This window comes from Ruegeria sp. AL12, from assembly GCF_056540885.1.
The window spans coordinates 954,380-1,009,938 of sequence record NZ_JBQFXN010000001.1; the positions used below are offsets into that span (position 1 = coordinate 954,380).

Sequence of the window (55,559 nt, forward strand, 5' to 3'; positions counted from 1 at the left end):
CTTCCGCAACGGCTTCTTCAACCGGCGCTTCTTCGAATTCACCCAAATCAACGCCAGCGGCACCCAGCTGAGCGGTCATACCGTCCAGAGCGGCACGTGCGGCCAGATCGCAGTACAGCGAGATCGCGCGGGCTGCGTCATCGTTGCCAGGGATGATGTAATCAACACCGTCGGGCGAGCAGTTGGTGTCTACAACAGCCACAACCGGGATACCCAGCTTGTTGGCTTCGGCGATGGCCAGTGCTTCTTTCTTGACGTCGATGACGAACAGCAGATCAGGTACGCCGCCCATCTCGCGGATACCGCCCAGCGAAGCCTGCAGCTTGGCCTGGTCACGCTCCATGCCCAGACGCTCTTTCTTGGTCAGGCCTTCGGCGCCCGATTCCATCGCTTCGTCGATCTGGTTCAGACGGTTGATCGACTGGGAAACGGTTTTCCAGTTGGTCAGCGTGCCGCCCAGCCAGCGGTGGTTCATGTAGTACTGAGCCGACTTTTCAGCCGCTTCTGCGATCGGGCCAGCAGCCTGACGCTTGGTACCAACGAACAAAACGCGGCCACCTTTGGCAACGGTGTCACGAACGGCCTGCAAAGCCTGGTCCAGCATCGGAACGGTCTGGGTCAGGTCCATGATGTGGATGCCATTGCGCGAGCCGTAGATGAACGGGCCCATGCGGGGATTCCAACGCTGTGTCTGGTGGCCGAAGTGAACGCCAGCTTCCAGCAGCTGACGCATGGTGAACTCGGGAAGAGCCATGCTGTGTTTTCCTTTTCCGGTTTACGCCTCGGCGGGGGTGAAAGAAGCGAATGCTCCAACCGGCGGGCCAGATAGGGATGTCTCCCCTACAAGGCCCAAACCCCGCCTGCGGGTTTGATTGGCGCGCGTATACGGCAGGTTTGAAGGCAGTGCAAGGGTCAAAGACTTATTTTTCAAGCCGCGACAATGCATGCGCGTGGCGCACTGCCGCCTCGCAATGGGCCGCCAGTTCCTTGCGGTTGGTGAAATCCCTGACCCGGGCGGGAGCGTGATAGATCAGTTCAACGGACCCCTGCCTGCGCGCGCCCAATGTCTTGAGCAGATGAGGCGCGAAATCCATATCGCCCCACCAGCCATAGAACCGATCAGGCTGACCTTTCGGCGCGTGAAACACCACCGAGACCGGTTGGACATACATGAAATCCCGCAGCTCGTCTGCGAAGAAAGCGGCAAAGAGCGTTGTTTTAAATGGCAAAACACGCAATCCATCGGTCGAGGTGCCCTCGGGGAAAAACAACAGCTTGTGTCCGGCCTTCAGGCGTTCTTCGAAGATCGCCGTCTGCTCGCGCGCCTTTTTGCGATCCCTCTCGATGAATACGGTCCCGGTGGCCCGTGCCAACCACCCGATACCCGGCCAGTTCGCAACTTCTGCCTTGGACACGAAGTAGACCCTTTTGCGGGCGTTCAGGGCAAAGATATCCAGCCAGGATGTGTGATTGGCGACAACGGCACCGTGTTCCTTCATCAACGCGCCCGAGCAGCGAAATCCGATTCCCAGGATCCGGAACGCGTTTCGACACACGAACTGGCTGATGAACGGTGTAACGGGGCGACGAACACCGAAAAGCGGCAACTCGATCAATCGAATGGCCAACAGAACAAGCAGCCCACCGAACACAAGGATGGCCAAGGGCAAACCCCTCAGGATCACAAGAATCCAGCCGACAAAACCCAGTTCGATCGGATCCGGCGCATCCTCACTGTTCCAAAGCGGATCATTCACCGGATCAAGCTCCGCCATAGATGCGCTTCTGCCGCTCGTTCATGCGGGTCGTATCCAGGATCAGGCACACATCGGTGGTGTTGAAGGAATGATCGATGAACGCCCCCTCACCCACAAACCCGCCAAGCCTCAGATAGGCTTTGATCAGGGCCGGAACCTGCACCATGGCACGACGACGATCCAGCGCGTCCGGTGCGACAAGATCCATGGACTGAAACACGCTCGGCTGGGCGCGCACCCGCAAGTCTGGCGGCGCCAGATGATTGTTATGCAGCATCGACAGTGGCTGGGCCAGTTCCTGAACATCCGTGCCGTGAAAGCTGGCGACGCCGAACAGAACTTCGATCTGGCGTTCGGCCACATAGCGAGAGAGACCATTCCAGAGATGATACATGGCCGTACCGCCCCGGTAGTCCCTGTGCAGGCACGACCGACCCAGTTCCAGCAACTTGCGGCCACTTTGCTTGAGAACGCTCAGATCGTATTCATCCTCGGAATAAAACTGCCCCAATTCAGCGGCGCGATCCCCCGGTAACAGCCTGTAAACGCCGACAACTTCTCCGGTCGCATCATCAATGGCCAGCATGTGATCGAAATAGGGATCAAACCGGTCCCGTTCCAGCCCGGCCACATGATCGACCAGCGCCCCTCCGCCGCCGAGTTCGCGCACAAATACGTCATAACGCAACCGCTGCGCTGCGCGCAGTTCGTCCTGGGTTTCCGCCAGTTTGATCGTGAACGAGGGGCCAGCGTCCGGCATGTCAGACTTATCGATCCTGTTTTATCAACGCGGCTGATACCTCAGTTCTTCGGGGGAAGGCAACAAGTGGAGATCTGGTCTTTTCCGTTAACTCTTCTTAAACCAGTTTCACGGATCAAAGACCGGCATCAGGGCGATGCGTGTTCCGTCGATTACCACTTTCCCCTGCTCGCGAAAGTTAACGGTGATCTTGCCTGCGATGTTGGACTGAACCTGTCCGACACCCCATTCGGGGAAATCCGGGTGGCGAACAAACATGCCCGGTGCAAGAATAGCATTCATGTCTGTCATTTGGGGCTTCCAGTTCCTGCGGCAGATACCGCAGGAGGTACGCATGGGCAACACGAACGTCAACCTGGCTGAATTGATCGGCTCACGGATCTGCCACGATCTAATCAGCCCGATCGGGGCGATCACCAACGGGCTGGAGCTGTTGGACATGGTTGGCGCTGTCCAGGGCCCCGAGATGGAGTTGATCTCGGGCAGCGTCGGCAGTGCGGGCGCGCGTATCCGGTTTTTCCGGGTTGCCTTCGGATCAGCAGGAGAACAGCCACTGGGCCGGGCTGAAGTGGCCGAACTGCTCAAGGACATCGAACGCACCGGACGGGTGCGGGTAAACTGGAATCTGAAGGAGCCCGTGCCCCGAAATCAGGTCAAACTGGCCTTTTTGGCAATCATGTGTTTCGAAAGCGCCATGCCACTGGGCGGTACAGTCGAAATCGCGACCCAGGATGGAAAATGGTCGGTCACCGGGACAGCGGACAAGCTGAACGTGGACACTGAACTGTGGAAACATGTTGCAACCGGCCGGTTTCCCAACAAGATTACACCCGCGCAGGTCCAGTTTGCTCTGCTGCCCGAAACGGCACATGCGATGGGTCGGCGCGTTTCCGTGGAAACCGCAGCGACCCGCTTTTTGCTGCGTTTTTAATCCCGAATCGTTCCGTTCCCGCGCACAAGATATTTGAAACTGGTCAATTGGGCGGCCCCCACCGGGCCGCGGGCATGCATTTTGCCCGTGGCGATACCGATCTCGGCGCCCATCCCGAATTCACCACCATCGGCGAACTGAGTCGAAGCGTTGTGCATCAGAATTGCGCTATCAAGGCGCTCAAAGAAACAGGCCGCGGCCGTGTCATCCTCGGTCATGATGCAATCGGTATGGTTCGACCCGTAATGCCGGATATGCGCAATGGCTGCATCGATATCGGCGACGGGCTTGGCCGCGATCACGCTGTCCAGAAACTCTTTTCCCCAATCCTCCGCCGTCGCGGAAATTGTACCCTCGACCGCAAGAGCGCCTTCGGCGTGAACCTCGACCCCTGCTTTCAGCAGCGCGGCGATCACGTCACGCCCCAGCGTTTCGGCGATGTCCTGATGGATCAGCAGGCATTCGGCAGCGCCGCAGATCCCGGTACGGCGCGTTTTGGCGTTCAACACCACGTCCAGCGTTTTCTGCGGATCTGCGGCCTTGTCGACATAGATGTGCACGATGCCTTCAAGATGGGCAAAAACAGGCACACGGGCCTCACGCTGGACCAGCCCGACCAAGCCCTTGCCGCCGCGCGGAACGATGACGTCGACATAGTCGGTCATGGTCAGCAATTCCTGAACCGCCGCACGGTCACGTGTCGGCACCAGTTGAATCGAATCTTCCGGCAGATCGGCGGCCTTCAGCCCCTCGACCAGGCAGGCATGAATCGCTGTCGAAGAATGAAAGCTCTCGGAGCCGCCACGCAGAATGACGGCATTTCCGGATTTCAGACACAGCGCACCTGCGTCGGCCGTGACATTGGGGCGGCTTTCATAGATCACGCCGATCACACCCAGCGGGGTGCGTACGCGTTGGATTTTCAATCCGGTCGGGCGGTCCCATTCGGCCAGCACTTCGCCCACCGGATCGGTCTGATCAGCCACCGCGCGCAGACCATCGACCATGCCCTGAACACGCGCCTCATCCAGCATCAGCCGATCCATCATCGCCGGGCTCAGACCTTTCTCGCGGCCGAACTCCAGATCCTTCCGGTTGGCTTCGATGATCTGCGCCCGATTGGCCCAAACCGCGTCGGCCGCAGCAATCAGGGCGGCATGTTTGCGTTCTGGGCTTGCAAAAGCCAGATCGCGCGATGCCGCTTTGGCACGTTTCCCAAGATCAGCCATCAGAGCGGGAATGCTGTCGAAATCTTTCATGTCGCGTGCCTTTCAGGTCATCTTTTTCAGTATTTACAGGGCCAGGTCATCCCGGTGAATAAGGGCCGCACGGCCGGGATATCCAAGGGTCGCCTCGATCTCGGACGATTTGCGCCCCTTGATCGCGTCAGCCTCCTGCGCGGTGTAACGGCTGATCCCCTGCGCCAGCCGGCGGGCTTTGGGGTCAAGGATCGCGACAGGGTCGCCGCGCCCGAAATCGCCGGTCACTTCGACAATACCCGCGGGCAACAGGCTTTTGCCATTTGCCAGCGCGTTGGCAGCCCCTTCATCGATGGTGATTTCGCCACGCGGTTTCATGGCTGAAATCCAACGTTTGCGCGCAGCATGCGGGTCCAGCGTTGCGGTGAACCACGTCGAATTCGCGCCATTTTCCAGCGTTTTCAGAGGGTTCAGAACCGATCCTTCCGTGATCGCCATCGCACATCCGCCCGCGGTGGCCATCTTGGCGGCCAGCAGCTTTGTCTTCATTCCGCCCTTTGACAGACCAGAGCCCGCATCACCCGCCATGGCTTCGATCTCGGGCGTGATCTTGTCGATCGTTTCGAAACGCGTGGCCGAGGCGTCCTCGTTGGGGTTGCCCGAATAGAATCCATCGACATCCGACAGCAGGATCAACTGATCCGCCCCCACGGTCACGGCAATTTGCGCGGCCAGACGATCATTGTCGCCATACCGGATCTCGTCCGTTGCCACGGTATCGTTTTCGTTGACGATCGGCACGACACCCAAACCCAGCAGCGTTTCAAGGGTCGCGCGTGAATTCAGATAGCGGCGGCGATCCTCGCTGTCCTCCAATGTCACCAAAACCTGCGCCGTGGTGATCCCATGAGGTGTCAACGCCTCTTCATATGCGCGCGCCAGACGAATTTGCCCGACGGCGGCGGCAGCTTGCGATTTTTCCAACGGCAATGTCGCCATGGGCAGACCCAAAACGCCGCGGCCCAGTGCAATCGACCCGGACGAGACGAGGATTACATCTGTCCCCTGCCCCTTGAGCCATGCGACATCCTGAGCCAACGAAAACAACCATTCATTGCGCAACAGGCCGGTTTCGCGATCAACCAGCAAAGCCGACCCGATTTTGACAACCAATCGGTGCGCTGAAGTCAGGGTTGCCAAGGCTGCGCCTCCTCAGCGGGTTTCTGACGCACACGATTGTCATCGATCTGGCCGCGCAACGCGCGCAAAACCTCGGTTACACCTTGATGAGCAACACCGGACATCATCATCACCGGGCCGCCAACGGCCTCTTCAAGCTCGGCTTTGGCCAAATCACGTTCTTCGTCATCCAGTGCATCGACCTTGTTCAGGACGGTGATCCGGGGTTTCTGGGCCAGCTCGCCGCCATAGGCCTCAAGCTCGTGGATAATCGTGCGGTAGTCATCGGCAACCGTTTCCGAGGTACCATCGACAAGATGCAGCAGCACGGCACAGCGCTCAACATGGCCAAGAAAGCGGTCTCCGATCCCGCGGCCCTCATGCGCGCCTTCGATCAGGCCGGGGATGTCAGCCACCACGAATTCCACATTGTCGACCCCTACGACACCCAGATTTGGGTGCAGCGTGGTAAACGGATAATCCGCGATCTTGGGCCGCGCGTTTGACGTGGCTGCAAGAAAGGTCGATTTGCCTGCATTTGGCATGCCCAGCAGGCCCACATCGGCGATCAGCTTCAGACGCAGCCAGATCGTGCGGTCAATGCCGGCCTGCCCCGGATTTGCACGCCGGGGGGCTTGGTTGGTGGCCGATTTGAAGTGCAGGTTGCCGAAACCGCCATTGCCCCCTTTTGCAAGCAGAACGCGCTGTCCCACCTCGGTCAGATCGCAGATGACGGTTTCTTCATCCTCATCCAGGATCTCGGTGCCGACAGGCACGCGCAGGACAATGTCATCGCCATCCTTGCCGGTACGTTGCTGGCCCCTGCCCGGCTGGCCGTTCTTGGCAAAGAAATGCTGCTGATACCGGAAGTCGATCAGGGTGTTCAGCCCGTCCACGACCTCGGCCCAGACAGACCCGCCCCTGCCGCCGTCCCCACCGTCAGGGCCGCCGTATTCGATGTATTTTTCGCGTCGGAAGCTGACGCAGCCGCTACCGCCGGCCCCGGACCGGATGTAGACCTTTGCAAGATCGAGAAATTTCATGGTCTGTCCCCTACTGCAAAGGCCCCATCGGCCACAAGTCAGAGTTTTTTACTGTATGTCCAAGTGGGCACATTCGCATCACGCGCCACCGAATAGCTTTCTGCATCGCCAAGATACTGGAACCCGCAATGAGTCAGGACCCGGGCCGAGGCCGGATTGTCCTGAAACACGCTGGCAAACATCGTCGCGTTTTTCAGCGGGTTGGCATTTACCAGCGCTTCGACAGCCATCGACGCAATGCCAGTGTTCCAGTAGATCGGCGCCACCCAATAGCCCACTTCGGACTGGTTCCGATCCAGCCGCTTCAGCGTGATCAGACCAATCAGTTCCGGACCGCCGTCCTTGGTGGCATCCATGACCCAGACGTCCTCGTCCCGGTCTTCGGCCATCGAGCGCGTCACAAAGGCCTCGGTCGAGCCGGGGGCCAAAGGATGTGCAATACTCGTCGTCATGCGCGCCACACGCTCATCACCGGCATAGTGCTCGATCAGCCCCATATCCGACCGACGCAGAGGGCGCAGATCGAACCGCTCGGTTTCGATGACCGGCTGATTTATTATTGTTTCAAGTTTCATGGGTGTGTTCCTCCTCCGAACAACACGAAAAGTACGGACGCAACCGTAAGGCCTGCCAACGTCCACATCAGATATTTTTCAACGGGTCGTCCTTCAACCGCATGGGCAATTCTATCGCCCGCAAAAGTCCAGATCGGATGAAGGATCACCTGGCAAAACAACAAACACAGAGCAATCGTAACCGTCGCTTCGAAACTGGGGGTGCCCGCAGCCACGAACCCGGTGAACCCGGCAATGATCATGGCCCAGGCCTTGGGGTTGAGCGGATGAACAATCAGCCCGGCCAGAAAGCCGGGGGCGTTCCCTTCAGCCTGTTGTCGCGACAAACGCGTGTTGGCGATCTTCCACGCCAGCCAAAAAATATAGGCCGCTGACGCGTATTTAAGCACCGTAAACACCGCGGGTGCCTGATCCGCGAGATGCAGCAATCCAAAGCCGACCGGCCAAATGATCAACTGCTTCCCAAGGATAACACCCCCGACAAAAGGCAACGCGGCGCGAAATCCAAAACGCGCACCAGTACCCAGCAGGACCATGTTGGCCGGTCCCGGCGTGCCGACCTGGCTGGCGGCAAAGATCAGGAAACTGGTGGTTGCGACTGTCATCGGTTTGTTTGATCACGGCTGCGTTAAAACGAAAAAGGGACCGGCACTTTGTGCCGGTCCCCCATGAATTTTTCTTAAACCTTCTGGGTTTCGGCTTACTCCGCGGCCTCCGCCACTGGCAGGACCGAAATGAAGGTGCGGTTTTTGAGCCCCTTGTGGAACTTCACGGCGCCATCAGTGGTTGCAAAGATGGTGTGATCCTTGCCCATACCGACGCCTTCGCCCGGCCAGAACTTGGTGCCGCGCTGACGCACGATGATGTTGCCTGCGATGGCAGCCTGGCCACCATACAGTTTGACGCCAAGGCGACGACCCGCTGAGTCGCGGCCGTTACGGGAGGAACCGCCAGCTTTTTTATGTGCCATTCTCTCTCTCCTTAGCCTTTGGCCAGCTCTTTGGCCTGCTCAACCCATTCGGGTTTCACTTTGACCGTTTCGATAGCAGCAATCTGCTCGTCCGACAAGGCGGCCAGAGCGGCAAAGCTCTCGATACCGGCTTCGGCAAGCTTCTTGGCAGCGGCAGGGCCGACGCCGTTCAGCTTGGTCAGATCGTCCGCAGCAACAGCGGCAGGTGCCTCTGCCTTGGCTTCGGCTTTCTTGGCAGGCTTTGCAGCAGGTGCCGCTTCGCCAGCCGGAGCCGAACCGGTTGCAGCCTTGATGCCCGACTTGTCAGCGTCAGACGACAGGATGTCGGTGATCTTGACCAGTGTCAGCTTCTGACGGTGGCCAACGGTACGCTTCGAGCTGTGCTTACGACGACGCTTGACGAACTTGATGACCTTGTCACCTTTGATCTGTTCGATAACTTCGGCCTGAACGCCTGCGCCTTCGATGAACGGTGCGCCAACGACCGGAGCGTCGCCACCCAGCATCAGAACATCGTTGAATTGAACTTTTTCACCTGCGTCGGCAGCCAGCTTTTCAACGCGGAGGATATCACCCGCCTGAACCTTGTACTGCTTGCCGCCAGTCTTGAGGACCGCAAACATGCGTCTTTCCTTTGTCTAACCGCGTTCTGTGGTCCCCTTTCGGGAGTTTCCGGCCCCAAGACACTTGAAAGCCACCTCGAACAGCGCGCCCTTTTCGGGCTGTGTGAATGACCATCAGGACATCCCAAGGGTCAAATAATAACGATACCCGGCACGGAAAACCGGCCGGGATGCGCGCTTATCCATAGATCGCCGGGAAAAGTCAACACCAAAGCGTCGTCAGAGATCAGACGCCCTGAGTGTCTGTGCGACCGCCCGCCCCAACCGGAAAGAGATATCGTTGAACATCCGGTCAAAGCCGTCGAAAAGCGCCTCATTCAGGGCGCGCCCGGTTTCGGTTCTGGAGAACGCAATATTCTCGCGCATCTGGGTCTCATCCAGAGGCCGATAGGCCATCAGAAGAAAGGAATAAAGCCACGCCTCGGTTTCTGCTGAGCGGCTTTCTTTCTGTGACAGAAGTTCGGCCAGCAATTCCTGATCGTCGCCTTGCGCGTCGACATCAAGACCCTGAAAGAAGCTGTAGTCGGAACTCAGCGCCCCATGAACGTTCTTTTCGACAAGGTCATTTGCCCGGATGTACTCATCGACCAACTCGAAACGAGTCGAATCGCGCTCAACGGACTCGTAAGCTTCGCGGGCCATGTCCTCGATGGCTTGGTCCGACATCGCCTGCCGGGCCGAGTTTTCCAGCGACACGATCGTCTGACCAAGATCGCTTTCGAAAAACAGGATCGCCTGATCAAGCTGCGCAACGGACAGACCCGCCTCAAAGGCATCCGTCAGGAATTTCTGCATCCAGACCGGGTCGTAAATATCTTTGACCTGCGCTTCAAAATAGGCGCCACCGGTATTGTCCAACAGCGTTTCGTCAAGTTCCTCGCGGTGCCCTTGACCTTCCTGTACGAGAATTTCCATCACATGCGAAAGATGCATGGCCTGCGCCAGCCGGTCGACCCTTTGATCGGCCAGCAATTGAGCGCCCCACAGAACAAACGCAATCGCCAGAAAAACGCGGTGCATCAAATATCCTGTGCGGGGTGCAGTTCGGCCATTCGGGCCGCAAGTACTTCGAACCGCATAGCCATGATTTCGTATTGGATCGCGTTCAGCAGTTCATACACTTCCTGCATCAGGGGTTGTTCCAGCGCCTCGACATACGAGTCGACATCCGCATCAGAAAAGCCCTGATAGGTATAAGCTGCCCCCGCAAGGCCGGACAGTTGCAGTGACTGACGCATACCGGCTTCGTTCCGCTTCATCAGCGCACGCAATTCATCGGCATCCAGTTGCAGTTCGATGACACCTGATGCGCTGGCTGCCAGAAGAAAACGCACCTGAATTTCTTGCAGGGCCCGTACTGCGGTACCGGTCGAATCGATCGCCTTGTTCATACGCTTGAAACTTTCGACCCGTTGCGATCCGTCCTTGATCAAGTCTGCGATGATTTTTTGGCCTTCCAGCTGCTTGGCCTCATCGTCCTCGAGCATATGCGAGGCGTTTTCGGCCTCTACCAAGCGCTGACCCAGATCCGATGCATAAAAGTCAACCGCGTGTGTCAGAGCCTCATCACTCAGGGTTTGTTCGAGGATGGAAACCGCGGTCTCGTGCATGGCGCCGACGTCAAAGACTTCGTCTGCCAGACGCGTCCAGTCCGAACCGAAGCCATCGGGATCAATCCCCAGCATCTGGGGGGCAGACCTCGAGCTCAGCGCGATGCTTTCCAGGGCAACATCAAACCCGGTTGTGGTCAGAAAGGCCTCTATCCGATCACGGCTGGCGGCGGAAAGTTCCAAAGGGATTAGAACAAGCGCAAAGAGCGGGGCCAGAAACCAAAAGGCGGAGCGGCGTACAAACTGTATCATGGATATCAGACTAGGAGTTTTGCGCTGGCAGGCAACGGAAAATCCCGGGTTTCTTCAATTCCCGAATTTTCTGCTTGCACCCCTGCCCGTTCCTCACTAAATCCCCCCCTCACAGACCCCCGCGGAGAGGTGCCGGAGTGGTCGAACGGGGCGGTCTCGAAAACCGTTGTGGGTGCAAGCCCACCCAGGGTTCGAATCCCTGTCTCTCCGCCACTATCCCAACGCAGGCTCAATGCTGCCTTTTGGCCCACAAGAAGCGCCCGAAAATTGGTTGCGGCTGCGGGCCATTCCCGGCGGATCGCCGCCAAAACAGGGCGCGACATCTTTGTGCCGGCGTGTTCTTGCCGCGTTTCAAAGGACAATGAGCATAGCCCGGCTTATACTCTATTCTGCTGAGAATTATCGGGAATTCCCCTTTGTACCTGAGTTATTTTTAGCGCATTCCGGCGACACAATTTCCAAAGGAGACACCCATGTCGCGTACTCTTATTCTTGCCATCGTCATCGCCGCAATTGGCGCCGGCGGATACTATTACCTGAATCAACCCGAACCCACACCCGCCGAGCGTTTGGAAACCGCGGCAGAAGAAGCCGCCGAAGCTGTGACAGACGCGGCTTCATCTGTACAGGACGCTGCCTCTGACGCTGTCGATGCTGCGACCGAACAAGCCGCCGAAGCAGCGTCGTCGCTGACGGACCAAGCGACAGAAGCGGCGTCATCGGTTGCAGATCAGGCAAGCGAAGCCGCGTCATCGGTGGCGGATCAGGCCTCTGACGCTGCTCAGGAGGCCAGCGATCAGGTGGCCGCGCTGGCCGGTCAGGGGCAGGAGTTGCTGAACTCATGGCTTCAGGAAGGCAAGCTGGACCCGACCAACTTCGACTATGATGGCATTATGACATCTCTTCAGGACAGCACTCTGGCCACCGATCTGAAGGATCAGGCGATCAAGATTGTGAATGATATCAAGGATTCGCCTGAAATGATTGTTCAGAAAATTCAGGAACTGACCAACCTGCTGACCCAACAGTAAAGTGTTGAAGGCCGGTCCACGGGTCGGCCTTTGCCCCGGGGCGCATCTGCGCTGCCCCTACGTTACGGTGTCGTTGAATTGACCTCCTGCGCGGCTTTTGATTGGCTGCGCCTGACAAAAAGCCCGCGCCCTGCCCGACTGGTCTGACGCTTTTCGGACAAGGGGCGCGCTTTGATTCAGCCAAATTCGAGGATCAACCGATGACCGACCTGCCACAGACTATGTTCGCCGCAATCCTTAAGCATGACGGGTATTCCGGTACGGCGACCGGACCAGCCATTGAAAACGCCGCCGACTGGTTGGAAGAAGCCGAAGTTCCCACGCCGGAACCCGGCCCGGGCCAGGTACTGATCCGTTTGCGCGCGGCTTCGGTCAATCCATCCGATCTGCATTTCATCAAGGGGGAATACGGGCAGCCGAGGGTCAAGGGATCCCCCGCCGGCTTTGAAGGATGCGGAGACGTCGTGGCCGCAGGAAAGGGCGCCGAGGCCCTGCAAGGGCAACGCGTCGCGTTCGTCGCCGCCGGATCGGGGGCCTGGGCGGAATATGTCGTCACGCAGATGCAGATGTGCATCCCTCTGCGCCCTGATATCTCGGACGATGACGGGGCCGCCCAGATCGTCAATCCAATGACGGCGATGGCCATGGTGGATATGGCCAGGGCCGACGGCGATGCCTTTGTCGTATCAGCCGCGACCAGCCAGTTGGGCAAGCTGATGTGCAGCCTTGGTCGGGATCTGGGTTTGAAGCCGATCGCTTTGGTGCGTCGGGCCGAGACCGCAGAGATGTTGAAAGACCTTGGCGCGGCCGAAGTGCTTGTGACAACCGACGAAGACATTGTCGCAAAGTTTGCGGATCTGAGCGCGCAGTTGAAACCGCGCGTGTTTCTGGATGCCGTGACGGATCAATTGTCCGAGCAATTGTTCTGCGCCATGCCCAACCGGGCGCGCTGGATCAGTTATGGCAAGTTGTCTACCGAGGCGCCGACGCTGACTCAGACAGGGCAGTTGATTTTCATGGGAAAGCGGATTGAAGGGTTCTGGCTGACAAGCTGGATGATGTCGACCCCGCCCGCCGATCAGATGCGTGTCGTGGCCGAAGTTCAGGCCCGGTTTGCCGACGGGCGCTGGAAAACGGATGTTTCTGAACACCTTACACTCAGAAATCTTGTGCCAAACCTGGCTGATGCGCTGAAAAAGAGTGACGGCAAGGTGATAATAACGCCATAGTAGAACAAACCCGCGTCACCGGAGGATGCGCGCGGGCGGAACGCGGCACCGGCAAACCGGTCGAGGGAGGACAGTTTGGATAACGCACAGCTGCTGATCAGCGGACTGGCAAACGGGTGTGTCTATGGCCTGATCGCGCTTGGCTTTGTTCTGATCTACAAGGCGACCGAAGCGGTGAATTTCGCGCAGGGCGATTTCATGATGCTGGGGGCCTTTGTCACCATCGGCCTGACCAATACCGAATATATGGGCCTGCCGTTCTGGCTGGCCCTGCCGATCTCGCTGGGGATCATGGGGGCATTGGGATATCTTCTGGATCGCCTGATCATCCGTCGCCTGTTTGGCGAAAGTCAGACCGCCGTCGTAATCCTGACCATCGCCCTGGGCTTCGTGATCCGTTTCGTGGCCGGATTGATCTGGGGGCACGAACCGCAAACGCTGCAAAACCCGCTTGCGGGGAAAGAGCTGCGCTTTGGCGGCCTTGTGCTGGGGCTGGAGGATGTCGCCGTGATCGTCGTCACCATCCTGCTGACATGGGGCCTTTACGTTTTCTTCAACCGTTCCAAACTCGGGCTGGCGATGCAGGGGGCGTCGCAAAACCAGCTGGCGGCGTATTACATGGGCGTGCCTGTCAAGCGGGTTCAGGGGTTCATCTGGGCGCTGGCCGGGATCGTTGCGGGGATTGCGGGCATTCTGTTCGCCGCCAAGGGCGCCGTGGATCCGACAACGGGATTGCTGGGCATCAAGGCATTTGCCGCCGCCGTCATCGGCGGGTTCGGAAGCCTGCCCGGGGCGCTGGCCGGTGGTCTTGTCGTCGGGGTGATCGAGCCTTTCGCCAGCCGCTATATCGCGGCGGGTTACAGCCAGATCGCGCCATACGCCCTGCTGCTTGCCGTGCTGATCTTTCGCCCCAACGGGTTGTTCAGTCAGGTTCGGGTCAAAAAGGTCTGAGCCATGCGGATCATCTTCAAAACCGACTACATGCAGGATATCCGCCCGTGGAAAGACCGTTACCAGCTTGTCCTGTATCTGATCCTTCTGACGGTGGTTGCCGCAGCCCCCTGGTGGCTGGATGAGTTCTATCTCGGCGAGCTGACCAACGTCCTGATCTGGGCCATCGCCGGGTTGGGTCTGATGGTCCTGACCGGGCATACAGGGCAAGTCAGTCTGGGCCACGCGGCCTTTCTGGCTTTTGGCTGCTATGCCAACGTTGCCCTGATTGAGGCCGGGGTGCCCTTTCTTCTCGCCTTTCCGCTGGCCGGCATCCTGACGGGGATCGCGGGCGTGACCGTTGCGATCCCTGCCCTGCGCCTGCATGGCATCTATCTGGCCATCTTCACCATGGCTCTTTCGATCCTGATGGACGACATCATCGTTCTGTCCGAACCCATCACCGGCGGCGTTGCGGGCAAATATGTCGGCGGGGTCGAAATCTTCGGCCATTTGGTGGACCGCTGGGGAACGCCCGATCAGTTTTTCTGGCTGGTCCTGACCGTCGCCGTTCTGGTCACACTGGGATATATCAACCTGCTGCGCGCGCCTTTGGGGCGCAGCTTCATCGCGGTGCGCGACTCTGAGGTTTCGGCCCAGGCCATGGGCATCGACATCGCGCGGACAAAGATGATCTCATTCGCGTTGTCCTGCGCGGTGACGGGCTGGGCCGGGGCACTGATGGGGTTGTTCGCCGGAGCGTTCAACAACGAAACCTTCAGTGTTCTGATCTCGATCCAACTGCTTATGATGATCGTCATCGGCGGGCTGGGATCGATCCATGGCGCATTTCTGGGCGCGATCGTGATCGGGTTCCTGCCGCAGTTTCTGTCGATCTCAAAAGAATATGCCGGTGCCCTGTTCGGCGGCAATACAGTCGCCATTCCGGGGTTGGAGTTCGGCATCTTCGGCATGATCCTGATCGCCTTCATCCTGTTCGAACCCATGGGCATCTATGGCCGCTGGCTGAAGATCCGCACCTGGTTCGAGCTGTTCCCCTTCTATCGAAAAGACATGTTCAAACGGCAGAAATCCTATCTCAAGACGGAGCGTCTGAGATGAGCTTGCTGGAGTTCGAAAATGTCACCCTCAAGTTCGGCGGCCTGACGGCGGTGGATGACCTGTCATTCGACGTTCGGGAAGGTGAAGTCTTTGCCATCGTCGGTCCAAACGGTGCGGGCAAGTCCACTGTTTTCAACCTGATTTCCCGGTTCTACGATCCCGTTGACGGGGCGATCCGGTATGACGGTCATGATCTCCTTCGGGTCAAACCGTCCGGTGTCGCCGCCTATGGCGTAGCGCGGACATTTCAGAACATCGAGCTGTTCGAACACGCAACCGTTCTGCAAAACCTGCTGGTCGGACGGCATCGCCACCGCAGGACAAACTTGATTTCCGAGATTCTGTTCACCCCGTCGGCAAAACGACAGGAACTGGAAAACCGCGAGAAAGTGGAACGGATTATCGACTTTCTCGACCTGCAAGCCTATCGCGACAAGATGATATCCGGGCTGCCCTACGGCGTACGCAAAGTGGTTGAAGTTGCACGGGCTTTGGCAACTGACCCAAAACTCTTGCTGCTGGATGAGCCGGCCTCGGGGTTGTCCGTGGAAGAAACAACGGACATGCGTTGGTGGATCGATGATATCCGTCGGCAGATGGGCATCACCGTTTTGATGGTAGAACATGACATGGGCCTGGTCTCGGGCGTGTCAGACCGGGTTATGGCCATGGCAGACGGCGCGAAACTGGCGCTTGGGACCCCGGCCGAAGTTCAGTCGCACCCGGCAGTGATCGAAGCCTATCTTGGGAAGGCTTCATGAGCGCGCCAATCCTGAAAATCCGAAATGTCGAAAGCTTTTATGGCCCGATCATGGCCATTCGCGGTGTTTCGCTGGACGTTCACGAAGGTACGATTGTTTCGATCCTTGGCGCAAACGGTGCCGGCAAGACGACGTTGATGAAAACCGTCTCGGGGGTGATGGACCCGGAAAAAGGCACGATCACCTTTGATGGAGACGACATTCAGGGAGCCGAGCCGCATACCGTCGTCCAGCGCGGGATCGTGCATGTACCCGAAGGGCGCGAGGTGTTTCCTCTGCTCACCGTCGATGAAAACCTGAGCCTCGGCGCGTATACCCGAACGGACAAAGTGCAGATCGACCAGGATCGCGAGCTTGTTTTCAGTTACTTTCCCGTTCTGAAAGATCGTCGCACGCAAGAGGCCGGCACCCTTTCGGGCGGGCAGCAACAGATGCTGGCAATCGGACGGGGGCTGATGGCCCGTCCCCGCATCATGCTGCTGGATGAGCCGTCGCTGGGTCTGTCACCGCTTTTGGTGCAGGAAATTTTCGCCATTCTGAAACGTCTGAACGAAGAACAGCATATGACGATGCTGCTGGTCGAACAGAACGCCAATGCGGCGTTGCGGCTGGCGCATCATGGATACGTGATGGAGGTAGGCCGCATCGTCATGGATGGTGCTGCGGATACGTTGCTGAAATCCGAAGACATCCAGAACTTCTATCTTGGCGTGCAGGAAGAAGGCGCACGCGAAAGCCGCCGTTGGAAACGCAAGAAGACGTGGAGGTAAGCAAGATGGATGCCACGCCCCTCGCCTCGCAGGTCAAGATCAACGGCGTTGAACTGAATGCAACCCCCGGACAACGCCCGTTGCGCGTGGATGGGTGCACCACCATCAGCATGCTGTTTCAACACCGTTGCGCGGAACTGGGGGATCGTACAGCCCATCGCGAAAAGGATTTGGGCATCTGGAAGTCATATTCCTGGGCCGACTACTGGCAGCACGCCATGTGGATCGGGCTTGCCCTGCGCAAGCTGGGCCTGGAACGCGGTGACGTTGTTTCGATCCTGTCCGAGGACCGCAAGGAATGGATGTGGTTTGATATGGGCATTCAGTGCGTCGGGGGCATTTCTTCTGGCGTCTACACCACGGATTCGGCCAATCAACTGCAATATCTGGTCAACGACAGTGGCAGCAAGTTCCTCATCGTCGAGGACGAAGAGCATCTGGACAAGTTTCTGGAAGTCGAAAATCAAGTTCCGGATCTGATCAAGGTGATCATTCTGGAAGACGAAGGCTTGCACGACCTGACCCATCCGCGCTGCATGATGATCGACGATCTTTTCGCTTTGGGCCAGCAGGCCGAACAGGAAGATCCGGGACGGTTCGAAGCCGAAATCGCATTGGCCAAACCTCAGGATACAGCTTTGCTGGTTTATACATCCGGCACCACCGGCCAGCCCAAGGGCGCGATGTTGAGCCATGAAAACATCTTGGCCGGCATTGAGGCCGGTGCCTGGTCATTGCCAACGCAGGCCAGTGACGAACAACTGTGTTTCCTGCCCCTCTGCCATATTCTGGAACGCGACGTATCCGTCTATTTTCCACTCGCCGCCCGCTGCACCGTGAATTTCGCGGAAAGCCCTGAAACGGTCTTTGCAAATCTGCAAGAGGTCTCGCCTTCGACCTTCACGGCGGTCCCGAGAGTTTGGGAAAAGATCTATGCGCATGTGCAAATCCTGGCGCAGGATGCAACGCCGTTGGGTCGAATGGCATACGATCTTGCCCTGAAGGCCGGCGCACGGCGGGCCGAGTACGTGAGTTCGGGAAAACCCGTTCCCGCCGCCATCGCAGCCCGGTTCTGGGTTTGGGATCAGTTGGTTCTGAAGAATCTGCGCCGGATGCTCGGTTTGGACAAACTGCGCCGGGGTGGCACGGGTGCTGCGCCTATCTCGGCGGATTTGTTGAAATGGTACTGGGCTATCGGTGTGCCGATCGTCGAGGGTTTCGGCATGACCGAAACGTCCGGCCTCGCCACACTCAACACCGTGGAAAGCAACAAGATCGGAACCATCGGCAAGGTCGTCCCGGGGTGCGATATCCGCATCTCGGACGAAGGTGAAATTCAGCTCAAGGGCATGAACATCTTTCAGGGCTATTGGCGCAACAACGCAAAGACGGCGGAAAGCTTTACCGCCGATGGCTGGCTGCGCACCGGCGATATGGGGCGTATCGACAAGGACGGGTACGTTACCATCACCGGCAGGTTGAAAGACATCATCATCACCGCCGGTGGCAAGAACATCACCCCGGCCGAAATCGAAAGCCGGCTGAAGTTCAGCCATTACATCTCGGACGCGGTGATCATCGGCGACCGGCGCAAATACCTCACGGCGCTGATCATGATCGATCAGGAAAATGTCGAAAAATATGCGCAGGACCAGAAAATCCCTTTCTCGAACTTTGCCTCGCTTTGCGCCGCGGCCGAAGTCAAGGAACTGATCGGCGCCGAAGTGGCCGCAGTGAACAAGGAATTCGCGCGGGTTGAACAGATCAAGGATTTTCGCCTGATCGACGTTCTGCTGACCGCCGAGGATGACGAGCTTACCGCCACGATGAAGCTGAAACGCGGCCTAGTCGAAAAGAAACACGGACATCTGATTGAAGACATGTACACTTAGCCAAAGAGTTTTCGGGAGGAGAAAGATGAAGAAGTCATTCAAATGGCTGGCCGCCGCCACGGCGTTGACCGCCTCGGTAAGCATAGGTTGGGCTCAGACGCAGGGCGTGACGGATGATGAGATTGTCATCGGGTCCGTCAACGACCTGAGCGGCATCTTTGCCGCGGTAGGTGTCCCGGCGACCAAAGGTGCGAATGTGGTATTCGACCGGGTGAACGAAGCCGGTGGCATACACGGGCGCAAAATCCGCTATGTGGTCGAGGACAACGGATACCAGATGCCGCGTGCAATGCAGGGCTACAACAAACTGCTGAACCGCGACAAGGTGTTCGCCATGCTGCAATCGCTTGGCACGCCGATGAACATGGCCGGGTTCAAGCTGTTGGATCCCAAGGGCATTCCCAACGTGGCACCTCTGACCGCTGCGCGTCAGATGTTGCAGGAACCGATGCGGAACAAGTTCACGTCTTTCTCGACCTACTATGATCAGGCGCGTGTCGGTGTGAAATATCTGGCCGGCGAATTTGGATCAAAAACGGTCTGCACCATGTATCTGCCGACAGATTTCGGCGAGGAAATTCTTGAAGGCAGCAAGGCCGGCGCCGAAGAAGCCGGGATCGCTTTTGGATCTGAAACGACCCACAAGCCGGATGAGACGGATTTTGTCGGGTCGCTCAGCAAGCTCAAGGAAGAAGGCTGCGATATCGTCACCATGGCGCTTGGGGTGCGGCAGGCGATCACCGTAGTGGGCACCGCCAAGAAGATGGGCCTGACGGACATGAAGTTCCTCGGCACTTCGGCCAGTTTCCTGACTGTCGTGGCGCAGGTTCCCGGTGGGGTGACTGACGGGTTCTATGCAGCAGCCTCGTGGCAGGATCTTTGGGCGCGTGCGGACCAACCTGCTCCGGCGGCGTTTATCGAAGAGTACAAGGCCGCGACCGGCGAAGATCCGGTTGGATTTGCCATGTTGGGCTATTCCGCTGCCGAAATGATGGTCAAGGCGCTTGAGGCCGCGGGCCCTGACCTGACGCATGACAGCTTTATCGAAGCGATGGAAACACTGGATTATCAGGACGATCTGGTCGGCAACCACATTACCTATGGCCCTGACGACCATCAGGGCGCGGATACGGTTTTCGTCAATGTCGTTGAAAACGGCGCGTGGAAACTGGTTTACGAAGAATAAGATTTCCCGCAAAACAATGCAAAAGGGCTCGCAATTGCGAGCCCTTTCTTTGTTGGGTGTCCCCGGCGAATTAACGCTTGGAGAACTGGAACGAACGGCGGGCTTTGCGCTTACCGAATTTCTTACGTTCCACAACGCGGCTGTCGCGGGTCAGGAAGCCAGCAGCTTTCAGAGCACCACGCAGGTTCGGATCGTACAGTTGCAGCGCCTTCGAGATGCCGTGCTTGACCGCACCGGCCTGACCGGTCAGGCCACCGCCTTTGACAGTGGCGACAACGTCGAACTCGCCTTCGACACCAGCAACCTGAAACGGCTGGCGCAGGATCAGTTGCAGAACGGGGCGTGCAAAATAGACATCCTGATCCTTCCCGTTCACGGTGACCTTGCCGGAACCCGGCTTGATCCAAACGCGGGCAACAGCGTCTTTACGCTTGCCGGTGGCATAGGAACGGCCCAGTTCGTCACGTACGGGTTCACGCACGATGACTTCTTCGGCCACGGTTTCAACGCCTGCGACGGCGCTCAGCTCTTCGAGAGTATTGATCTGATCAGCCATCGGTCATTAGCTCCGGGTGTTTTTCTTGTTCATGGACTTGACGTCCAGAACTTCGGGCGCTTGCGCCTCGTGGGGATGCTCGGCACCGGCATAAACGCGCAGGTTGGTCATCTGCTTGCGCGCCAGGCGGTTGCCCGGCAGCATGCGCTTGACCGCCTGGGTCACGACGCGCTCGGGGTGTGCACCTTCCAGGATCTGCTGTTTGGTGCGCGACTTGATGCCGCCCGGGTGGCCAGTGTGCCAGTAGAAGTTTTCTTCGCGCTTCTTGCCGGTCATCTGGATCTTGTCAGCGTTGATCACGATGACGTTGTCGCCCATGTCCATGTTCGGGGTGAACGACGCTTTGTGCTTGCCACGCAGGCGCATGGCGACGATCGAGGCGAGACGGCCCAGAACAACGCCCTCGGCGTCGATCAGGATCCATTTCTTGTCGATGTCTGCAGGTGTTGCAGAAAAGGTTTTCATGGCAGGATAGTCCTGTTTGATGTGAAAGACCGCCCCAAGCGAGGCGGCCCGAATTCGATGGATGCGTATCTAGACACGCATGACCGCCACGTCAAGCGACCAAACGCCATTTAAAATGTTTTAAAACAATGGCTTGTTAAATAGGTATTATTTTACCCCACAATTTCAGCACGAAAATCGCTTCAATTTCGACACTCTGATACACTCGGTTGGAATTGATCATGCCCAACCACGGAGGATCACATGCAGGATTTGACGCGCAAGATTGAAAACTATGGCGCGGCCTGGCAGGAAAAGTCCGCCGATAAACGGCTTGCGCTTCTGACCCGGTGCTTTGCGGAAAACGGTCGGTACGTGGATCCGACAGCCGATGTTTCAGGCCGTGAACAGTTGAGTGCACATATCGGCGAAGTCCTTTTGACTTCGAATGGGCGTGTCGAAATCACCAGCAGTCCTGTGTCGCACCATGATGTCATCCACTTCACGTGGCATATGGTGGCCCCCGACGGCGCAATCATGGTGGCCGGGCATGATTTCATTCGATTGGACGAGGACGGAAAAATTGCCCATCTGGCCGGATTCTTTGGCGACCCGCCGCCGCTGAGTTGAATGCTAGACGCTGATCTGTTCAGGCGGATTGTCCAGCAAAGCGCGCAACCTCAGCATTGCGTCCTCGAACCGTTCCAACGAAACGTGGCCATTCATTGCGATGCGTACGGCGTTTGGCGCGCGCCCGTCGCGCAGGGCAAACTCATCCGCTGATCTGAGTTGAATGCCTTCCCGCTCTGCCGCGCGGCTGAACGCGGCAGACCGCCACCCCGATGGCAGGTTCAGCCAGATAAAAGGCACATCCGGTGCCCAGTTCAGATCGAACCCACCCAGCGCATTGACGGTGATCCGAACATAATCGCCCATCCGTTTGCGCACATCCTGAGCAATCTGGCGGGTACGCGGATCCGACAGCAGCAGCCGGGTCAGTTCGGCCAAGGGTTGAGCCAGGCCAAAATACCCATATTCGGCCGATCGGCGCAGATCGGCGCTGCGATCCTTTGGGGCAATGGCAAAGCCAACGCGCAAAGCCGGTGTGAGTATCTTTGAAATGGACGACACGTGCCAGCCCCGCTCGGGTGCAAGCGCGCGATAACTGGGTTCGCGCGCCTCCCCCATGCGATAGCAATCGTCCTCCACGATCTGAAGGTCGAAGCGCCGGGCGACGTCCACGACCTCTTTCCTGCGTGCCAGCGGCGTGTGGATGCCGGTGGGGTTCTGAACTTCTGGCGAGACGCAAACGGCCTGAGCATTGGTTTGCCGCAAAACATGCTCCATCGACGCCGGATCGATGCCCCATTTGTCCATCTTGACGCCAATGACTTCGGCGCGCATCAACTCTCCGGCCCGACGAAACCCGGCGTAAGAGAGGTCTTCAACCAACACGATTGGTTTGGGTCCGCGCAGGATGGTCTGGAACACCAGACACAATCCGTTCTGCCCGCCATGGGTCAAGACGATGTCATCATGGGTCAGCGGGCCCAGCGGCAAATCCGACAGCCAATCCACGACCGATTGCCTCATGGGTTGATACGCGTCCCGCGTGGGGTAATTCAGAAACAACCCGGGATCAGCTTGCGAAACCTTTTGCAGGCATTCCCGGATGAGCGCGACCTGCCCCGCATCCGGCAAACGCGGGCTGAACAGGCTGACATTGGCGTTGTGCTTATCTTCCCTCAGATGCAGTTGCCTGGCCCAGACATCATCCAGAATCGGTGATTTCGGCGGGGCCACAAATGTACCGCGCCCAACCTCGGCATGGAGCAAGCCTTCGTCCGTCAGGATCGTATAGGCACGTGCGACTGTACCAGGTGTGATTTGCAGGCGATACGCCAGTTCACGAACCGGCGGAAGCTTGGCGCCAACATCTAATTTCTTGTCACCAATGGCTTTTCTTATTGCGTCAGCAACCAATGTGTATTTCGGACCCTTGGATTTTGGCAGAGCCTCCGGCCAAATTGTATCCATTACAATTCTTCCTTTGCCTTTGACACAATTTCGAATGTATCAAATTTATGTACCAAGCAATACTGTTTTGTGTCAATACAATTTGAAAGGAATTCCGAGATGACACGCACAATGCACACCACCGCCCTTCTGCTGCTGAACGACAGCCCACGGCTGCCTCTGCTCGCGGCTCTGGCCGTGCGGTTTGCGGCGGCGGTCACTCAATGGGAACGCCGTCGCCGCAGTCGCGTCAATCTGAGCTATCTGGATGACCGTCTGCTTCAGGACGTCGGGCTGACCCGCCATCAGGCTGGCCGGGAAACAAAGCGCTTTTTCTGGCAGCCCTGACTGATCCCCAGTCCCAGTTATTGGGACCTCTTCCTGGGCCGGGGCCTGTCCCCGGCCTTTTTTATCCGAAATTCGCGGCAGCTGACCCTGCTGGCGGCAGGGAATAGGTCATCGTTGCCCGTGCAACCGGAAGATCACTGCCTTCCGAATATAAAAGCACATCCCCAACGGCCAGTGTTTTTCCCAGCTTCAACAAACGACAGGCCGCAATCATATCGGCGCCGCCTTCCGGCTTGCGCAGGAAATCAAAGGAACTGTTGGTGGTAACGGCCAGTGACTGACGCCCTTTTCGTGCCAGAACCATCGCATAGACACTGACATCGGCAAGCCCGAACATCGACGGGCCGGAAACCGTGCCCCCGGGGCGCAGATGTTGATCCTGAACCACAAGGCGCATGGTGATCGTGTCTTCGGTCAAATCTTCAACGACGAAATCCTTGTGCACCTGCGGGAACACCTCTTTGAGGTATTGTGACAGTTCGTCCCGATTCATTGCCAAAGCCATACTTCCCCTCCTGCTCTTGCCGACCTAGAGTTGGCCCAACTTGGGAACGGAGGGCAAGATGGCAATTCTGGAACGTTACGACACGGGCGCGGTGGCACGGCTGACACTGAACGCCCCGGACCGGCTGAACGCATTGAGTGATGAGATGCTGGCTGCGCTGCAAGCCGAACTTGATGCGCTGCGCGACGACGGCTCGATTCGGGCCGTAGTCCTGTCAGGGGCGGGAAAGGCGTTTTGCGCCGGGCATGACCTGAAGCAGATGACGGCCGGACGCCAATCCGAAGATGGTGGCAAAGCTTACTTTCAAGATCTCTTTTCCCGTTGCGCCCGGATGATGATGTCGATCCAGTCCCTGCCGCAACCCGTTATCGCGCAAGTCCATGGCATTGCGACCGCCGCCGGATGTCAGCTGGTTGCAACCTGCGATATGGCGGTGGCCGCAGAAGGAACACGGTTTGGCGTCAACGGGGTCAATATCGGCCTGTTCTGTTCCACGCCGATGGTGGCTCTCAGCCGCAACATCCCCAGAAAGCAGGCATTGGAAATGCTGACCACCGGCGAATTCATTTCAGCAGAGCGCGCCGCCGAATTGGGGCTGGTAAATCGCGTCGTTCCAGAAGCGCTGCTGGAACAAGAAGCCAACGGGCTTGCGGAACTGGTCGCATCCAAGCTTGGCGTCGCCGTGAAGATCGGCAAAGAAGCGTTCTATCAACAGCTGCAAATGCCTTTGGACCAAGCTTATGCCTATACCGGAGACGCAATGGCGCAGAATATGTTGTACCGCGATACAGAAGAAGGCATTTCCGCCTTTATTGAAAAGCGCCCCCCGAATTGGACCCAATGACGCAATTGTTTTGAACATTTTTTGCCACTGTCTTCATTTTTGCACTTTTCAAAAGGGCAACTCTGTGGCAAAGCTGGGTCGGGGCCAAGGCCTCAAGACACTTTTGGGTCGCCGTGGGCGGAAGGTCCCTCCAGCTGGTCTCTCTCACCAGCGCTGACATTCCCGCAGCGGCGACCCCAAGACCCCTCCAGCAAATCAGTCACATACAATACGGCAGTTGCGCTTGTGTGTGCGGTGCCCTATGTGGCTGCACATGACACAAGTTTTGCATATCGTCGGCGGTGGAATGGCCGGGTCCGAAGCGGCCTGGCAAGCCGCTGAAATGGGCGTTGACGTGATCATTCATGAAATGCGCCCCACCGTTGGCACCTTCGCACATCAGACAGGAAACCTGGCGGAAATGGTGTGTTCAAACTCGTTCCGATCGGATGATGATGAACAGAATGCCGTCGGTCTGCTGCACTGGGAAATGCGAGTAGCCAATGGGTTGATCATGACAACCGCCGACGCGCACAGGCTTCCTGCAGGGGGGGCTCTGGCCGTGGATCGCGACCCGTTTGCCGAAACGGTCACCGCAAAACTGCGCGCCCACCCACGCGTGAGCGTCACCGATCAGGAAGTCACCTCGCTGCCTGATGACGGCCATTGGATATTTGCGACCGGCCCGTTGACCTCACCCGCATTGGGGGAAGCCATCCGGGCGGAAACGGGATCGGACGCGCTGGCGTTCTTCGATGCAATCGCGCCCATTGTCTATGCCGACAGCATCGACATGAGCAAAGCGTGGATGCAATCCCGGTATGACAAAGGCGAGACCGAGGAAGAACGCACGGCTTACCTGAACTGCCCGATGGACCGTGATCAATACGAGGCTTTCATCGACGCCCTTCTGGCAGCGGAAAAAACCGAGTTTCACGAAGGTGAGACCGCAGGCTATTTTGATGGCTGCCTTCCCATTGAAGTCATGGCCGAACGCGGGCGCGAGACACTGCGCCATGGTCCGATGAAGCCTGTTGGGCTGACAAACCCTCATGCGCCTGACGTCAAACCCCATGCCGTGGTTCAGTTGCGGCGCGATAACGCGTTGGGCACATTGTTCAACATCGTGGGGTTTCAGACCAAGATGAAACACGGCGCCCAGACCGACGTGTTCCGCATGATCCCCGGCCTGGAAAACGCCAGCTTTGCCCGGCTGGGCGGCATCCACCGCAACACGTTCATCAACTCTCCTACCCTGCTCGATGCACAGATGCGCTTGAAATCCAAGCCCAACATCCGCTTTGCCGGCCAGATTACGGGCGTCGAAGGCTATGTTGAAAGCGCCGCGATGGGATTGCTTGCCGGTCGCATGGCCGCCGCGGAAATACAGGGTCGTGATTTGCCTGAAGTACCCAAAGACAGTGCAATGGGTGCGTTGATCCATCACATTACCGGCGGGGCCGAAGCCAAGACGTTTCAGCCGATGAACGTAAACTTTGGCCTGTTCCGCCCCGTGGACGGCCTGAAAGGCGGGCGGCGCGGCCGGAAGGACCGGTACAAGGCCTATACCGATCGTGCCAAGACAGAATGGCAAACCTGGTTGGATCAATGCTGACTGGACGCGCGGCGTGATCTCGGCCTAGCATGACGGGATGAGCGACAAGTTCCTGAACAGCACCTACGATCTCGACACGCCTGAAGACACTGAAACGCATTACCAGAACTGGGCCGCGACCTATGAAAAAGAGGTCGCGGAACAGGGATATGCAACCCCGGGACGGGTGGCCGCGGCTTTGTGGCAATTCCACCCTCACCCCCAAACGCCGATTCTGGACTTCGGCTGCGGAACGGGGCTTTCCGGTCTCGCCTTGCGGGCGGCGGGATTTGAGGTCATCGATGGTATCGATCCCACCCCCAAAATGCTGGAAGAGGCAGAGGCCAAGGGTGTTTACCGAAGTTTGACCGGGTTTGACATCACCAAACCGGCCCCGCTCAGGCGCGGCGCGTATTCGGTGATCACCGCCATCGGTGTCATCGGTCAGGGCGCGGCCCCGCCCGAGACATTCGACCAGTTGATGCACACCTTGCCCAAAGGTGGGTTGCTGGCGTTTTCCCTGAACGATCATGCGCTGAAAGATCACAAATTCACCTGCCGACTGACGGATTGGGTCGACATGGGTGCCGCGCGTTTGTTATTTCGTGAACACGGGCCGCACTTGCCCGGCATCAACCTTAACTCTGACGTGTATGTTATAGAAAAAGCGTGACTTTCGTAACGCGTTTCGCGCCATCCCCGACTGGCCCGCTTCACCTTGGGCACGCGTATTCTGCGATGATCGCCAGCGACATGGCCAGATCCGAACACGGCCGGTTCTTGCTTCGCATCGAAGATATCGATCGGTCCCGCTCGCGTCCGCATTGGGAGGATCAGATCTATGATGACCTCAATTGGTTGGGGCTGACATGGCCGGAACCGGTGCTGCGTCAATCAGATCGGCTGAGTATCTATGATCGCGCGTTGGAGCGGTTGTGGATGAAAGGTCTTCTGTATCCTTGCCTGTGCAATCGCAAAGATATTGCCGCCGCCGCAAGCGCGCCCCAGGAAGGCGCGCCCTTGCTTGGGCCAGACGGAATTATCTATCCCGGAACGTGTCGAAAAATCAACCAGGGCATAGACTTAAGTCAAAACCCTCACCCAAGGGACCAGGTGTTGCGACTGGATGTTACCAAGGCCTGTCGAACAATCCACGATCCGGCCAAATTCCAATTCTTGGAACTGGGCTCCGGCCCCGGTGGCGAAACAGGAACAATTTCTTTCACCCCGGATGAGTTGGAAACCAATGTCGGCGATATCGTACTGGCCCGCCGCGACATGGGCACGTCCTACCATTTGTCCGTCGTTCTTGACGACGCTGCCCAGGGGATCACCCATGTAGTCCGAGGTCAGGATCTGTTCGAAGCCACCCGCATCCATGTGCTGCTTCAGGTGTTGTTGGATTTGCCGACGCCTGCGTATTATCATCACGATCTGATCCGCGATGACGCCGGCAAACGGCTGGCGAAACGCGACGATGCGCGTGCCATCGCGAAATACCGGGCCGATGGTGCCAGCCCGGCAGACATCCGGCATATGGTGGGGCTTTGATCTGGCTCAGTTACGCCATCGGGGCCATCAGTTCGGTCTCGGCCCCGTCCCGCACCGCAGTATAAAAGCACGTCCGGCGGTTGGTGTGACAGGCAGCACCGGTTTGACGCACCAGAACCAACAGGCAATCGCGGTCACAGTCGATGCGGAAATCCACCAGTTCCTGCACATGGCCCGAGGTTTCGCCCTTGATCCAGAAAGACTGGCGCGAGCGCGACCAATAGGTCACCCTACCCGTTTCCAGCGTCTTTTCAATGGCCTGTGCGTTCATCCATGCCATCATCAGCACTTCGCCCGACACCTCATCCTGCGCAATTGCCGGAATCAGTCCCGCCTCGTTATATTTCAGAGTTGATGGATCAAACGCGACGGGGTGAGACATGACAAAAACCTTTTGCATCCGTTGGGTTGGTCACTATGTATGAGGAACACACGACGAGGGAAAGCCATGAGCGGCGAGAACGACCTGATCAAGCTGTATTCCGGACGCATTCTGGCGTTGGCGGCGGACATCCCGCATCTGGATCGGTTGGAAAACCCGGATGCAACGGTCAAGAAACGCTCGCCTCTTTGCGGCTCTACCGTGACGGTTGATCTGAAGGTTCAGGATGGACGTGTCAGCGCCTTCGGGCAGGATGTCAAAGCCTGCGCGCTGGGACAGGCCTCGGCTTCGGTGGTTGGCGACGCGATCATTGGTGCCACGCGCGCGCAGGTCGAAGCAGCGCGCGATCAGCTTGCGGCCATGTTGAAAAAGGACGGCCCCGCCCCGGATGCGCCGTTTGACGGTCTTGAGGTCCTGATGCCGGCGCGGGACTACAAGAACCGCCACGCGTCAATTCTGCTGGTGCTGGATGCCGCCGCCGAAGCCATGGCGCAGGCCGAACAGGCAGATTGCGCCTGATCATAGCTATTTGATGTAAACCCGTTTACCTTCCGCTTAAATTTAAGGAGGGATGGGTTTTGGAAAATCTACTCGAGCATTTTGTAACTCTTTGGGTCGTGATTGACCCGATTGGAACTATTCCCGTTTTCATTGCCGTCACTGCGGGGCTAGAGGCCGCCGCGCGTCGCAAAACAGCTTTGTTGGCATCGATAATAAGCGCCGGCGTCCTTTTGTTCTTTCTCGTGTTTGGGCAATTGCTGATCGAAGCGCTGGATATTGGACTGAATTCATTTCAGGTCGCAGGCGGCATCATCCTGTTTCTGTTCGCTCTGACCATGATCTTTGGCGAAAGCAAACAAGACATAGAACAGCGTCAGGCCGAAGAGGATCAGGAAGATAAGTATCACAAGCAGAATCCCGCGATATTTCCTCTTGCTGTTCCATCTCTGGCCTCGCCCGGCGCGATGCTTGCAGTGGTGATCCTGACGGACAACCATAGATACAGTGCAGCCGATCAGGGGATTACCGCATTGGTCATGCTGTCGGTTTTGGTAGTTGCCTTCGTTCTCATGCTTCTGGCCGAACCGATCATCCGCCTGATTGGCCATTCAGGAGCAGCGATCATCAGCCGTATCATGGGGATGATCCTAGCCTCGGTCGCGGTCAATTCGGTCCTGTCCGCATTGCTTGAGATTTTCAAAACCGGCCAGTTGTAAAAAAACCGCCGCACCTTCCGGGCGAAAGGGCGGCGGCAGGCATTGCGTGTCTCGCGTGGGGTCCGGAGTACCGCACGGGGCCGAGGCAAGGCCCCTCAAGGGGTTTGGGACAGGCAGGTCACCCTTGACTGAAATGGGGATGACAGCGCGGTTTTTTTCGGCACGAGATCGCAGGCAGAAAGGTTTAGAAGCCAACCGGCAGGTGCAAGGCGACCATCAGGATCACGACCAGAGACATCACGCCCACGGCATCCTGTAGGATCGTCGATTGTGAGCGGCTGAATACGGTCTTGATCTGGGTCAGCATAGGGTCACCTCCGGTCAGAGCTTTAATCCTTTGTTGACCTTTTGTTCTCATATTTACCCGAGTCGGTAAAGAACTTTTTAAGAACATTTGTGAACTTTCTGGAACTTTTGGCCTAACCCACTGAAATCAAACGGATCGCCTGATCCTGCTTCATCAGCCACAAAAGTACGCGTGCCGCGCGCCCCCGGTCCGAGGTCAGCTTGGGATCCGCATTCAGCAATGCCCGGGCATCGGATTGGGCCACGGCCATCAAGCCGGCCTGACGCTCGAGATCCGCAATGCGGAACTTTGGCAGACCGGACTGCGCAGTTCCGATCAGATCCCCGGCGCCGCGCATCTCCAGATCGGTTTCCGAAATACGGAACCCGTCTTCGGTTTCACGCAGAACCTCCAGCCTTTTGCGCCCCCCCTCGCTGAGCGGCGGCTGATACATCAACAAACACGTCGATTCCGCATCACCCCGGCCCACGCGGCCGCGCAATTGATGCAGTTGGGCCAGACCAAAGATTTCGGCCCGTTCGATGACCATGATCGTGGCATTGGGCACATTGACCCCCACTTCTATGACGGTCGTGGCCACAAGAACCTTGGTGTCCCCGTTCTGGAATGCGGACATTGCCGCGTCTTTTTCCGACGGCGGCATTTGCCCGTGAACCAGCCCGACCACACCTTCGCCCAATATGGCACGCAAGCGTTTGAACCGTTCTTCAGCAGCCGTCAGGTCTGAAACCTCGGATTCATCGACCAAGGGGCAGACCCAATAGCATTGCCGCCCCTCATCAATCGCCCGGCGCAGATGCGACACGACCTCGTCCATGCGCTGCGTACTGACAATCGCTGTCTTGATCGGTTTGCGCCCCGGCGGCTTTTCGTCCAGCACCGACACATCCATATCGCCATATTGCGCCAGCGCCAGACTTCGTGGAATCGGGGTCGCGGTCATCACCAAGACATCCGCGCCCTGCCCTTTTTCCGACAACTCCATCCTCTGGCGCACGCCAAACCGGTGCTGTTCATCAACTACGGCCAAGCGCAGCGCTTTGAATTCAACATCACTCTGAAACGCGGCATGGGTGCCGACCAGAATTTGGATATTGCCTTTTTTCAAAGCCTCAAGCTTGGCGCGCCGCTCTGCGCCCTTGTCACGCCCGGTGAGCAATTCCAGCACCACTCCGGCCTCTTCCGCTAGCGGACGCAACCCTTCCAGGTGCTGGCGGGCGAGTATCTCGGTCGGGGCCATCATCACGCCCTGCCCTTTGGCCTCGACTGCAATCAGAAGGGCCATGAAGGCCACTAATGTCTTGCCGGCCCCCACGTCACCCTGCAACAATCGGTTCATGCGGGAATCCGATGCCATATCGGCGGCGATTTCCTCGATCGCGCGGCTTTGTGCGCTGGTCGGACGATAAGGAAGGCTAGCCAACACCCTGGATTGCAACGCGCCAGTCCCTACGCTGACGACACCACGGGATTTCCGCTCTCGCTGACGCGCCAGAGCCAGCGTCATCTGATGCGCAAACAGCTCGTCATAGGCCAGACGCTGACGCGCGGGCGCAAATGGTGACACATCATCAGCCCCCTGAGGATTGTGGCCGGCACGAATTGCCGAGATCCAATCCGGCCAGTTTTGCTGTGCCATCTGCGCCGGGTCGATCCATTCCGCCAGCTCTGGCGCCCGCGCCAATGCGCTGCGGGTGGCCTTGAACGCCGTCTTTTGAGTCAGCCCCTGTGTCAGATGGTATACCGGTTCAAACTCCGGAATTTCACTGGCTTGCTCGACCGGCAACATATGATCCGGATGCACCATCTGAGCCATGCCGTCGAACAGCTCCAGCTTGCCCGAGATCACACGGCGGGCGCCCTGAGGCAGCACTTTTTTCAGATAGTCCCCGCGCGCGTGGAAGAAAACCAGCTGAAAATCGGCCTGGCTGTCTTCGACATGCACGCGGTATGCGCCACCCTTGTTTCGAGGCGGCCTGTGTGGGCCGACCGTCACTTCGACCGTCAACGTCGCAGGCAGATCGACGCCCTGAATCGTCTCTCGCCGACGTCGGTCGACGACCGCATAAGGCAGGCCGAACAGAACGTCGCGTGGGCTCTCAACGCCGGCCTGTTGCAAGACGTGCGCGGTCTTGGGGCCGACGCCCTCGAGTGTCTCAAGCCCCGCAAACAGCGGGAACAGCTGTTCCGGCCTCCCGCTCATGCGCCTTCGATCAGCTGCAACCAGCCATCCTCATCCAGAGTTTCGATACCCAGCTCTGCCGCTTTCCTGGCTTTCGAACCCGCTCCGGGTCCGGCGACCAGAATGTCGGTTTTCTTGCTGACGGAACCGGAAACCTTCGCTCCCAACGCTTCGGCCCGTGCCTTTGCCTCGGCGCGGGTCATCTTTTCCAGAGTACCGGTGAACACAACCGTCTTGCCAGCCACAGGGCTGTCTGAGGCGGGCGCATCAGGTGCGACGATTGTCAGTTCCTTGCGCAACGTATCGAACGCGCGCCTCTCTTCCACGTTCGAAAACGCATCGGACAGGGACAGACCCAGCGTTGCGCCGATCCCGTCTATTCCGATCAATTCAGCCCAGGCGGCATTGGCATCGGGCGGAACGCGCGCCGCGGTTATGGCCGCATCCCGCACTTCCTTGACACGTGCCCGACGACCTTCTGCCAGCGCGGCCGCCCGTTCGGCATCCTCGACCTCATCCGCTTGCCGCTGCGCCAAAGCCGCAGGGCGGGCGGTGTCCAGGGCCTGCGTCATGGTCTCCCAATCGCGGTAAAACAGCGCCAGATCGCGCGCTCCGACCTCGCCGACATGTCGAATGCCCAATGCGAACAACAGGCGCGCAAACGGAATGGTCCGCTTTTCGTCGATCGCGGCAAACAGGTTTCTGGCCGAGGTTTCCCCCCACCCATCCCGGTTTTTCAGCCGTGCCAGATTGGCCCTGTCACGCTGCTCCAATGTAAAGATATCCGCCGGAGTCTTTATCGGAAGGTTCGGATCATCATAGAACATCTCGATCTGTTTTGCACCAAGGCCTTCTATGTCAAACGCCTTGCGCGAGACGAAATGTTTCAGCTTTTCAACGGCCTGCGCGGGGCAGATCAAGCCACCGGTGCAGCGGCGGACCGCATCGCCCTCTTCACGGATCGCCTCGCTTTGACATTCCGGACAGCGCGTCGGAAAGACAAAGGGTTGCGAACCGGCCGGGCGTTTGGACAGATCAACATCTGACAGTTTCGGAATCACATCCCCGGCGCGGTATACCTGAACCCAATCGCCGACACGAATATCCTTGCCATCGCGGATCGTGCCGCCCTTGGCATCGCGCCCCGCGATATAATCTTCGTTGTGCAATGTGGCGTTGGACACAACAACACCGCCCACCGTCACCGGATGCAACCGGGCAACCGGGCTAAGCGCGCCTGTACGACCGACCTGAATGTCGATCGCCTCCAGCCTCGTCCAGGCCAGTTCGGCCGGGAACTTGTGAGCAATCGCCCATCGCGGCGTGGTTGAGCGGAACCCCAAACGCGCCTGAAGCGACAGATCATTCACCTTGTATACAACCCCGTCGATGTCATAGCCCAAGGTGGAACGTTGCGCTTCGATATCCCGGTAATGCTCCAGCATCTCTGGCGTCGTTTTGCACAGGCGGGTCAGGGGGTTCGTCGAAAATCCAAGTGATTTCAACCGCTCGATCGCCCCCATCTGCGAGTCGGACAATGGCTCTGAAACCTCTCCCCAAGCATAAGCAAAGAAACGCAACGGGCGCGAGCGCGTGATTTCCGGATCCAGTTGCCGCAAAGACCCCGCCGCCGCGTTTCTTGGATTGGCAAAGGGTTTTCCGCCGCGCTCTGCCTGCCGCGCGTTCAACGCCTCGAAATCCGCGTGAGACATGTAAACCTCACCCCTGACTTCCAGAACCTCTGGCGCGTTTTTCAGGTGCCGCGGAATATCAGATACCGTGCGGGCATTGGCCGTTACGTTTTCACCGACTTCACCATCTCCGCGCGTGGCAGCCTGAACAAGCTGTCCGTTTTCATACCGCAATGACAGCGACAGGCCATCAATCTTGGGTTCGGCGGTGTAGGCCAGACTTTCACCAGACCCAAGGCCCAGGTATTTCCGGATCGACCTGTCGAAATCGGCCACGTCGTCATCATCGAAAGCGTTGCCCAGCGACATCATGCGCACGGCGTGCGTGACCTTCGAAAAACCATCAGCAGGCTTTGCACCCACTTGATCCGTCGGGCTGTCGGGACGTTTGAGATGAGGGAAGCGCGCCTCTATCTCGGCATTGCGCCGTTTGAGAGCGTCATAGTCGGCATCCGACATGTCAGGCGCATCAGCCGTGTGATACAGCGTGTTTGCTTTCGACAATAGTTCGGCCAGACGTGCAAGCTCGGCACGCGCCTCATCTTCCGTCAGCTCGGATATGGAAATTAAGTTGCTCATGGCCTCGCCCTGTCACGCGTACTTGGACCTCAGTGATAGGGCGAGGCCATGGCCAGGTCCAGACGTGCTGAGCCGTGAGTGCAATGTGCCGCCCTGGACCACCGGCGGCACGGGTGGTTCAATTCAAAGCCCGACCGCCATCCGTGTTTCGTCCAGCGTGTTGCTTTGCGGATCTCGCAGCACATAGCCACGGCCCCAGACGGTTTCGATATAGTTCTCTCCGCCGGTCGCATTGCTGAGCTTTTTGCGCAGTTTGCAGATGAACACATCGATGATTTTCAGTTCAGGTTCATCCATGCCGCCATACAGGTGGTTCAGAAACATTTCCTTGGTCAGAGTCGTTCCCTTGCGCAGGCTGAGCAGCTCGAGCATCTGGTATTCCTTGCCGGTCAAATGAACCGTCTTGCCATCCACTTCCACGGTTTTTGCATCAAGGTTCACCGCAATCCGCCCTGTATGAATGATCGATTGCGAATGCCCTTTGGAACGGCGGATGATGGCATGGATGCGTGCCACCAGTTCTTCGCGATGGAAAGGCTTGGTCAGATAATCATCGGCGCCAAAGCCGAATCCCTTGATCTTGCTTTCGGTATCATCAGCACCGGACAAAATCAGAATCGGCGTTTCCACCCTGGCGATCCGCAACTGGCGCAGAACCTCATGCCCGTTCATGTCCGGCAGGTTCAAATCCAGCAAGATCAGGTCGTAGTCATAGAGTTTCGCCAGATCGATTCCTTCTTCGCCAAGATCCGTCGCATAGACGTTAAGGTTCGCATGCGTCAGCATTAGCTCGATGCTTTTGGACGTGGTCGGATCATCCTCGACTAGAAGTATGCGCATTTTTCACTGCTCCAATTCGGGTCAATAATTCCAATTAAAATTAAACCTGACCAAGAATGGTTAATCTGACGTTACCGTTGAATCATTTATTCACGCTCTCCTTTAGGTTGTCGATACTTTTTTAGCGCCGTCGCCTTCAATGCCTCGGCGCCGTGTTCCGCGACCAAAGAAACCCAACCGTTGAATTCTTCGTCGCTCAGGCCGTATTTCTTTTTTGCGTCAGACAGGCTGATCAGCCCGTAAAGCACGCCACGCACGACAAGAATCTTGCGTGACGCCACCCATCGCCTGGTGTTCGCCGGCGGCAAATCCGCATGCGTCAAAATGGATCCATCCGGCAGAGCAACAGACCTTAGCCCTTCAACTTTGTGCAAATACATCACTTTACCCTTCTTGCTGCACCAAAGCTGCCCTCAGCCTACTTAAAGTCGCGTGAAACCGCCCCTTGAGAGTGTGTAGAATTTTCCTATATTCTGCCGGTCTTTCTTAACCCGGACTGGAATCTGCAATGGCCCTCGATACCGAGACCCCGCTGAACTCGCTTGGCTTTGCCAAACCACCCTCGGAAACGCGGGTCGTTGTGGCGATGTCGGGGGGCGTCGACAGTTCCGTTGTCGCGGCCTATCTGGCCGATCAGGGCTATGATGTGGTCGGTGTGACTTTGCAGCTATATGACCACGGCGCGGCATTGGCCAAGAAAGGTGCCTGTTGCGCTGGAATCGATATTCATGATGCGCGACGCGTGGCGGAAGAGCGGGGATTTCCGCATTACGTTCTGGATTACGAGAACATCTTCAAGGATGCCGTGATCGACGAGTTTGCCGACAGCTATCTGGCAGGCGCGACGCCGGTTCCCTGCATCCGCTGCAACGAGCGCGTGAAATTCAAGGACCTTCTGGAAACCGCCAAGGATCTCGAAGCAGACTGCATGGCCACCGGCCATTACATTCAGCGCAAGATGGGCGCCAACGGACCGGAACTGCACAGCGCCGAAGACGCCAATCGCGATCAGTCCTATTTCCTGTTCTCGACCACGCCAGAGCAATTGAGTTTTCTGCGCTTCCCGCTGGGCCACCTGCCGTCAAAAGACGCAACCCGTGAGATGGCGGCGCAGTATGGGCTGTCGGTGGCGGACAAGCCCGACAGCCAGGATATCTGCTTCGTGCCCGACGGCAACTATGCCAGCGTCATCGAAAAACTGCGCCCCGGAGCCGCGGAACCCGGCGAGATCGTTCACGCCGATGGCCGCGTACTGGCGCAGCACAACGGCGTGATCCACTATACGATCGGGCAACGTCGCGGTCTTGGCATCGGCGGCCTTAGCGAGCCGCTTTACGTCGTCAAACTGGACGTCGACAAAAAGCAGGTCGTTGTCGGCCCGAAAGAGATGCTGGCAACGCGCGTCGTTCCGGTGCGCGAGATCAACTGGCTGGGCGATGAACCCTTTTCGTCACGCGATGAATGGCATCTGTCCGTCAAAGTCCGCTCGACCCGCCCGCCGCGCGAGGCAATCATTCGGCCGCTGTCGGACACCACGGCCGAGGTCGAACTGCTGACCCCCGAGGAAGGCATCTCGCCCGGGCAGGCCTGTGTATTTTACGCAAACGAAGGCAGCCGCGTGTTCGGCGGCGGCTGGATCTGGCGTGGGTATTAGGCTGAAACCGGCTCGACCTCGGGTTCGATCTGAATCTGCAATGCATCGTTGAACCGATTGAACGCACCGCACAAGGCGATGCGCCAGGTCAGCTCGACGATCTGGGCATCGGTGAACCATTCCCTCAGATCCGCCACTTCGGCATCCTTCATGCGGCCCGACCGGATCGTCACGGCTTCGGCATAGCGCACGACCGCCTTGTCACAGGCATCCAGTTCCGGATGATCCTCGACGTCCGGCAGACGCGCCGCCCCTTCGGGGCTCAGCCCCGCCACGGTCAGCAGCGGTGTGTGATGCGAGACGCAATAATCGCAGGCATTCAGTTTTGAAACCGTCACCATCGCCAGCTCCAACGCACGGCGCGGCAAGTTCTCTTGCTCTCGCAGGGTTGTCAGCATTCCCGTGACCTGGTTCAGAACCGGAGGGCAATACGCAGCGACGCGGGCCCAGTTGTCAAATGGGCCATAGGCACCCAATGCAGCGTGGGACGCGCGCGCGTCGGCGGTCATTTCCTGATCCGACAAAGGGGGGATGCGGGTCATGTCGAAAACTCCTTTTCTGGGGCACGATACCTTGGACCTGCGTTCCTGCAAAAGACCTTTGCAGGTCACATATGCGAGACGAAGTGCTCTCTTTGCCGGGTCACACCATATCGGTGGGAGAGTTGAAGAGAATATAGAGCCCGACGCAGACCATGATATATGGCGCAATCCGATCCAGCCGGGCAACGCGCGGGCCAAGGCTTTTGGCGTGGGGCGCCCCCCATGCCGCAACAACAACCAGCAAGGCGGCCGCGCTGGCGGCACCGATCAACGCCACGACCCGATAGGACGGCGCCGAATCCGCAAGCAGAGGGGTCATTACCGCAAAACTGTCTATCGAGAGGCTCAGGAAAAGCGTCACCACCGACGTCACCGCCCCTTTTGACTCCGCACCTTCGGGGTCCGCCTCGCGAAACTGATACCAGATCCCACGCAAGCCAAACACCAGTGGGACAAGGCCAAGATAGCCGATCCAAAACGGAAGGCCGCTCTGGTTCAGGCCCACGGCCACGGTCATGGCCAGGGATAGTACGATCGTCTGAGCGACGGCAAAGCCCACGATCGCACGGCGCTGTTCCATCACCAGAATCAAGCCCAACAAGACAGCCAGATTGTCCAGATTGGTAGAGATCATCGCGATCCCGGCAGAGACTGCAAACAGCGCGTGATCAAGCATTGCGTGGCTGCATTCTGTTCAAAACCGCCCGCGCCGCGCGCAAGCCGGGTGCTTCGCCCCCACGCCCCAACCTGTCCATGGTCAGGTTCATGGCTTGCTGTTGCGCATCGGGGGCGTCGGCGACATTTCGCAAGGCTTCGGCGATTTTTTGAGGCTGACAATCATCCAGCAGACATTCCGGCACGGCGCGTGTTTCCGAAACCAGATTGACCAATGTAACGGTGTCAAGCTTGACCATCCGTTCCGCCATTTTCTGCGTCAGCCAGTTGAGTTTGTACGCAATGACCATCGGCGTATTCTGCGCCGCAAGTTCCAGCGAAACCGTTCCCGAAGCAGCAAGGGCAAGATCTGCGGCGCCAAAGGCCGCTCGTTTGTCGGCCGTGGCTTGCTCTGCCCCCACCTGGCGCGGGTCCAGCACCACGGGGGTGCCAGGCCATTCTGGCACCAGGTCGTTTATCAGATCGGTTGTCGCACCTACGGTCGGGATCACCACGCGGTAATTCGGGTGGTCATCGAAAAACAACCGCGACGCGCCGCCGAAAGACTCTGCCAGACGTTCGATCTCACCCCGCCGAGACCCGGGCAAGGCCAGCAGGATCGGCGCATTGCCCAGATCAAAGCGGTGGCGGAAGGCGGCGATCTCATCTGGTGTTGCAATCGGTTCGCCAACCACTGGATGGCCGACAAAGTCGCATTCCATCCCTGCCCGCTCCATGTACGGAGGTTCAAAAGGAAGAAGCGCCAGCACATGGTCGATGACCTTTGCCATCTTGCCTGCACGCCCGGGGCGCCAGGCCCAGACACTGGGGGCAACATAATGCACGGTTCGGATGTTGCTGTCGGCTTTTACGATTTTGGCGACGCGCAAGCTGAAATCCGGGCTGTCTATGGTGATTAGAACATCCGGTTTCGTGTCCAGCACCGCCTGTGCCGTCTCGGAAATCCGCCGTTTCAGGTGGAAAAACTTCGGCAGCACTTCGACAAGCCCCATGACCGAGAGTTCGGACATCGGGAACCGGCTGCGCAGACCCTGCGCTTGCATCAGCTGGCCTCCCACACCGTCGAATTCAACCTCGGGCACCAGGGTTTTCAACCCCTCCATCAGCGCGCCGCCCAACCGGTCGCCCGAAGGTTCACCGGCGACCAGAAAGACACGCATCAGACCGCCCGCTCGCGGACATAGAGAAACAGACCCAGACGGTTGCATTCAGCGATGACACGCTCTTTTTCCAGAACCAGTACACCGCCTTTTTCCAAAACGATCCCGGACAAACCTGCCGCAACCGTGTCGGTAACGGTTTTCGGCCCGATGGCGGGCAAATCGGCGCGCCGATCCTGATCGGGTTTGGGACCTTTGAACAGAATGCCGCCGCCAGCGTCGGGGCGTTGGGTCAGGGATTGCAGCATCCACGCGGTGCCGAACACCCCCTCGATGGCCAGCGCCTGCCCTTTGGACACGGCACAAGCCTGCCCCGTATCCGCCGCCCCCATTGCCCGAAGAATCCCGGCGGCGCGGTCAGCGTCGGCCATGTCGGCGTCCGAGGGCTGAGCCTCGGTCAGACATCCCACAGGCGGCAACAAACCGGGCGCGATCTCATGCGCGGCCCTGAGGGTGAGGCCGGCCCCTTCAAGAATTCCGATCACGGCGCGCAAAGCTCCGTCATCCCCGGACAGGATGGCCTTTTGGATGATCGGAACCAATGGCAGCGTCGCGGCGTCGATGCGCGATGGGTCGATTGGCGGGCGCCGAACAGCGCCGGCCAGACAGATATCGGTCACGCCCCGCGCCTTCAGGTCAGCGATGAAACTGCCCAGCTGTTCCAGAGGAAACACGACATCCGCACTCAGGGTGTCCGGCAGAAACCCCTCCATCGCGCAGATCAGAGGACGTTCTGCCAACTGCGCAACAACTTCGGTCGGCAGCGCCCCGGTTCCCGCAATCAACGCAAGCATGACCCTATTTCCTCGGGGTCAGGAAGGATCGGTCACTGTGGCCGGTGACGAAATCCACGATCTGCTGCACATAGTGGCTTTCGTTGCCTTCACCGATCCGGCTGGCGCGATCCATAAAGGTGCCTTCGCCGTCGGACAATTCCTTGAAGGCCGCGCGCAGCGCCGAGATATCCTCACGCGATACACCCTTGCGCTTGAGACCGACGAGGTTAAGGCCATCCAGCTCACCCCTCGACGCCTGTACCAGGCCGTAAGGAATAACATCCTTGGGCACCATGGTCAGCGCGCCAATAATGGCCCCGCGTCCAACGCGCACCCATTGATGCAACCCCGAAATGCCACCGACGATCACGTCGTCTTCGACGATGCAATGCCCCGCCGCGCCGGCATGGTTCACCATGATCACACGGTTGCCGATCTGAACGTCATGGGCCACGTGAACACCCGCCATCAACAGACAGTCGTCACCGATCCGCGTGACCCCTCCGCCACCTTCCGTACCGGTATTGATTGTAACATGCTCGCGAATGCGGTTGCGTTTGCCAATCTCAAGCCGGGTGTTTTCGCCACTAAATTTCAGATCCTGAGGGATCTCACCAATCACCGAGAAATTGAACACAACGGTATCTTCGCCAATCGAGGTGTCGCCCGTCACGACCACATGCGATTTCAACTCGACCCGATCGCCCAGTTTCACCTGTGGGCCCACGTGGCAGAAGGGACCGATGATACAATCCTGTCCAATCTGCGCACCATCTTCAATAATTGCGCTGGGATGGACTCCGTTCATGTTGTTTTTTCCATATCCCAGTCGACATAGGCCGAGAATTCCGCCTCGGCGGCGACTTCGCCTTCGACTGTTGCGCGGCCGCTGAATTTGAACAGCTTTCCGCCTTTTTTTCCACGCACGGTTTCCACATGCATTTCCAGCACATCTCCGGGCACAACCTTGCGGCGGAATTTGCACTTGTCGATGCTCATGAAGTAAATCAACAACTCGGTGTCGATGACGTCCATTCCCACACCCAGCATCACACCGGCGGTCTGCGCCATTGCCTCGACAATGGTGACACCCGGCATGATCGGCGTACCGGGGAAATGCCCCTGAAAATGTGGTTCGTTCATGGTGACGTTTTTGATTCCACGCGCCGACTGATAGCCCGAGATATCTACCACCTTATCGACAAGCAAAAACGGATAGCGGTGCGGCAGAATCCTCTGGATTAGCTGAATGTCTGCGCTTTTGGTTTCAGTGCTCATGATGCAGATATCCCGTTTTGGATGTTTCTTTTTTTGCGTGGTTAGCAATACAGCACTGCAAGGGCAAGCGAACCTATTCGCCCTGATCCTCTTGCAAGTCGCTTCCATCACCAATCGCAGCGTTTATTCGGATAATTGCGGCATCGGTAATGTCTGACGTGCTTACGACGACGTTGGATCGCTCGATCATCACGCTGGCTCCAATTTCGCGCAACAGATCGACAAGCACCGGGCGCACAATCTCGGAAAAGGTCTGCTGGGCTTCTTCACTGCGACGAGACAGAACATCTAGCTTTGCCCTTTGCCCCTCACGATGGGACTGAACCTTGAGGTCAAACGCCTCGGCCAGGGGGCGGAACTCGTCGGCCGACATGGTGGCGCGCTGCTCGGTGAGTTCCTTTTCTTCGCGGCTCAGTTCCGCGACAATCCGTTGGTTTTCTTCGGCCAGTAAGGCGCTTTCCTTTTCAATTTCGCGCAAAACGCGCTGTCCAAACGCGGACTTGGCAAACAACTCTTCACTGGACAGGGTGACAACACTGGATTGTGGCATACCAAGCTGCTGAGCATTTGCCAAAGGCGCCGAAACCGTCGTCATAAAAGCGCACAGGGCCCAAAGCGGGCCCCGTGTTCTGCCAAGCAATCTGTTCAGCATCGCGGATCAGAACCGGGCCTGGATCGTGAAGTCAAAGTTCTGCTCCTTGTCGAAAGATTCTTTCTTGAGAGGCTGCGAGAAGTTGAACTGCAACGGCCCGAACGGAGTTTCCCAGAGCACCGAAATTCCGATCACGTGCCGGATCGATCCGTTTGCACCGACAATAGTTGCACCTGCCGTATTGACGTTGTCGATGTTGTAGAGGTTGCCAACATCATAGAACAAGCCACCGCGCAGACCGAGTTCCTCGGGAAGACCCAGCGGGAAGTCGGTTTCGAAACGGGCAACCCAGTAGTAGTTGCCCCCGATCGCGTCATCCTGACCGTTGGACAGGTCACGCGGTCCGATACCCGCAGGTTCGAAACCCCGGAAAGTATTGGGGCCCAGCACAAACCGGTCAACAGTACGGCTGAAATCGTTTCCGCGCCAATGCAGAGCGCCCAGTTCCATCGTTGCCCGAAGCACCACCTCTTCGTTCCAAACACGGGTTTGCGCGATGCCACGAGCCGTGGTCTTGAAGAATTTGTTGTCCCCTCCAAGTCCGGCGGCATCCACACCTACTTCAAACAGAACGCCAGTGTTGGGGTCCAGGCCGCCGAGACGGCTGTCATAAATGTAGGACAGTCCCAACGAACTGGACGTCCGTTTGCCCTGCGCAATTTCTGAAGAAATCACCGCACCGTTAACTTCGTTGCTCTGCTGCGTCATCTCGCTGCGGTCCCAGCCATAGCGGAGCCGCAGAGCCGACAACTCACCAATCGCGTAGGTCAACTGCGGTGTGAAGAAAAGACTGCTTGTATCGTAACTTGCAAACCCGGAATTGGTAGCCGACAGCCCCAGACCAAGATCAAAGCGCAGCTTGCGGCCCAGCAGATAGGGCTCGGTAAAGCTGAGTGTGTATTGTTCCGAGTCCTGTGCTGTAGATATTAAAACTCCAAGGTTCTGGCCTCGGCCCAGGAAGTTGGATTCGTTCAGACCAATTGCAATCCCGAAACCGTCCGTAACCGAGTAGCTGCCTCCAAGGCTCAGCGAGCCGGTGGGTTGTTCTTCAACGTCTACGTCCAGAATGACCTGGCTAGGCGACGATCCCTCGCGCGGTTCGACTTCGGCGACGGCAAAGAAGCCCAAGGCATTGATGCGCTCCGCAGCCTGACGGATTTCGCGTGGATTGAACGGGTCACCTTCAACAGTGTCAAACTGCCGGCGGATCACTCGGTCCAGGGTGGTTGTGTTGCCTTCAATATCGATCCGCTCGACAAAGATCCGAGGACCTTTTGTCAGAACAAATTCGACATCCAAAGTCAGATCGCGGTCATTGCGCGTAACACGTGGTTCCACCCGAAGGAAATCCACGCCTTGCTTCAGGCCCAGTCGCTCTTGTCTTGTAATCGAGTTTTCAACAAGCGTCGGCGTATATGTCACGCCGGGTTTGATCTTCAGCGCGTCCTGATAAGGTGCCGGGTCGACGCCCGGAATTTCGCTGACGGTCGTGATTTTACCGAACGAGAATTTTTGGCCCTCGGTTACATTCATCACCAGGAAAAAAGCATCCCTTTCACGTGTAAACTCGACATTGGCGCTGTTCACGCGGAAGTCGACATAGCCTCGTGAAAGGTAGAAATCCCGAATGACTTGCTTGTCGAACTCGATACGATCGCCGATGAACGTGTCGTTCCGGAAGAACGTCCGCAGGAAGGTTGCCTGCTTGGTTTCCAGAACACGGCGCAAACGACGGTCCGAAAAGGCACGGTTGCCAACAAAGCTGACACGTTCCACTTCAATGGTCGTGCCTTCTGCCACTTCAAAAACCAGATCAACTCGGTTGTCGCTACGGCGGATAATCCGAGGGATTACGGTCGCGGCAACTCGGCCTTGGGCTGAATACACTTCAGCAATCATGTCGGCGTCAGACTCGGCCAACTGTGGGGTAAAGACGCGGCGCGGCTGAGATTCGATAACGTCCAACAACACGTCGTCTTTGACACGGGCGTTACCCTCGATGCTGATCTGATTGATCGTCGGATATTCCTGAACCGTGATGACCAGCGTAGACCCCCGCGGTGTCAGCTCAACTGTTTCAAATACACCACTGTCAAGCAAACGCTGATAGGCATCATTGAGCTGGCCCGCAGTTACAGTCTGGCCAGGTTCGATTCCCGTTCGGGCGATGATCGTACCGGTTTCAATCCGGCGATTGCCCTCAACATCAAACGAATTGATCGTATAGTTTTGCGCCTGTGCTGCATGCGGAAAAGTCATTAAGCTTGCAGCAACAAAAAGGAAAAGAACCGCTAGCGCCTGCCACAAAATATTGTTTGTTGGCATTTGCTGCCCGCAGGATGTGCCCGCCCCTCGCCTGTCAGTCATTTTATGCTCTACCCAGAATTTAAGACTTTAATGCTGAGTAGCGGGATTGAATGAGCTTGTCAAAAGGCGAAATAGAAGCAGCCGCGAAGACTGCCATTCAAATTGACGACGTTAATTTCAGTAAGAATCACATGGTCGCCAGATAGGCGGCACCTGCCATAGCCAACGCCGTAACCGCAAAGCTCAACAGAACATCCCAATTCAGCACGAACAGGAAGCTAAAGCTATGATACGATTTTTTCAGCGTTTTGGTCATGGCTTTTCCCTCAGACGCAAAGATCATAACGTCAGAATGAGGCAATATTGCGGCCCAATCTTGCGCCGCGCGCCACAATCAGCAAAACAGATCGTTGCTCACTGAAAACAGCATGAGGGTGAGAATTAAGGTGATCCCTACCCCCATGAGCACCCGCAAGGCCCCATCACTGGGTGGTTTCCCTGCAATGGCTTCATAGGCGTAGAACACCAGATGCCCCCCATCCAATGCCGGGATCGGAAACAGGTTCAACAATCCCACCGCCGTCGACAGAACCGCGATGAAGAAAATGAAGTTCTGCGCCCCCTGACTGGCCATTGCCCCCGAGGTTTCGGCAATTCCGATCGGCCCCGAGATGTTGCAGGTGCTGATTGCCCCCGTCACCATGTGCCACATACCCGACAGCGACCCTTCGATGATACGAACCGTCTGTCTGACACCGCCGGTCAGTGAATCCAGAATACCGGCCGGTTCAGTTGCCGGCTCCAGCATCATGCCCCCGATGATCCCTATCCGCCAATGGGTGACGAATCCGCCATCCGGCTGAGGTTCGTCCGTGCGTCGCGGGGCCAATGCGAATTCCAGCTCGGACCCATCCCGCCAGACGTCTAACAGCAGAACCCGGCCGTCGGACCCTTCGACGAAGTCCTTCAGCTGCTCGAAGGCAAAGATCGGTTCCCCGTTCACCGCCGTGATGACATCGCCTTGTTTTAGCTGAATATCCATCGCCGCACTGCGTGGGGCCACTTGGCGGATCAGGGGTGGAAACATCCATGGTGCTTGTACATCTAGGGTTTCACCGTCCCGGTTCACCGTGTAGTCCAGAACCGGTTCCACAGGCAGCGCCTCGATAAAGTCCTGCCAGGCGCCCTCTTCATCATAGTCAGGTGTCGGGATACCGGCGATTGCGGTGATCACATCACCTTCTCTCAGTTCCTGCACAGTGCCCGGCAAGGGTTGCAACGATCCGACTGTAAGCGGCTCTTTCGATACGCCCTGTGACCAGAAAATCAGGCCAAACACCAGAATGGACATGACAAAGTTGAAGACAGGTCCGGCCGCGACCGTTGCGGCCCGTGCCCACAAAGGGGCACCGTGCATGGTGCGGCGCAGCTCTTCCGGGCTTTGGGTGGCGATGCCTTCCATCGCCTTTTCATCCTTGCCCGATGCTGCATTGGCATCGCCCAGGAACTTTACGTACCCCCCAAACGGCAGCAACGCGATCTGCCATCTGGTCCCCCGTTTGTCGACACGGCTCCAGAGAACCGGGCCAAACCCGATCGAGAACACTTCGGCATGGATACCAGACCAACGCCCCACAATGTAGTGGCCGTATTCGTGCACCGCGACGATGACCGACAATGCGATGACAAACGCGACAATCGTCCAGAGAAGATTGCCAAATTGCGGGATTAGGGAAAGTACGTCCAAAATTCTATCCTGCTCGTTCCACCACAGCGTCATCGACCCACTGACGTGCCAGATGGTCTGTTCGCTGTACGTTATCAAGGGTCATCGGGGCATCAATAAGGCTGTCTGACGCGTCGAACCTGTCGAGAACCGCGGCGACGGCATCAGCCATATCCAGAAATCCGGTCCGGCGTGCGATGAAATGATCCAGCGCACGTTCCTTCGCGGCGTTGAAAACAGCGCCCGCCAGGCCGCCACGCGCCATCACGTCTCGGGCCAGTTTCAATGCGGGATAACGTGCCAGATCCGGCGCGTTGAAACGCAACTGCCCCAGCTTTGCCAAATCAAGGCGCCGTATCGGCAATTCCCGTCTTTCGGGCCAATGCAGCGCGTAACCGATGGCGTGGCGCATATCGGGTGCCCCCATATGGGCCATCATCGCGCCATCACGATACCCGACCAGAGCGTGCACTATGGATTCCGGATGAACCAGCACTTCGATCTGATCCGGTTCGACACCGAAATATTCTTTTGTTTCTATGACTTCCAGCGCCTTGTTGAACATGGATGCACTGTCGATGGTGATACGCTGACCCATATCCCAATTCGGATGGCTGGAGGCCTGTTCAACAGTCGCGTTCACCAGTTCACTCAGGGGCCAATCTCGGAACGCCCCGCCACTGGCGGTGATGATCACACGCTCGACTGTTTCGATGTCTTCACCGACCAAAGCCTGAAACACCGCCGAATGTTCGCTGTCGACCGGCAGCAATCGCGCACCATGCCGTTTGGCCGTTTCCAGAACCAGTGATCCTGCGCAGACCAATGTCTCTTTGTTGGCCAGTGCCAGGGTCGTCCCCTGTTTCAACGCCTCGATCCCCGGCGCCAACCCGGCCGAGCCGACAATGGCCGACATGATCCAATCCGCCGGACGGGCCGCGGCCTCGACGATGGCGTGCGGGCCCGCAGCCGCCTCGACGCCACTGCCGGACAAAGCGGAACGCAGGTCATCAAGCCGGTCTTCATGAGCGGTGACGGCGACATCGGCACCGAGCCGACGCGCGTCATCCGCAAGCCTTTGAATATTGCCACCACCGGTCAAGGCCACGACGTCATACTCGGACGGTGCGCGCGAAATCAGATCAATCGTATTCTGCCCGATCGACCCGGTGGCCCCAAAAACAGATACCTTTCGCATTACATTTCACCCGGCGAATAGATCAGCCCCGCGATCAGAACGAACAGCGCGGCACCCATCATGCCATCGAACCGATCCAGAAAGCCGCCATGGCCCGGTATAAGGTTCGAACTGTCTTTGACACCGAACTTGCGCTTGACCGCGCTTTCGACAATATCACCGGCCTGACTTGCCATTGAAGCCAGAACGGAAACAACGACAAAACCGAATCCAAAGCCGGCCAGGCTTGCAAAAACCGCGCCGACACATGCCGCGGCGGCCCACCCGCCGGCGGTTCCCGACCACGTTTTCTTCGGGCTGACCTTGGGCCAGAATTTCGGGCCGCCGACCGCCTTGCCCACGAAATAGCCCGCGACGTCCGTGGCGACCACGACAGCAATCAGCCAAACCATCCAGCCAAAACCGGAATTTTCCCGGATCGAAATGAAACCCAGCCCGGCCCCGACGATCCAGACCACGAACATCCCAAACAGAACCTTCGAACGACTGATCTGCCCCACGCCCACAAGCGCAGGCGCAAGTACGACCGGCAAAGTGTAAATCGGCGGCAGATGGTAGCTGAGAACCACGGTGACGCTTGTCAGAATCCCCAATTGAACAGCCACGCCGCGGGACTGCGGGTCGATCATTCGAACCAATTCCCACGTCATCAGACCACAGGCTGCGGCGATGAAGGTCTCGAACCACCACCCGCCAAGCCAGACTTCGATTGATCCGATCACGACCAGAACCGCAGCAGAAAGAACCCGTGTTGTCAGGTCAGACCATCGGCCGTCTCTCATGCCAGAACCGCTCCGAACCGTCGATCTCTGGTGCCGTAATTCTGGCACAGACGGGCCAGTTCAGCAGCAGTGAAGTCCGGCCAGAGAGTGTCGATGAATTCATATTCCGAGTAAGCCGATTGCCAAAGAAGAAAGTTTGAAATCCGCGCTTCACCGCTGGTTCGAATAACAAGGTCGGGATCAGGAAGAACACGCGTATCCAGATATTTAGGAAGAGTTTCTTCATCCACCTCTTCGGGTTTCAGCCGCCCTTCAGCCACATCCCGCGCCAGACGCTTGGTGGCGCGTGCGACCTCGTCGCGCCCACCGTAATTCAGCGCGACGGTCAAATGAACCAGATCGTTGTTCTTGGTTTCTTCTTCCAGCGAGTCCATCAACTCGATCAACTTGGAATCCAGCCGGACCCGATCCCCGATGAACCGAACGCGGATGCCATTATCCGCAAGTGTCCGGGTTTCCTTGATGATATAGCGGCGGAACAGGTTCATTAGGCCAGCCACCTCGACCTGGGTCCGCTTCCAATTTTCGGTCGAAAAAGCGAACACCGTCAGGTACTTGATCCCCAAACCTGGGCAGGCCTCGACAACCTCGCGCACGCGCCGCGCACCGGCATGGTGGCCGAACAGCCGGGGACGGCCGCGCGCCTGCGCCCAACGACCATTGCCATCCATGATGATGGCCACATGGCGCGGGCCGGACTCCAGCTCGGTTTGCGGGTCTTTTGGCATCAGTTCGGCTCAGACCTGCATGATTTCGGCTTGCTTGGTTTCGAGCGCAGCATCTACGGCCTTGATCATCTCATCCGTCATGTCCTGAACTTCACTTTCCCAAAGCTTCTGGTCATCTTCCGACATGCCGTCCGCCTTGGCCTTCTTGATCTGATCCATGCCATCGCGACGCACGTTCCGGATCGCAATGCGTGCGTTTTCCGCGTACTGACCGGCGACCTTGCTCAGCTCGCGGCGACGTTCTTCGTTCAACTCGGGTATCGGCAGCATTATGATGGTGCCGTTCAATTGCGGATTGATCCCAAGACCGCTTTCGCGGATGGCCTTTTCCACCTTACCCACCAGTGACTTGTCCCAGACGTTTACAGTGACCATTCGCGGTTCGGGCACGTTCACGGTGCCCACCTGGTTGATCGGTGTCATCGAACCGTAAGCGTCAACCATGACAGGTTCCAGCATCGAGGCCGAAGCACGCCCTGTTCGCAATGATGCAAATTCGGTTTTCAGATTGGCCATTGCGCCATCCATGCGGCGCTGCAGATCATCGGTGTCCAGTTCGAAGTCGTCAGACATTCTGCTCACTCCCCGTCTTCAGGTAATCTTTGGATGGGTCTTACGCCATCGTAATTGGGATGTATAGCAATCATGATCGGGAATTGTATCAATGGCCAGAGGTGTTGCGGCCAATTTGGGCAAACATCTTTTCCGGAACCTGGCCGAGTTTCTTCGGCCAGGTTGAGTTCATGGGTCAGCCTCAGGCGTTCGCATCCACCACGACGCGGCCCTTGACCTGACCTTTCAGAATGTCGGCGCCCAGTTGCGGCAGATCGGACAGACCAGCCGGTTGAACCATCGCCTCAAGCTTGTCCATCGGCAAATCCGTGGCGATCCGTTTCCACGCGCGCACCCTGTTGTCATAGGGCTGCATCACGCTGTCGATGCCCAAAAGGTTCACGCCGCGCAGCAGGAACGGAATCACCGTCGCAGGCAAAGCAGCCCCCCCTGCCAAACCTACCGCAGCAACAGAGCATCCGTATTTCATCTGGCCCAGAACACGTGCCAGCATGGCGCCGCCCACAGCATCAACGCAGCCCGCCCATGTTTCGCTTTCCAGAGGGCGTTTTGTGGTCTCGTTCAGGTCGTCGCGCGGCACAATGGTCGTCGCACCAAGTGATTTCAGATAGTCACCGGTTTCGGGCCGTCCGGTGACCGCGGCGACCTCATAGCCCAAATTGCCAAGAATGGCCGTGGCCACCGACCCGACACCGCCCGCGGCTCCGGTCACCAATACCGGTCCACGATCCGGGGTCAGCCCATGATCCTCCAGCGCCATGACCGCCAGCATCGCAGTAAACCCGGCAGTGCCCACAGCCATTGCCTGACGCGTTGTCAGCCCATCGGGCAGCGGCACCAGCCAATCGGCCCGCGCGTTGGCTTTTTGCGAATAGCCGCCCCAGTGTGCCTCACCAACGCGCCATCCGGTCAGAACAACCTTGTCACCGGGTTTGTAGCGGTCATCCGATGAGACCTCGACCGTGCCGGCGTAGTCAATGCCCGGGACATGCGGATAGGCCCGCACCAGCCCGCCCCCTTTCGGAGACAGGCACAGGCCGTCTTTGTAGTTCACCGTGGAATATTCGACCGCAACCGTGACATCACCATGCGGCAGATCATCCACCGACAATTGTTTGATCGAGCCGGTGGCAAGTCCGCTCTCTTCATCCTTGTCCATCACAAGTGCATTGAACATCTGTCATTCCTTTCGTGTTCAGCAACCAGCCCATGTCGTCAGCTGGTTCAAAATATCCCGAGGTCGACGCGGCAGCGTCCTTAGCATTGCTAGATCCAGAAATGCGATTGCACGGTCGCGCGGCGCATCCCGGCCGGTGTTTCCACTTCCAGTTCCGTCCCGGCATCCCAATGGCTCAGGCGCACCATACCGATCGCCACATTGGTTTCAAAATCCGGAGACCAGGCCGCCGATGTCACCTGCCCCACGCGCTTGCCGCTTGCAAACAGGTCCCAGGGACGATCGCAGCCCGGTACAGGCTCACCGGCGATGGCGATTGGCCGGATTTGCTGCACCGGCCCTTCCTTGGCGACACGCAACAGGGCATCCCGACCGATACAGCCAATCGCGGTATGCGTGTTGCAGAACTTTCCCAGACCGCATTCATGCGGGGTATTGTCGTCGGTCATGTCGTTCCCATAGGACAACAGCCCGCCTTCAATGCGTTCGATCAGGTTTGGGCAGCCCGCGCGCACGTTCAGGTCCTCGCCGGCGGCAAACAGGGTGTTCCACAAAGGCATGCCGATATCGCCACCTTCCACGTATATCTCGAAACCACCCTGTTTCGAATAACCGGATCGCGCGACGGCCAGATCGCGCCCCTCGAACTCGAACATGTCGAATTTGAAGAAACGGATATCGCGCACTCGGTCCCCGAAGACACGCGCCATCAGCTCGTCCGCCTTCGGGCCCTGAACGGCAAGCGGCGACACGTCCGGTTCATCCACCAGCACATCCAGACGGTACCCAACGGCGATCCCTTTGACCCACAGCAACAGATCGCTGTCGGCAATCGAGATCCACCAGCGGTCTTCGGACAGCTTCACCGCCACCGGGTCGTTCAGCATGCCGCCGGTTTCGTCAACGATCGGCACATAGAAACATTGCCCCGGCAGCATTCCGCGCAGATCGCGCGGGGTCAGCATCTGCATCAGACGCGCAGCATCAGGGCCGCGCAATTCAACCTGCCGCTCGCACGACACATCCCAGACCTGCACATGGGTCTTCAGATGCCGGTAATCGGCTTCAACACTTTCAAAAACCGTCGGCAACAACATGCGGTTGTAAACCGTATAGCCCTTGACCCCGGCAGCTTCGACTCCTTCAGAGAACGGAGTGCGCCGCAAGCGGCGTGAGGCGGAAATCTGCGGCATTCATACCTCCTGCGGCATAAAGACGATATCACTGACAGGCGCTTCCGAGCCCGTCTCGGTCAGCATTTTGTGCACTTGTCCCCTGTGATGGGTCTGATGATTGAAGAAATGGATCACGCACAGCGCGTAAGGCATTGTGACATCTGCCTCTTTTGCGGCGGAATACCACGTGAACGATCCGGTCAGCGGATCATCCCCCAGCCCTTCTGCCCAGTTCAGGATACGCGTGTCGATCTTTTCGCGTAACGCCAACCAGCTTTGCAGATCCGGGCACAGGTATACGCTTTCATGGATACCCCCGCCCGCCTTGTGAATATTGCCATCTGGCCCGTCGCGCTTTTCGAAACGCGACATCCACATCCAGTCGCCCCACAACAGATGGTTCACCGTGCCCATGATCGAGCCAAAGAACGCCCCGCGTTCAAGGGTCAGTTCCTTCGGTGTCAGAGATTGCAAAAACTCTGCCAACTGTTTGTTCTGCCAGTGATTGTAACGCGCCATTTCCTGCGCATACCCACCCGTGATCATCATTTGGGCCCGTGCCAGTCGATCGGGCAGATTTCAGCGGACTTGCCGCCAAAGTCCCAGACCCGGCCATAGTCGCGCACCTTCGATTTGGTGCCACGCGCCACGATGATGTCAGGTCCCATCCAGTATTTGGAATTTGAGACCATCACCGGATGCTCCGGGTCCTTGCCCGCAAGCATCTCGATCTCTCCCTGGATTTTGCGACCAATCGCGATCCGACGTTTGTTTCCGTCACGCTCGATCTGGACCGGCGCCCGTTCCGCACCGATGATCTCGCTGACCAGCATGGTAAACAGACCGGTCGTGCCGCCCGCCTGACCGCTGAAGATTTGCAACAAACCGTTATAAGCCTTGCCGCTTGCGCGCTCGTCGACATAAGCAGCGACTTTCCACTGGCCTTCCCCCATCCGGCCCGGAATATCGACCAGCAAGCCGACATTCAGACCCGACAGATCCTCGCCTTCATAGTGGCCTTCATCAACGATGATGCCCATCCAAGCATGGCAGTGACCTTCCGTCGGGGGATGTGCGCCCAGCGACACCACGCAGGGGCAGAACACGTCGCATGAACAATTCAGGATCAACTCGCCCTTGATGGCCCATTCCGTCGGGCTCATCTCTCGCCGCTTGGGATTGGGCATGCGGCTGTCGATGCGCTGGCTGACGGGCAGCCGATCGGCGTCTGGTTTTCTGTTTTTAGCCATTGGCTTATCCTCCGTAGCTAATTGGATACACGAGCAGGACAAGACCGCCCGCAATCAACACAAACCCCATTGGACGGGTCACGGCGTGCCCGATCTGAGGAAGTTTCTCCAAAACCATGAACAGGGTCGCGAGCCCCATCCACAACAGGCTCATCACACCGCCGACAAAGCCAAGTGCCATAAAGCCCCAGCAACAGCCGACGCAAAACGCGCCAAGACCCAGGCCCATGCGCACGCCACCTGCAAAACCTGTTCTCCAATGTCCTAGGAAATAGGTCATCGGGGCATGGCAGACACCGTGGCACACCTCTTTGGCGCGGGAAAACTGAAAGGCGCCCACGGCAATCATCAAGCCGCCCGCGACCCATCCGGATTTGGCAATTCCCAGCATATCGACAACACCGCCAAACAGCAGAACCAACTGAATTCCTGCGATCACGGCCGCAAACCCGACCCAGACGATGGAATACCCGGCCAGAACCCCCAGCCAGCCGGCGCGGCTGCCATTTGCGCTGCGGATCAGGTCATCGTAACTGCGCAGGGTCGGGATCAGGGTCGGCAGCATCATGGCCGCCATCATGATCGCCCACATTAAAAACAGCGGGCCGAACTCGGCCATGGGCATGTACATATCCATGCGCGGATCCATCGCGGCCATCGCCTGCCCCATCGGCCCCGGACGGCCGATCAGATCAAGGTCCATGTCCCGGCTCATCGAGAACATGACCCACCACGCCCACAAGATCAGAAAATAAAAGCCCAGCCACATTCCGCTGCGCAGCCACGTACGACTCACTTCGGCCTCCCGACTCAACTCCCTTGCTTTTCAAATGTCAGACTTTTAAATGTCAGACAAATAAAAACTTGCCCAAGGTCGTCTGAAGATGAAAACCGCGCCCCGAAAAACCGCAGACCTGTCTGCCCAGATCGCCCAGGCCATTCGGGATGCGATTGTATCGGGCGAACTGATCGTGGACGCGCGCCTGCCGTCCGAAGCCGAGCTGTCGGATCAGTTCCAGGTCTCTCGCCCGACCGTGCGGGAAGCATTGAAACGGCTGGCCGCGCAATCCTTAATCCGCACACAACGCGGCGCTTCCGGCGGGGCGTTCGTGAATCGCCTGAGCTTTGAGGATGCCTATTCTCAGCAAGTCACGACTTCGACATTGCTGCTGTCGATGAATGCGGTCAGCTTCGATACCGCATGCGAGGCGCGATATGCCCTGGAAAGGGCCTGTGCGCCTTTGTCAGCGCAGCGGCGCACGGCAGATCACCTGGCGACCATGCGGGCAGAAATATTCCGCCAGTCTCAACCGGGACTGACGGACGAAGCATTTTGCGCCTCGGACGTGACTTTCCATCGCGCGCTGGTGGATGGGGCTGGCAACCCGGTCCTGTCCTATCAGCTGGCAGGTGCCGTGGAAGCGATGCAACCGCTGATGAACATGATCACGTTTACCGCGCGATCCCGCGAAGAGATCATCGGACTGCACAGCAGAATAGTGGACGCGCTTGAGGCAAAAGACGCGGACACCGTAGACACCGCACTTATTGATCTGGAACATTACACACGACGGCTGGCCCACGACGTGGTCGAAAGCAAACGTAAACCGACCTGAGGGCCGCATTCGAAACAAGATCAGAACAAGGGGCAAACAAGCGGGCAGATTGTCATCCGGCGCCAAGACCGGAACTCTCAATATGAATTGAAGTTCAATGACTTACGGGAGGACGTTATGAACCAAAGACCGGACCCAAGTTTTTATCCATCCGCGAAACTGGCGATGGAGGGCCCCGCTGAGACGCTTGCATTCACGCTGATGCTCAGCCCTGACTTTTCTCAACCCGACGGGCTGGCGGTTGTGAATGTCGATCCAAGCTCGGACGATTTCGGAAAGATCGTGCATCAGGTGATCATGCCCGAAAAGGGCGACGAATTTCACCATTTTGGCTGGAACGCCTGTTCTTCGTCCCTGTCGCCGCTGAGCGGTCACGCGTTTCTGGAGCGGCGCTATCTGATCATCCCGGGCATCCGGTCCAGCCGGATTTATGTCATTGACGTGAAAAACCCGCTTGAGGCCAAGATTCACAAGATCATCGAACCCGAAGAAGTCTTTGCAAAGACAGGGTATTCCCGTCCGCACACGATCCATTGCGGGCCTGAGGGCATCTATGTCAGCACCCTTGGTGGCGGCGGCCCCGACGGCACAGATGGCCCTCCGGGCATATTCATCATGGATTGCGAGACCTTCGATATCATCGGGCGCTATGAGATCGAGCGCGGCGTGCAGGACAAGCATTATGATTTCTGGTGGAACCTGCCGCGTGACTACATGGTCAGTTCCGAATGGGGGCTGCCGCCGCAATTCGAAAACGGGCTGGTGGCCGAGGATCTGTTGTCCAACAAGTACGGCCACCGGATCCATTTCTGGAACCTTCGGAACCGGACGAATATTCAAACCATCGATCTGGGCGAAAACCATCAGATGGCCCTGGAAATCCGCCCCGCGCATGATCCCGTAAAACAATACGGGTTCTGCGGCGTTGTCGTCGATACGACCAACCTGCAAGGTGCGATCTTCACCTGGTGGCGCAATGATGACGGCACGTTCGAAGCCAAGAAGACCATAACAATCGATCCGCAACCCGCTGATCCTGATGATCTTCCTGACCTTCTGAAGGGCTTCTCAGCCGTTCCGCCGCTGGTTACTGATATCGACCTGAGCCTGGACGACAAGTACCTCTATGTCGCGTGCTGGGGAACCGGCGAGATGCATCAATACGATGTATCCGACCCGATGAACCCAACCCTGGCAGGCAAGGTCGAGATCGGCGGAATCGTCAAAAAGACAAAGCATCCAAATGGTCAAACCTTTGGCTATGGTCCACAGATGGTCGAAATCAGCCGCGACGGCAAACGCGTCTATTGGACCAATTCGCTCTATTCCACGTGGGACGACCAGTTCTACCCCGAGGAAGGTGGTGCGGCCATGGTCAAGGCTGATGTCGGTGAAAATGGTGGTCTGACATTGGATCCGAAGTTCTGGGTAGAGT

62 protein-coding genes and 1 tRNA gene (2 of these 63 running past the window's edge) are annotated in these 55,559 nt (G+C 57.9%); 21 read left to right on the forward strand and 42 right to left on the reverse strand.

Annotation, left to right across the window (positions count from 1 at the left end; genetic code table 11):
* The 4 genes from rpsB to ACR0C6_RS04810 all read right to left on the reverse strand — a co-directional run.
* On the reverse strand, positions 1-754 hold the 5' portion of the coding sequence (rpsB, locus tag ACR0C6_RS04795) for a 30S ribosomal protein S2 (protein WP_152457971.1). The gene continues 47 nt to the left of window position 1, outside the view; the window shows 754 of its 801 coding nt (coding positions 1-754); it begins with the start codon at positions 752-754; its stop codon lies beyond the left edge, outside the window.
* Between the two features lie 166 nt (positions 755-920).
* Entirely contained in the window at positions 921-1,775 is an 855-nt protein-coding gene (gene olsA, locus ACR0C6_RS04800) for a lyso-ornithine lipid O-acyltransferase (RefSeq protein WP_480445120.1), read from the reverse strand.
* Positions 1,762-2,517, reverse strand: coding sequence for an L-ornithine N(alpha)-acyltransferase (olsB, locus tag ACR0C6_RS04805; RefSeq protein ID WP_480445119.1), 756 nt, complete (start codon positions 2,515-2,517; stop codon positions 1,762-1,764). The genes olsA and olsB overlap by 14 nt, the downstream gene beginning before the upstream one ends.
* A 108-nt stretch (positions 2,518-2,625) precedes the next feature.
* Positions 2,626-2,808, reverse strand: a complete 183-nt coding sequence (locus tag ACR0C6_RS04810) for a DUF3553 domain-containing protein (RefSeq protein WP_050602459.1) — start codon at positions 2,806-2,808, stop codon at positions 2,626-2,628.
* Between the two features lie 43 nt (positions 2,809-2,851).
* On the opposite strand from ACR0C6_RS04810, the gene ACR0C6_RS04815 reads away from it, so the two are divergent.
* Complete coding sequence (locus ACR0C6_RS04815; RefSeq protein WP_480618465.1) at positions 2,852-3,448, forward strand: histidine phosphotransferase family protein; 597 nt, start codon at positions 2,852-2,854, stop codon at positions 3,446-3,448.
* Here ACR0C6_RS04815 and ACR0C6_RS04820 read toward each other — a convergent pair.
* The 9 genes from ACR0C6_RS04820 to ACR0C6_RS04860 all read right to left on the reverse strand — a co-directional run bounded on the left by ACR0C6_RS04820 (position 3,445) and on the right by ACR0C6_RS04860 (position 10,908).
* A complete protein-coding gene (locus tag ACR0C6_RS04820; protein ID WP_480445118.1) occupies positions 3,445-4,707 on the reverse strand; it encodes a glutamate-5-semialdehyde dehydrogenase in 1,263 nt (420 codons plus the stop codon). The two genes, ACR0C6_RS04815 and ACR0C6_RS04820, sit on opposite strands and share 4 nt — an antisense overlap.
* A gap of 33 nt (positions 4,708-4,740) precedes the next feature.
* On the reverse strand, positions 4,741-5,847 hold the full coding sequence (gene proB, locus ACR0C6_RS04825) for a glutamate 5-kinase (protein WP_480618467.1): 1,107 nt from the start codon (positions 5,845-5,847) through the stop codon (positions 4,741-4,743).
* A complete protein-coding gene (gene obgE / locus ACR0C6_RS04830) occupies positions 5,835-6,869 on the reverse strand; it encodes a GTPase ObgE (RefSeq protein WP_480618470.1) in 1,035 nt (344 codons plus the stop codon). The genes proB and obgE overlap by 13 nt, the downstream gene beginning before the upstream one ends.
* A gap of 38 nt (positions 6,870-6,907) precedes the next feature.
* Positions 6,908-7,444, reverse strand: a complete 537-nt coding sequence (locus ACR0C6_RS04835) for a GNAT family N-acetyltransferase (RefSeq protein ID WP_152457964.1) — start codon at positions 7,442-7,444, stop codon at positions 6,908-6,910.
* Complete coding sequence (locus tag ACR0C6_RS04840) at positions 7,441-8,049, reverse strand: LysE family translocator (protein WP_152457963.1); 609 nt, start codon at positions 8,047-8,049, stop codon at positions 7,441-7,443. Before ACR0C6_RS04840 ends, ACR0C6_RS04835 begins: the two co-directional genes overlap by 4 nt.
* A gap of 95 nt (positions 8,050-8,144) precedes the next feature.
* Positions 8,145-8,414 carry a 50S ribosomal protein L27 gene (gene rpmA / locus ACR0C6_RS04845; protein ID WP_039535512.1) on the reverse strand — a complete coding sequence of 90 codons (270 nt, stop codon included), beginning with the start codon at positions 8,412-8,414 and terminating at the stop codon, positions 8,145-8,147.
* Positions 8,415-8,425: 11 nt separating this feature from the next.
* Positions 8,426-9,037 (reverse strand): 50S ribosomal protein L21, encoded by a 612-nt coding sequence (locus ACR0C6_RS04850; protein ID WP_480618472.1) that lies wholly within the window; start codon positions 9,035-9,037, stop codon positions 8,426-8,428.
* A gap of 219 nt (positions 9,038-9,256) precedes the next feature.
* Complete coding sequence (locus tag ACR0C6_RS04855; RefSeq protein WP_480618474.1) at positions 9,257-10,057, reverse strand: DUF2059 domain-containing protein; 801 nt, start codon at positions 10,055-10,057, stop codon at positions 9,257-9,259.
* Complete coding sequence (locus ACR0C6_RS04860) at positions 10,057-10,908, reverse strand: DUF2059 domain-containing protein (RefSeq protein ID WP_480618817.1); 852 nt, start codon at positions 10,906-10,908, stop codon at positions 10,057-10,059. The genes ACR0C6_RS04855 and ACR0C6_RS04860 overlap by 1 nt, the downstream gene beginning before the upstream one ends.
* A gap of 114 nt (positions 10,909-11,022) precedes the next feature.
* On the opposite strand from ACR0C6_RS04860, the gene ACR0C6_RS04865 reads away from it, so the two are divergent.
* From ACR0C6_RS04865 to ACR0C6_RS04905, 9 genes are all read left to right on the forward strand, one after another.
* Positions 11,023-11,112: transfer RNA gene (locus ACR0C6_RS04865), tRNA-Ser, on the forward strand.
* 260 nt (positions 11,113-11,372) lie between these two features.
* Positions 11,373-11,930, forward strand: a complete 558-nt coding sequence (locus tag ACR0C6_RS04870) for a hypothetical protein (RefSeq protein ID WP_480445111.1) — start codon at positions 11,373-11,375, stop codon at positions 11,928-11,930.
* A 200-nt stretch (positions 11,931-12,130) separates the two neighbouring features.
* A complete protein-coding gene (locus tag ACR0C6_RS04875) occupies positions 12,131-13,159 on the forward strand; it encodes a zinc-binding dehydrogenase (RefSeq protein WP_480618476.1) in 1,029 nt (342 codons plus the stop codon).
* 75 nt (positions 13,160-13,234) lie between these two features.
* Complete coding sequence (locus tag ACR0C6_RS04880) at positions 13,235-14,110, forward strand: branched-chain amino acid ABC transporter permease (RefSeq protein ID WP_171168199.1); 876 nt, start codon at positions 13,235-13,237, stop codon at positions 14,108-14,110.
* A 3-nt stretch (positions 14,111-14,113) separates the two neighbouring features.
* A complete protein-coding gene (locus ACR0C6_RS04885; protein ID WP_152457956.1) occupies positions 14,114-15,211 on the forward strand; it encodes a branched-chain amino acid ABC transporter permease in 1,098 nt (365 codons plus the stop codon).
* Entirely contained in the window at positions 15,208-15,972 is a 765-nt protein-coding gene (locus tag ACR0C6_RS04890) for an ABC transporter ATP-binding protein (RefSeq protein WP_480618478.1), read from the forward strand. Before ACR0C6_RS04885 ends, ACR0C6_RS04890 begins: the two co-directional genes overlap by 4 nt.
* Positions 15,969-16,742, forward strand: coding sequence for an ABC transporter ATP-binding protein (locus tag ACR0C6_RS04895; protein ID WP_152457954.1), 774 nt, complete (start codon positions 15,969-15,971; stop codon positions 16,740-16,742). The genes ACR0C6_RS04890 and ACR0C6_RS04895 overlap by 4 nt, the downstream gene beginning before the upstream one ends.
* A gap of 5 nt (positions 16,743-16,747) precedes the next feature.
* Positions 16,748-18,634, forward strand: a complete 1,887-nt coding sequence (locus ACR0C6_RS04900; protein ID WP_480445105.1) for an AMP-dependent synthetase/ligase — start codon at positions 16,748-16,750, stop codon at positions 18,632-18,634.
* Positions 18,635-18,659: 25 nt separating this feature from the next.
* Positions 18,660-19,820, forward strand: a complete 1,161-nt coding sequence (locus ACR0C6_RS04905; RefSeq protein WP_480445103.1) for an ABC transporter substrate-binding protein — start codon at positions 18,660-18,662, stop codon at positions 19,818-19,820.
* A 70-nt stretch (positions 19,821-19,890) separates the two neighbouring features.
* Here ACR0C6_RS04905 and rpsI read toward each other — a convergent pair whose 3' ends face one another.
* Together rpsI and rplM are read right to left on the reverse strand one after the other, a co-directional pair.
* On the reverse strand, positions 19,891-20,376 hold the full coding sequence (gene rpsI / locus ACR0C6_RS04910; RefSeq protein WP_152457951.1) for a 30S ribosomal protein S9: 486 nt from the start codon (positions 20,374-20,376) through the stop codon (positions 19,891-19,893).
* A gap of 6 nt (positions 20,377-20,382) precedes the next feature.
* On the reverse strand, positions 20,383-20,841 hold the full coding sequence (gene rplM / locus ACR0C6_RS04915; RefSeq protein WP_170354147.1) for a 50S ribosomal protein L13: 459 nt from the start codon (positions 20,839-20,841) through the stop codon (positions 20,383-20,385).
* A gap of 243 nt (positions 20,842-21,084) precedes the next feature.
* On the opposite strand from rplM, the gene ACR0C6_RS04920 reads away from it, so the two are divergent.
* A complete protein-coding gene (locus ACR0C6_RS04920) occupies positions 21,085-21,450 on the forward strand; it encodes a nuclear transport factor 2 family protein (RefSeq protein ID WP_480445101.1) in 366 nt (121 codons plus the stop codon).
* Between the two features lie 3 nt (positions 21,451-21,453).
* Here the strand turns inward: ACR0C6_RS04920 and ACR0C6_RS04925 are convergent, their stop codons facing one another.
* Positions 21,454-22,857, reverse strand: coding sequence for an aminotransferase-like domain-containing protein (locus tag ACR0C6_RS04925; RefSeq protein WP_480618481.1), 1,404 nt, complete (start codon positions 22,855-22,857; stop codon positions 21,454-21,456).
* Between the two features lie 99 nt (positions 22,858-22,956).
* On the opposite strand from ACR0C6_RS04925, the gene ACR0C6_RS04930 reads away from it, so the two are divergent.
* Positions 22,957-23,184, forward strand: coding sequence for a DUF1127 domain-containing protein (locus tag ACR0C6_RS04930; protein ID WP_171115969.1), 228 nt, complete (start codon positions 22,957-22,959; stop codon positions 23,182-23,184).
* 61 nt (positions 23,185-23,245) lie between these two features.
* On the opposite strand, the gene ACR0C6_RS04935 is transcribed toward ACR0C6_RS04930, so the two are convergent.
* Positions 23,246-23,689 carry a PaaI family thioesterase gene (locus ACR0C6_RS04935; RefSeq protein ID WP_171228740.1) on the reverse strand — a complete coding sequence of 148 codons (444 nt, stop codon included), beginning with the start codon at positions 23,687-23,689 and terminating at the stop codon, positions 23,246-23,248.
* 58 nt (positions 23,690-23,747) lie between these two features.
* Between ACR0C6_RS04935 and ACR0C6_RS04940 the strand changes: the two genes are divergently transcribed.
* The 4 genes from ACR0C6_RS04940 to gluQRS all read left to right on the forward strand — a co-directional run bounded on the left by ACR0C6_RS04940 (position 23,748) and on the right by gluQRS (position 27,657).
* The gene (locus ACR0C6_RS04940) at positions 23,748-24,533 is read left to right on the forward strand and encodes an enoyl-CoA hydratase (RefSeq protein WP_480445097.1); all 786 of its coding nucleotides are present in this window, start codon (positions 23,748-23,750) and stop codon (positions 24,531-24,533) included.
* Positions 24,534-24,786: 253 nt separating this feature from the next.
* Complete coding sequence (trmFO, locus tag ACR0C6_RS04945; protein WP_171639517.1) at positions 24,787-26,127, forward strand: methylenetetrahydrofolate--tRNA-(uracil(54)-C(5))-methyltransferase (FADH(2)-oxidizing) TrmFO; 1,341 nt, start codon at positions 24,787-24,789, stop codon at positions 26,125-26,127.
* A 37-nt stretch (positions 26,128-26,164) separates the two neighbouring features.
* Positions 26,165-26,779 carry a class I SAM-dependent DNA methyltransferase gene (locus ACR0C6_RS04950; protein ID WP_480618484.1) on the forward strand — a complete coding sequence of 205 codons (615 nt, stop codon included), beginning with the start codon at positions 26,165-26,167 and terminating at the stop codon, positions 26,777-26,779.
* Positions 26,776-27,657, forward strand: a complete 882-nt coding sequence (gene gluQRS, locus ACR0C6_RS04955) for a tRNA glutamyl-Q(34) synthetase GluQRS (protein WP_480618486.1) — start codon at positions 26,776-26,778, stop codon at positions 27,655-27,657. Before ACR0C6_RS04950 ends, gluQRS begins: the two co-directional genes overlap by 4 nt.
* A 10-nt stretch (positions 27,658-27,667) precedes the next feature.
* Here gluQRS and hisI read toward each other — a convergent pair whose 3' ends face one another.
* Complete coding sequence (hisI, locus tag ACR0C6_RS04960; RefSeq protein ID WP_152457941.1) at positions 27,668-28,057, reverse strand: phosphoribosyl-AMP cyclohydrolase; 390 nt, start codon at positions 28,055-28,057, stop codon at positions 27,668-27,670.
* 48 nt (positions 28,058-28,105) lie between these two features.
* On the opposite strand from hisI, the gene ACR0C6_RS04965 reads away from it, so the two are divergent.
* Both ACR0C6_RS04965 and ACR0C6_RS04970 read left to right on the forward strand, forming a co-directional pair.
* Positions 28,106-28,558, forward strand: coding sequence for an iron-sulfur cluster assembly scaffold protein (locus ACR0C6_RS04965; protein ID WP_480445091.1), 453 nt, complete (start codon positions 28,106-28,108; stop codon positions 28,556-28,558).
* Positions 28,559-28,617: 59 nt separating this feature from the next.
* Positions 28,618-29,256, forward strand: a complete 639-nt coding sequence (locus ACR0C6_RS04970) for a MarC family protein (protein ID WP_152457939.1) — start codon at positions 28,618-28,620, stop codon at positions 29,254-29,256.
* Between the two features lie 184 nt (positions 29,257-29,440).
* Here the strand turns inward: ACR0C6_RS04970 and ACR0C6_RS04975 are convergent, their stop codons facing one another.
* The 5 genes from ACR0C6_RS04975 to sciP form a co-directional block, all read right to left on the reverse strand.
* Entirely contained in the window at positions 29,441-29,563 is a 123-nt protein-coding gene (locus ACR0C6_RS04975) for a hypothetical protein (protein ID WP_256367496.1), read from the reverse strand.
* 112 nt (positions 29,564-29,675) lie between these two features.
* Entirely contained in the window at positions 29,676-31,766 is a 2,091-nt protein-coding gene (gene recG, locus ACR0C6_RS04980) for an ATP-dependent DNA helicase RecG (RefSeq protein ID WP_480618489.1), read from the reverse strand.
* Entirely contained in the window at positions 31,763-34,015 is a 2,253-nt protein-coding gene (gene ligA / locus ACR0C6_RS04985) for an NAD-dependent DNA ligase LigA (RefSeq protein WP_480618491.1), read from the reverse strand. The genes recG and ligA overlap by 4 nt, the downstream gene beginning before the upstream one ends.
* Before the next feature lie 123 nt (positions 34,016-34,138).
* The gene (ctrA, locus tag ACR0C6_RS04990; RefSeq protein ID WP_152457936.1) at positions 34,139-34,855 is read right to left on the reverse strand and encodes a response regulator transcription factor CtrA; all 717 of its coding nucleotides are present in this window, start codon (positions 34,853-34,855) and stop codon (positions 34,139-34,141) included.
* 86 nt (positions 34,856-34,941) lie between these two features.
* A complete protein-coding gene (gene sciP / locus ACR0C6_RS04995) occupies positions 34,942-35,235 on the reverse strand; it encodes a CtrA inhibitor SciP (protein ID WP_480618492.1) in 294 nt (97 codons plus the stop codon).
* 128 nt (positions 35,236-35,363) lie between these two features.
* Here sciP and mnmA point away from each other — a divergent pair, with 128 nt between their 5' ends.
* A complete protein-coding gene (gene mnmA / locus ACR0C6_RS05000) occupies positions 35,364-36,509 on the forward strand; it encodes a tRNA 2-thiouridine(34) synthase MnmA (RefSeq protein WP_480445086.1) in 1,146 nt (381 codons plus the stop codon).
* Here the strand turns inward: mnmA and ACR0C6_RS05005 are convergent.
* The 19 genes from ACR0C6_RS05005 to ACR0C6_RS05095 all read right to left on the reverse strand — a co-directional run bounded on the left by ACR0C6_RS05005 (position 36,506) and on the right by ACR0C6_RS05095 (position 53,277).
* Positions 36,506-37,051, reverse strand: a complete 546-nt coding sequence (locus tag ACR0C6_RS05005; RefSeq protein WP_480618494.1) for a carboxymuconolactone decarboxylase family protein — start codon at positions 37,049-37,051, stop codon at positions 36,506-36,508. The two genes, mnmA and ACR0C6_RS05005, sit on opposite strands and share 4 nt — an antisense overlap.
* A gap of 100 nt (positions 37,052-37,151) precedes the next feature.
* Positions 37,152-37,727: a hypothetical protein gene (locus ACR0C6_RS05010; protein WP_480618496.1), complete on the reverse strand. Its 576-nt coding sequence runs from the start codon at positions 37,725-37,727 to the stop codon at positions 37,152-37,154.
* Positions 37,720-38,886 carry a lipid-A-disaccharide synthase gene (gene lpxB / locus ACR0C6_RS05015; protein WP_480618498.1) on the reverse strand — a complete coding sequence of 389 codons (1,167 nt, stop codon included), beginning with the start codon at positions 38,884-38,886 and terminating at the stop codon, positions 37,720-37,722. Before lpxB ends, ACR0C6_RS05010 begins: the two co-directional genes overlap by 8 nt.
* Positions 38,886-39,680 carry an LpxI family protein gene (locus ACR0C6_RS05020; RefSeq protein WP_480618500.1) on the reverse strand — a complete coding sequence of 265 codons (795 nt, stop codon included), beginning with the start codon at positions 39,678-39,680 and terminating at the stop codon, positions 38,886-38,888. Before ACR0C6_RS05020 ends, lpxB begins: the two co-directional genes overlap by 1 nt.
* 4 nt (positions 39,681-39,684) lie before the next feature.
* Positions 39,685-40,470, reverse strand: coding sequence for an acyl-ACP--UDP-N-acetylglucosamine O-acyltransferase (gene lpxA / locus ACR0C6_RS05025; RefSeq protein WP_480445082.1), 786 nt, complete (start codon positions 40,468-40,470; stop codon positions 39,685-39,687).
* Positions 40,467-40,940 (reverse strand): 3-hydroxyacyl-ACP dehydratase FabZ, encoded by a 474-nt coding sequence (gene fabZ / locus ACR0C6_RS05030; protein WP_152457928.1) that lies wholly within the window; start codon positions 40,938-40,940, stop codon positions 40,467-40,469. Before fabZ ends, lpxA begins: the two co-directional genes overlap by 4 nt.
* Before the next feature lie 73 nt (positions 40,941-41,013).
* Positions 41,014-41,535: an OmpH/Skp family outer membrane protein gene (locus tag ACR0C6_RS05035; RefSeq protein ID WP_480618502.1), complete on the reverse strand. Its 522-nt coding sequence runs from the start codon at positions 41,533-41,535 to the stop codon at positions 41,014-41,016.
* Between the two features lie 63 nt (positions 41,536-41,598).
* Positions 41,599-43,917 (reverse strand): outer membrane protein assembly factor BamA, encoded by a 2,319-nt coding sequence (gene bamA / locus ACR0C6_RS05040; RefSeq protein WP_480618504.1) that lies wholly within the window; start codon positions 43,915-43,917, stop codon positions 41,599-41,601.
* Between the two features lie 169 nt (positions 43,918-44,086).
* Positions 44,087-44,215 carry a hypothetical protein gene (locus tag ACR0C6_RS05045; RefSeq protein ID WP_480618506.1) on the reverse strand — a complete coding sequence of 43 codons (129 nt, stop codon included), beginning with the start codon at positions 44,213-44,215 and terminating at the stop codon, positions 44,087-44,089.
* Positions 44,216-44,293: 78 nt separating this feature from the next.
* The gene (gene rseP, locus ACR0C6_RS05050; protein WP_480445080.1) at positions 44,294-45,646 is read right to left on the reverse strand and encodes an RIP metalloprotease RseP; all 1,353 of its coding nucleotides are present in this window, start codon (positions 45,644-45,646) and stop codon (positions 44,294-44,296) included.
* A 4-nt stretch (positions 45,647-45,650) separates the two neighbouring features.
* Positions 45,651-46,823: a 1-deoxy-D-xylulose-5-phosphate reductoisomerase gene (gene dxr, locus ACR0C6_RS05055; protein ID WP_480618508.1), complete on the reverse strand. Its 1,173-nt coding sequence runs from the start codon at positions 46,821-46,823 to the stop codon at positions 45,651-45,653.
* The gene (locus tag ACR0C6_RS05060; RefSeq protein WP_480618510.1) at positions 46,823-47,605 is read right to left on the reverse strand and encodes a phosphatidate cytidylyltransferase; all 783 of its coding nucleotides are present in this window, start codon (positions 47,603-47,605) and stop codon (positions 46,823-46,825) included. The genes dxr and ACR0C6_RS05060 overlap by 1 nt, the downstream gene beginning before the upstream one ends.
* Positions 47,602-48,333: an isoprenyl transferase gene (locus ACR0C6_RS05065; protein WP_171116012.1), complete on the reverse strand. Its 732-nt coding sequence runs from the start codon at positions 48,331-48,333 to the stop codon at positions 47,602-47,604. The genes ACR0C6_RS05060 and ACR0C6_RS05065 overlap by 4 nt, the downstream gene beginning before the upstream one ends.
* Positions 48,334-48,342: 9 nt before the next feature.
* On the reverse strand, positions 48,343-48,906 hold the full coding sequence (gene frr / locus ACR0C6_RS05070; RefSeq protein ID WP_152457921.1) for a ribosome recycling factor: 564 nt from the start codon (positions 48,904-48,906) through the stop codon (positions 48,343-48,345).
* Between the two features lie 181 nt (positions 48,907-49,087).
* Positions 49,088-50,083 (reverse strand): acryloyl-CoA reductase, encoded by a 996-nt coding sequence (gene acuI, locus ACR0C6_RS05075; protein WP_480445076.1) that lies wholly within the window; start codon positions 50,081-50,083, stop codon positions 49,088-49,090.
* 89 nt (positions 50,084-50,172) lie between these two features.
* Positions 50,173-51,276, reverse strand: coding sequence for a dimethylsulfoniopropionate demethylase (locus ACR0C6_RS05080; RefSeq protein WP_480618512.1), 1,104 nt, complete (start codon positions 51,274-51,276; stop codon positions 50,173-50,175).
* Entirely contained in the window at positions 51,277-51,807 is a 531-nt protein-coding gene (locus tag ACR0C6_RS05085; protein ID WP_480618514.1) for a DinB family protein, read from the reverse strand.
* The gene (locus ACR0C6_RS05090) at positions 51,804-52,508 is read right to left on the reverse strand and encodes a DUF1326 domain-containing protein (protein WP_152457918.1); all 705 of its coding nucleotides are present in this window, start codon (positions 52,506-52,508) and stop codon (positions 51,804-51,806) included. Before ACR0C6_RS05090 ends, ACR0C6_RS05085 begins: the two co-directional genes overlap by 4 nt.
* Positions 52,509-52,512: 4 nt before the next feature.
* Positions 52,513-53,277, reverse strand: coding sequence for a DUF2182 domain-containing protein (locus ACR0C6_RS05095; RefSeq protein ID WP_480618818.1), 765 nt, complete (start codon positions 53,275-53,277; stop codon positions 52,513-52,515).
* 115 nt (positions 53,278-53,392) lie between these two features.
* On the opposite strand from ACR0C6_RS05095, the gene ACR0C6_RS05100 reads away from it, so the two are divergent.
* Positions 53,393-54,124: a FadR/GntR family transcriptional regulator gene (locus ACR0C6_RS05100; protein WP_171231673.1), complete on the forward strand. Its 732-nt coding sequence runs from the start codon at positions 53,393-53,395 to the stop codon at positions 54,122-54,124.
* 117 nt (positions 54,125-54,241) lie between these two features.
* Positions 54,242-55,559 carry the 5' portion of a selenium-binding protein SBP56-related protein gene (locus ACR0C6_RS05105; RefSeq protein WP_480618516.1) on the forward strand. Its footprint extends 83 nt past the window's final position, so 1,318 of the gene's 1,401 nt are visible here — the first part of the coding sequence; the start codon lies at positions 54,242-54,244; the stop codon falls past the right edge of the window.

Bases quoted from the DNA above. Each gene is read 5' to 3' on its own strand.
- olsA (WP_480445120.1), bottom strand. From the start codon at position 1,775: ATGGCGGAGCTTGATCCGGTGAATGATCCGCTTTGGAACAGTGAGGAT.
- olsB (WP_480445119.1), bottom strand. From the start codon at position 2,517: ATGCCGGACGCTGGCCCCTCGTTCACGATCAAACTGGCGGAAACCCAG.
- ACR0C6_RS04810 (WP_050602459.1), bottom strand. From the start codon at position 2,808: ATGACAGACATGAATGCTATTCTTGCACCGGGCATGTTTGTTCGCCAC.
- ACR0C6_RS04815 (WP_480618465.1), top strand. From the start codon at position 2,852: ATGGGCAACACGAACGTCAACCTGGCTGAATTGATCGGCTCACGGATC.
- ACR0C6_RS04820 (WP_480445118.1), bottom strand. From the start codon at position 4,707: ATGAAAGATTTCGACAGCATTCCCGCTCTGATGGCTGATCTTGGGAAA.
- obgE (WP_480618470.1), bottom strand. From the start codon at position 6,869: ATGAAATTTCTCGATCTTGCAAAGGTCTACATCCGGTCCGGGGCCGGC.
- ACR0C6_RS04835 (WP_152457964.1), bottom strand. From the start codon at position 7,444: ATGAAACTTGAAACAATAATAAATCAGCCGGTCATCGAAACCGAGCGG.
- ACR0C6_RS04840 (WP_152457963.1), bottom strand. From the start codon at position 8,049: ATGACAGTCGCAACCACCAGTTTCCTGATCTTTGCCGCCAGCCAGGTC.
- rpmA (WP_039535512.1), bottom strand. From the start codon at position 8,414: ATGGCACATAAAAAAGCTGGCGGTTCCTCCCGTAACGGCCGCGACTCA.
- ACR0C6_RS04850 (WP_480618472.1), bottom strand. From the start codon at position 9,037: ATGTTTGCGGTCCTCAAGACTGGCGGCAAGCAGTACAAGGTTCAGGCG.
- ACR0C6_RS04855 (WP_480618474.1), bottom strand. From the start codon at position 10,057: ATGCACCGCGTTTTTCTGGCGATTGCGTTTGTTCTGTGGGGCGCTCAA.
- ACR0C6_RS04870 (WP_480445111.1), top strand. From the start codon at position 11,373: ATGTCGCGTACTCTTATTCTTGCCATCGTCATCGCCGCAATTGGCGCC.
- ACR0C6_RS04875 (WP_480618476.1), top strand. From the start codon at position 12,131: ATGACCGACCTGCCACAGACTATGTTCGCCGCAATCCTTAAGCATGAC.
- ACR0C6_RS04885 (WP_152457956.1), top strand. From the start codon at position 14,114: ATGCGGATCATCTTCAAAACCGACTACATGCAGGATATCCGCCCGTGG.
- ACR0C6_RS04890 (WP_480618478.1), top strand. From the start codon at position 15,208: ATGAGCTTGCTGGAGTTCGAAAATGTCACCCTCAAGTTCGGCGGCCTG.
- ACR0C6_RS04895 (WP_152457954.1), top strand. From the start codon at position 15,969: ATGAGCGCGCCAATCCTGAAAATCCGAAATGTCGAAAGCTTTTATGGC.
- ACR0C6_RS04900 (WP_480445105.1), top strand. From the start codon at position 16,748: ATGGATGCCACGCCCCTCGCCTCGCAGGTCAAGATCAACGGCGTTGAA.
- ACR0C6_RS04905 (WP_480445103.1), top strand. From the start codon at position 18,660: ATGAAGAAGTCATTCAAATGGCTGGCCGCCGCCACGGCGTTGACCGCC.
- rpsI (WP_152457951.1), bottom strand. From the start codon at position 20,376: ATGGCTGATCAGATCAATACTCTCGAAGAGCTGAGCGCCGTCGCAGGC.
- rplM (WP_170354147.1), bottom strand. From the start codon at position 20,841: ATGAAAACCTTTTCTGCAACACCTGCAGACATCGACAAGAAATGGATC.
- ACR0C6_RS04920 (WP_480445101.1), top strand. From the start codon at position 21,085: ATGCAGGATTTGACGCGCAAGATTGAAAACTATGGCGCGGCCTGGCAG.
- ACR0C6_RS04925 (WP_480618481.1), bottom strand. From the start codon at position 22,857: ATGGATACAATTTGGCCGGAGGCTCTGCCAAAATCCAAGGGTCCGAAA.
- ACR0C6_RS04930 (WP_171115969.1), top strand. From the start codon at position 22,957: ATGACACGCACAATGCACACCACCGCCCTTCTGCTGCTGAACGACAGC.
- ACR0C6_RS04935 (WP_171228740.1), bottom strand. From the start codon at position 23,689: ATGGCTTTGGCAATGAATCGGGACGAACTGTCACAATACCTCAAAGAG.
- ACR0C6_RS04940 (WP_480445097.1), top strand. From the start codon at position 23,748: ATGGCAATTCTGGAACGTTACGACACGGGCGCGGTGGCACGGCTGACA.
- trmFO (WP_171639517.1), top strand. From the start codon at position 24,787: ATGACACAAGTTTTGCATATCGTCGGCGGTGGAATGGCCGGGTCCGAA.
- ACR0C6_RS04950 (WP_480618484.1), top strand. From the start codon at position 26,165: ATGAGCGACAAGTTCCTGAACAGCACCTACGATCTCGACACGCCTGAA.
- hisI (WP_152457941.1), bottom strand. From the start codon at position 28,057: ATGCAAAAGGTTTTTGTCATGTCTCACCCCGTCGCGTTTGATCCATCA.
- ACR0C6_RS04965 (WP_480445091.1), top strand. From the start codon at position 28,106: ATGAGCGGCGAGAACGACCTGATCAAGCTGTATTCCGGACGCATTCTG.
- ACR0C6_RS04975 (WP_256367496.1), bottom strand. From the start codon at position 29,563: ATGCTGACCCAGATCAAGACCGTATTCAGCCGCTCACAATCGACGATC.
- recG (WP_480618489.1), bottom strand. From the start codon at position 31,766: ATGAGCGGGAGGCCGGAACAGCTGTTCCCGCTGTTTGCGGGGCTTGAG.
- ligA (WP_480618491.1), bottom strand. From the start codon at position 34,015: ATGAGCAACTTAATTTCCATATCCGAGCTGACGGAAGATGAGGCGCGT.
- ctrA (WP_152457936.1), bottom strand. From the start codon at position 34,855: ATGCGCATACTTCTAGTCGAGGATGATCCGACCACGTCCAAAAGCATC.
- sciP (WP_480618492.1), bottom strand. From the start codon at position 35,235: ATGTATTTGCACAAAGTTGAAGGGCTAAGGTCTGTTGCTCTGCCGGAT.
- mnmA (WP_480445086.1), top strand. From the start codon at position 35,364: ATGGCCCTCGATACCGAGACCCCGCTGAACTCGCTTGGCTTTGCCAAA.
- ACR0C6_RS05005 (WP_480618494.1), bottom strand. From the start codon at position 37,051: ATGACCCGCATCCCCCCTTTGTCGGATCAGGAAATGACCGCCGACGCG.
- ACR0C6_RS05010 (WP_480618496.1), bottom strand. From the start codon at position 37,727: ATGCTTGATCACGCGCTGTTTGCAGTCTCTGCCGGGATCGCGATGATC.
- lpxB (WP_480618498.1), bottom strand. From the start codon at position 38,886: ATGCGTGTCTTTCTGGTCGCCGGTGAACCTTCGGGCGACCGGTTGGGC.
- ACR0C6_RS05020 (WP_480618500.1), bottom strand. From the start codon at position 39,680: ATGCTTGCGTTGATTGCGGGAACCGGGGCGCTGCCGACCGAAGTTGTT.
- lpxA (WP_480445082.1), bottom strand. From the start codon at position 40,470: ATGAACGGAGTCCATCCCAGCGCAATTATTGAAGATGGTGCGCAGATT.
- fabZ (WP_152457928.1), bottom strand. From the start codon at position 40,940: ATGAGCACTGAAACCAAAAGCGCAGACATTCAGCTAATCCAGAGGATT.
- ACR0C6_RS05035 (WP_480618502.1), bottom strand. From the start codon at position 41,535: ATGACGACGGTTTCGGCGCCTTTGGCAAATGCTCAGCAGCTTGGTATG.
- bamA (WP_480618504.1), bottom strand. From the start codon at position 43,917: ATGCCAACAAACAATATTTTGTGGCAGGCGCTAGCGGTTCTTTTCCTT.
- ACR0C6_RS05045 (WP_480618506.1), bottom strand. From the start codon at position 44,215: ATGACCAAAACGCTGAAAAAATCGTATCATAGCTTTAGCTTCCTGTTC.
- dxr (WP_480618508.1), bottom strand. From the start codon at position 46,823: ATGCGAAAGGTATCTGTTTTTGGGGCCACCGGGTCGATCGGGCAGAAT.
- ACR0C6_RS05060 (WP_480618510.1), bottom strand. From the start codon at position 47,605: ATGAGAGACGGCCGATGGTCTGACCTGACAACACGGGTTCTTTCTGCT.
- ACR0C6_RS05065 (WP_171116012.1), bottom strand. From the start codon at position 48,333: ATGCCAAAAGACCCGCAAACCGAGCTGGAGTCCGGCCCGCGCCATGTG.
- frr (WP_152457921.1), bottom strand. From the start codon at position 48,906: ATGTCTGACGACTTCGAACTGGACACCGATGATCTGCAGCGCCGCATG.
- acuI (WP_480445076.1), bottom strand. From the start codon at position 50,083: ATGTTCAATGCACTTGTGATGGACAAGGATGAAGAGAGCGGACTTGCC.
- ACR0C6_RS05080 (WP_480618512.1), bottom strand. From the start codon at position 51,276: ATGCCGCAGATTTCCGCCTCACGCCGCTTGCGGCGCACTCCGTTCTCT.
- ACR0C6_RS05085 (WP_480618514.1), bottom strand. From the start codon at position 51,807: ATGATGATCACGGGTGGGTATGCGCAGGAAATGGCGCGTTACAATCAC.
- ACR0C6_RS05090 (WP_152457918.1), bottom strand. From the start codon at position 52,508: ATGGCTAAAAACAGAAAACCAGACGCCGATCGGCTGCCCGTCAGCCAG.
- ACR0C6_RS05095 (WP_480618818.1), bottom strand. From the start codon at position 53,277: ATGTGGCTGGGCTTTTATTTTCTGATCTTGTGGGCGTGGTGGGTCATG.
- ACR0C6_RS05100 (WP_171231673.1), top strand. From the start codon at position 53,393: ATGAAAACCGCGCCCCGAAAAACCGCAGACCTGTCTGCCCAGATCGCC.